Here is a 56,337-nt window from a genome sequence, read left to right as displayed (position 1 = left end):
CCTCTTCAACAAGATCAACTCGACGTTCGTCACCCCGATGGACCGCACCGACATGCACCACCTGGCGGGCAAGCTCGACGACGTCCTCGACCACATCGAGGCCGCCTCCAACCTCGTCTACCTCTACGGCCTCTCCGAGCTCCCGGCCCTCCCGCGCGAGATGATCGAGCAGATCTCCGTGCTCGACTCCCAGGCCGACCTGCTCACCCAGTACATGCCGAAGCTCAAGGGCCTCAGCCGGACCATGACCGAGTACTGGGTCGAGTGCAACCGGCTCGAGAACGACGGCGACCGGGCCTACCGGATGCTCCTGGTGCGCCTGTACTCCGGCGAGTACGAGGCCCTCACCGTCATGAAGCTCAAAGAGGTCGCCGACGAGCTCGAGGCCGCCTGCGACTCCTTCGAGCACGTCAGCAACGTGATCGAAGCCGTGTACGTCAAGGAATCCTGACTTGGACGCCAACCTCATAGCGGTATCGGCGGCCGTGGCCGCGGCGCTGCTCTTCGCCTTCACCAACGGTTTCCACGACTCGGCCAACGCGATCGCCACCTCCATCTCCACCCGCGCGCTCAAACCCCGCACCGCCCTGGCGATGGCCGCCGTCGGCAACTTCGTCGGCGCCTATCTCGGCGGCGAGGTCGCCAAGACCGTCGCCGACGGGCTGGTGGAACTGCCGGTCTCCGACAACGGCCTGATCATCGTCTTGGCCGGCGTGCTCGGCTCGATCGGCTGGAACTACATCGCCTGGTGGTTCGGCTGGCCCATCTCGGCCTCGCATTCGCTGCTCGGAGGTGTCGCCGGCGCCACCCTCGTCGGAGGAGCGACCGTCCTCTGGGGCGGGCTGCTCGCCAAGGTCGCCCTGCCCACCGTCGTCTCGCCGCTGATCGGCTTCGGCGCCGGCTTCGTGGTGATGCTCGCGGTCTACTGGCTCTTCCGCAAGGGCCGCCCCGACAAGCTCAACCGCGGCTTCCGCCACGCGCAGACGATCTCGGCCGCCGCCATGGCCGTCGGCCACGGCATGCAGGACGCGGCCAAGACCATCGGCATCATCGTCCTGGCCCTCTACGTCGGCGGCTACCAGGACAGCGCGACCCACATCCAGTGGTGGGTCTACATCGCCGCGGCTCTCGCGCTCGCGCTCGGCACCTACCAGGGCGGCTGGCGCATCATCAAGACGCTCGGCCGCAGGATCATCGACCTGCATCCGCCGCAGGGCTTCGCCGCCGAGACCGTCGCCTCCGTGGTGCTGTTCGCCAACACCCAGATCGGCGCCCCGATCTCGACCACCCACATCATCACCTCGTCGATCATGGGCGTCGGCTCCACCGGCGGCAAGCGCGCCGTCAGATGGGGCGTGGCGCGGCAGATCGTCATGGCGTGGATCCTCACCTTCCCGGTCGCCGGGCTGGTGGGAGCGATCATGTACTACCCGATCAGCTGGATCTTCTAGTTTCGCTGATTGCACTGGGCCCGGCCCCGCGCTTCGGCTAGCGTGGGGTCTATGTCCATCCAGCGCTACGGGAAGTGGGACTTCAGAGCGGTCGACCGCTCCTCGGCCGCCCGAGCCCGGGCCCGCCTCAGGGATCAGGGCGCCCCGGCGGAACCCGAGCGTGCGGCGGCCGTCGTGCTGCTGCGTGAGGCGCCGTTGCGGGTCTTCCTGCTGCGGCACACCGCGAAGGAGCCGTTCGGCTCGGCCACGGAGCGCGGGGGCGAGCCGCTCGAGCCGGTGCGCGAGCGGTGGGCGGACGACGTCGAGCGCGAGGGCGAGCGGCGCCCGCGGACCGGCCGCTACGGCTTCCCCGGCGGGCGGCACAAGCCCGACGACCCGGACGTGGCGATGACCGGGGTCCGCGAGGTCGAGGAGGAGACCGGCGCGATGGTCGCGCTCCAGCGCGCCTGGTCGCGCTGGATCACGCCGGAGTACGAGCCGGTGCGCTTCGACGCCTGGATCTACGTGGCGACGCTCGCCGAGGGCTTCCAGCCGCGCGTCCGGGTGAGGGAGCCGGAGTACGCGACGTGGATCGGCCCCGAGCAGGCCGTGTGCCAGTACGGCGGGCAGATGTCGATGCAGGAGGCGACGACGCTCGCGGAACTGAGCCGCTACTCGACCGTCGGCGAGGTGTTCGCCGCCGCCGAGCAGCGCGACATGTCGCCGATCCTGCCGCGCCTGAACATGGAGGGCGACCGCCCGCGGCTGATCCTTCCCGGCGAAGACGGCTACCCGGCGGCGGCCCTCTCGCACGCCTGAGGAGGGGCCGGGAGACCGGCCCCGTATGCGGCTCTCACGCAGAGCGGAAGGCGGCTCGGCCGCAGGCTCGCCCACACGGAGGATGCCGCCGCGATCGACATCGGCCCCACCGCCTCGGGCACGGGCCACCCACGCGGTGGAACGCGGCGCTCGCACAGAGTGGAACGCGAGTACGAATCACCGCGAACCCACTGCCGACCGCCGGAAGCCTCGCATTTAATTCATAATCCATATGAAGTCATACAATATAGGATTTCTGACTCCATGCTCCTACGACTTGGAGGGCCACGGCGTCCGCTTCGCCCATTGGACGTCGGAGCGGGCGAGTTCGAAGCCCTGCGAGCGGTATAGCTGGACCGCGCGGGCGTTGGACTCGTCGACGTAGAGGTCGACCTGCCGGACGCCGTGCGCCGCCAAGTGGGCGAGCCCGGCCAGCGTCAGAGTCTTCCCAAGGCCGGTGCTCTGCGCGCGCGGGTCGACGCCGAGCACGTAGATCTCACCGACGCCGTCCTCGACCTTCGTCCAGTGGAAGCCGAGCATGCCGTCGGCGTCCTCGGCGACGATGAGGCCCTCCGGGTCGAACCACGCCTCGTTCTCGCGCTCCCGCAGATCCACGGCCGTCCACCGGCCCTGCTCCGGGTGCTCGGCGAAGGCCGCGGCGTTGACCCGGAGCCACTCCTCGTCGTCCTCCCCGGCCTCGAAGGCCCGCAACGACACCCCTTCGGGCAGCGTCAACGCGGGCCCTTCGCCGCTCGGCCAGTCGTCCGGCGTCCCGGGCGGCCACGCCGAGGGCCACTCGAAGCCCTCCATTCCTCGGCTGAGCTTGAACAGCACCCGTTCCCGTTCGAGTCCCTCCGAAGTGGCCAGAGCCGCGGCGGGCGGCAGGTCGCCGTGCGCCCACACCTTGAATTTCGTGATCTCCGCCTCAAGTGAGGTGAGGACCTCTCGCAGCAGCGCGCGGCCCACGCCGCGCCGCCGGTGGTCCGGATCGACCGCCAACTCGGCGCTCGCGGCCTCGCCGACGGTCTCGATCTGGGCGTATCCGATGATCGTTTCACCATGGGGCACAATGAAATGCCGTCGGTACGGCACGGGCGGCCTGGAGAGCGCGAGCATCGTCTGCTCGTTGAACGGTTCGATCCCGTCGACCTGGGTGCACCGGTGTGCAAGGGTAACGATCTTGTGAATATCTCGACCCGAGAGTGAAGCATGTTGCGGCATTCAGCTACTCTAGGTGCCTGGACTCAGCACCGTGCCGGGGTGCTGAGTCCTTTTTCGTGCGCAGGGCCGAATCCATCGGGACGGATGGGGAACGCGGCCCGCGGCAGGACGCCCGAGCGAGCACGGCCCCGAACCGGCCATCGGAACCGACGGAGGGCGCGGCCCGCGGCGAATCCCCGGAGAGCGTGCCCCGGACCGGCGGCCGCGTCGCCGCCACCGGCGAGCCGATTCAAGCTCTCACCCTCGACCACCGGCCTCAGAACCGAGCCGACGACACCGCCCGCTGAACAAACGAAACGGCCCGACCCCAGGCGGGGTCGGACCGTTTCGGATGTCTTGAGGAATTACCACGCGGAGAGGGTGGGATTCGAACCCACGAAGCCGGGGCTACCGACTTGGCGGTTTTCAAGACCGCTGCACTAGTCCACTATGCGACCCCTCCAGGCCCTCAGGGCATCCGCAAATCTACCAAACGGCCTACGGCGCTCCGCCTGCAAGGAGCGCGATGGGTATAAGGCCGCTGTGCTCGCCGGCGCCTGCGGGCGCAGGGCTGGGACGTGGGACCGCGATCGCGGGAGTGCTCGGGGCAGGGCCGATGAGCGCGGCTCGCGCCGCCTGAAGGTGGTCGGGGGTGGGTTCGGTGCGCGGCCCGTGGCTCGGTCAGCGGTGCTCGGTCTGCACGCAGCAGGTGGAGCAGGTGCCGCAGCCGTCGATGGTGAACGCCAGGCAGCAGGTGTGGCGCTGGTAGACGAGGCGGCCGTGCTCGTCGGTGGCGACATCCACCAGCTCGGCGACGCCGAAGGTCTCCAGCAGGTTCTTCGCGACCACCTCCGCGGGCTCGCGGCCCGCGCTCGAGCAGTTCGCGGTGGCATAGGCGATGCCCGACGCCAGCGAGCCCAGCAGCGTGCGTCGCCCGATGCGGACCTCGCGCCGGATCGCCTCCAGCACCGGGTCGAGGTGCTCGTCGAACAGCGAGGCGCGCATCCGCTCCAGCAGGGCGTCCTCGCCCGCGACGGTCTCGACGCCGGGCGTGCCCGCCATCGGGTCGTCGCTGAGTGCCGTGAACCGGGGCCGGATCTGCCGGCCCGAGAACATCGGCTCGTCCTCGCTGATGGTGAAGACGAAGTTGTCGGCCTCCAGCAGCGGGACGCGCCGCGCCGAGACGTAGCCGAGGACGGCCGGCACGAGCACCCAGTAGCAGTAGGTCTTCCACGCGAGCGCGGCCGAGGCGTGGGGCGAGCCGCCCCACAGGCGGGCCGAGTCGGCCAGCAGCTCGCCGATGCGGCTGCCGTCCGCGAGCGCGGAGCCGGGCAGGTCGACCCCTTCGGGGGCCGCCGTGCCGTCGAGCCAGGGGCGCAGGCCTCGCAGCGGGTGGGGCCCGCATCGGCGCTCGACGTGGTCGGCGGCGGTGCGCAGGGGCGCGGCCAGCTTGGGGAACGAGGGATGCTGCGGGACGAACTCCCGCACATCGGAGCGTTGGAGATCCACGGCGGCGGCACTCAGCATGTGAGTCCCTCCACGCATGCGAATCCCATCGTCGACCCCTCTCAGGTAAGGCTGCGCTAACCTTACTCGACTCGCACTCTCGAGTGTCAAGGAGCCGACAGACGGGGCGGCAGGTCGGTGGTAGAAAAGCGTGGTGCCGCGATAGTGAGCGTCGCCGAGTGGGATGAGTTTCACAGCACCTCGCCTCTACCTCTCCGATTCTGCGCCGCCGAACCCGCGCCCCGTCGCACACGACGTGCGACCACCAGCGGGAATCCCGCCCGGCTCTGGCACGCTTGGCTCTTATGTCGAACCAGGCCCTCCCCGCCCCCGTCATACGGCGCGAGCTCGTCATCGTCCTCGCCCTCTCCCTCGGCGCCTCGGCGCTCTGGGCCGTCGTGGACATCGTGGCCACCCTCACCGAGCCCGGCGGACTGGCCGACTCCGTCCAATCCATGAACAGCGCCCGCGCCGAAGAGGAGCGCCCCTGGCTGGACCTCTCCCGGCAGCTGCTGAGCCTGGTGCTCGCGATGGCGCCGGTGGCGCTCGCCCTCCACTTCCTGGCCCTCGACCGGGGCGACCCCTTCCGCCTCATCGGCCTCGACGGCAGGCGCCCGGCCTTCGACCTGCTCGGCGGCGCCGTCCTCGCCGCGGCGATCGGCATCCCCGGCCTTGGCCTGTACTTCGCGGCCCGCGCGCTCGGCCTGAACGCCACGATCAGCGCCGCGAACCTCAACGACGTGTGGTGGGCGGTCCCGATCCTCGTCCTCGCCGCGCTGAAGAACGCGATCCTCGAAGAGGTCATCGGCGTCGGCTACCTCGTGACGCGCCTGCGCCAACTGGCCTGGGGCCCCGTCGCGATCGTCGTCTCCCATTCCCTGCTGCGCGGCACCTACCACCTCTACCAGGGCTTCGGCGGCTTCATCGGCAACGCCGTGATGGGCGCGGTGTTCGCCCTCGCGTTCCTGCGCTGGAAGCGCACCGGCCCGCTGGTGGTGGCCCACACACTCCTCGACATCGTGGCCTTCGTCGGATACCTGCTGGTCGCCCCGCACGTGAGCTGGCTCTGACCGACGGGAACCCGCTTCTCACACAGGCTCGCTTGCCGGTATGCTCGTTTCTCGGTACGTGCCAAGGCCGGTTCCCGGCCTCGCCCGCGTCTCGGAGGATTCGCATAGTGGCCTAGTGCGCCCGCCTGCTAAGCGGGTTCCGGTTGATAGCCGGTCGGGGGTTCGAATCCCCCATCCTCCGCCAAACAGCCCGTTGACCAGCGTCAGTGCTGAGTTGACGGGCTTTTCTCTTTTTCCGATCTCACCCGTTCGTGACCGTTGTTGTCCCTTGCTTGCGGTGCACTAGCGGTGCAGTCTCTTGTGGATCTGAGCTTGAGGCCGGGTTCATTGGCCGGGGTCGGGCGCGCATTACGCTTGACCCGCGACAGGGCGGCACCGCAGGGGCCCGCCCTCAACCGCCCTGGGTGCGCGCCCGGCGGGGTCCCCGGCCAAGGGTTCCGGCCGGAACTTTCATTTCATCCTCAAGGCGTCCTTGTTTGGCTGTGCCTGCCGCGGGGCGGGGACGTGGCCCCGGCGCGAGGGGCCCCGTCCCGCGGCAGGCACGCGGCCGATAGGCCGCCTTGAAGGTGTATGGAAAGTTCTCAGCGGTCAGCGACCGCGAGGTGTTCCGCCGCGCCAGCTGGGCCGAGCCGGCGCTGTCCTCGGCCGGCCGGGCCGATCTGTGGGACCTGCGCTCAGCCTCGCCTCCGGCCTCACGGTCGCCCGAGACCCACACGTGCGATCGGCGCGCCGCTGGGGACTGACCGTTTCCGTCGGCTCAGCGCTTCGCCTGGGCGGCGTGGATGATGCCTTCGACGGTGGCGCGGATGCGGTCGGCGATCAGGTCGGGGTCGGGTCGTCCGGCGTCGAGCCAGGCCATGACCGCGCCGATCGCGGTCGTCGAGGCCATCTGCGCGGCCCACCGCGCCCACGCCGGATCGGGAACGACGTCGGTCATGTACCGGTGGGCGGTGTCGGTCATGGTCTGCCGGAAGGCGAGCATCCGCTCGGCGAACTCGCTCTCGCGCATCGCGTGGTCGAACAGCAGCCGGAACCCGTCGGGGTCTGCGGCGGCCGCGCGCACCAGGCCCTCGATCGCGGCCTCGTCGTAGCGGCCCCGTCCGGTCTCGGCGTCGAGCCGGTCGCACACCCGGTCGAGGACCTGCTGGTAGAGCTCGGCCTTGGAATCGAAGTGGCGGTAGAGGATCGCCCGGCTGACCCCCGCCGAGGCCGCCACGTCGTCCAGGCTCGTCGCCGCGTAGCCCGCACGCGAGAACGCGGCCGTCGCCGCGTCCAGGATCTGCTCGCGCCGCTCGGCCCGCTTGAGCCTGCGGACCGGCTCCGCGCGCACGTCCTCAGCCACCGCGCCTCCTCATGCTCCTTGCCTGGGCCTTGATTCTAGTACTCTCATTTGTATACTCTGAGATGTACTTGATAAAGTTCACTAAAGGGGAAGTCGCCATGGCCTCAATAGTTCAGGTTGCTGAGCTGCGAAAACGCTTCGGCAAGGAGGTGACCGCGCTCGGCGGCGTCGATCTCGACGTCCCGGCGGGCGGCGTGTTCGCGTTGCTGGGTCCGAACGGCGCGGGCAAGACCACCCTCATCCGGGTGCTCGCCACACTCATCGAGGCCGACTCGGGCACCGCCCGCGTCGCAGGTGCCGACGTCGCGGCCGAGCCGGCCGCGGTCCGCGCCGCGATCGGCCTGGCCGGGCAGTACGCCGCGGTGGACGAGTACCTCACCGGCGCCGAGAACCTCGAGATGGTCGGCCGCCTCTACGGGCTCGGCCGCCGTGAAGCCCGGCGACGCGGCGAGGAGGTCCTCGAACGGTTCGGCCTGGCCGAGGCCGCGGGCCGCTACGCGAAGACCTACTCCGGCGGCATGCGCCGCCGCCTCGACCTCGCCGCCTCGCTCGTCGGCCGCCCAGCGCTGCTGATCCTCGACGAGCCGACCACCGGCATCGACCCCGCCAGCCGCCGCGATGTATGGGACATGATCGAGCGCCTCGTAGACGGCGGCACGACCGTCCTGCTCACCACGCAGTACCTCGAAGAAGCCGACCGTCTCGCCGACCGCATCGCCGTCATCGACCGGGGCCGCATCGTCTCCGAGGGCACCGCCGACGAACTCAAGGACCGCACCGGAGGCGCCGTCATCGCCCTCGGCCTCGCCGCCGCCGACCGCGACAAAGCCGCCGCGACACTCACCGGCGCCGTCCCCGAGGGCGACACCGGCCTCCACATCCCCGCCCCGAACGGCTACGCCGACCTGCGCACCACCGTCGATGCCCTTGTCGCCCAAGGCATCGAACCGACCGCCGTCGCGCTGCGCAAGCCGACCCTCGACGACGTCTTCCTCGAACTCACCGCCGCCGCACGCTGAAAGGCCCCGCCATGACCGCCATCGCCGCACCCGCACGCCCGGGCCTGACCCGCCTGATCACCGACACCGCCGTCATCACCCGCCGCAACCTGCGCCACACCCTCAGAATCCCCGGCGTCCTGCCGCTCTCGGCGGTCATGCCGGTCATCTTCATCCTCATGTTCACCTACGTCTTCGGCGGCGCGGTCACCGCCTCGCTCCCGCCCGGCGCCGAGGACGCCTACGTCAACTGGCTCATCCCCGGCCTGATCGCCCAGTTCGCGCTCTTCTCAGGCGCCAACACCGCCGCGGGCATGGCCGACGACCTCCAGAAGGGCTCGGTCGACCGGTTCCGGTCGCTGCCCATGGCCCGCCTCGCCGTCCCCGCCGGCCGCACCGTCGCCGACCTCACCCGCGCCCTGTTCACCGTGCTCGTGATGCTCGGCGTCGGCGCGCTCATCGGCTTCCGCTGGCAGACCGACCTTCTCCACGTCCTGGCCGCCATCGGGCTCGTGCTCGCCTTCGCCTTCAGCGTCGCCTGGATGATGGTCACCGTCGGCCTGCTGATCCGCTCCGCCGAAGCCGTCCAGGCCGCGGTCTACATGCTCGTGTTCCCCCTCGGCTTCACCAGCGCCGTGTTCGTCCCGGTCGAGACCATGCCCGGCTGGCTCCAGACCTTCGCCGCCCACCAGCCGGTCACCGTCGTCGCGGGCGCCATGCGCGGCCTCATGCTCGGCCCCGACGCACTCCCGGCGGGCCACACCGTCACCGGCGACATCCTGTGGACCCTCGCCTGGTCCGCGGCACTCGTGGCGGTGTTCGCACCGCTCGCCACCCGCGCCTACGAACGCGCCTGACCCCGGGGTGCGGTCCGGCCCGAACGCCGGCGCCGAGCGCTCCCGGAGAGGACGGAATTTCGTGTCGCGGCGTTGTCGAAACCGGGGCCCGCCCATTCGTCTCGACTATGAGAGACCATTCCAGCGAAGGAGCAGACCCATGTCACCGACAGCCGATCCCGACCCGATTCCATCCACCTATCCGCGCGTGACGCCCGCCCTGGTCGTGGACGGCGCGGCGAAGGCGCTCGAGTTCTACCGCGAGGCCTTCGGCGCCGCCGAGCGCATGCGCGTCCCCGGCCCCGGCGGCACCCTCGCCCACGCCGAGATCCAGATCGGGGAATCCGTGGTCATGGTCGACGATGCCTCTCCGGCCGTCGGCACCCAGGCCCCGCCTCCGGGCGGGATCAGCGGCACGCCGTGTTCGCTGTTCGTCTACGTTGAGGACGTCGACCGCGTCGTCGCGCGGGCCGTCGAACGCGGCGCGACGCTCCTCGGCGCGGTCGAGGACCACTTCTACGGCGACCGCACCGGATCCATCGTCGATCCCTGGGGGCACGCCTGGACCGTGGCGACCCATGTCGAGGACGTCGACGACGACGAGATGACGCGTCGGCTCGCCGAGCTGCAGGACTAGGAGGAAGCACATGAAGTACGTGCTGATGTTCGTCGAGACCGAGCAGTACGCCGCCGAGCTCGAGGCCATGGCGCCGGACGACCGCGACCGCGCCTACGCCCTGGTCGGCCGGTGGATGGACGAGCATGCCGACAAGATCCGAGAGCACCGCAAACTCATGCCCGCGCACACCGCCACCACCGTCCGCCTCGACCGGGCGACTCCGGTCGTGACCGACGGGCCCTTCGTCGAAGGCAAGGAAGTCGTCAGCGGCTTCGTCGAGGTCGACGTCGCCGACCTCGACGAAGCCTTGGGCATGGCCCGGTCCTGGCCCGGCTGCCCGACCGTCGAGATCCGGCCGCTCGAGTCGTGACCGACCCGGCCCGCGACGAGCTGGCCCGCGCCGTGCGCGAGCACGCGGGCCGGCTCGCCGCCGTCCTCGTGCGCCTGATCGGCGACTTCGCCACCGCCGAAGACCTCGTCCAGGACGCCGTCCTCACCGCTCTCCAGCGCTGGCCGGTCGAAGGCGTGCCCGACCGTCCGGACGCCTGGCTGTTCACCGTCGCCCGCAACCGCGGACTCGACCTGCTGCGCCGTGAAGGCAATCACCGCGCCAAACTCGCCCAACTGCAATGGCCGGTCCGCACCGAGCCCGACGACCGCCTCCGCCTGATCGTCACCTGCTGCCACCCGGCCCTGCCCCGCGCCGCGCAGGTCGCGCTCACCCTCCGGGTCGTCTGCGGCCTGACCACCGCCCAGATCGCCCGGGCCTTTCTCGTCCCCGAATCGACCGTCGCCCAGCGCATCACGCGCGCCAAACGCAAGATCGCCGACGCGGCCATCCCCTACCGCCTCCCCGCGGACGAGGACCTCACCAGCCGTATCGGCGAGGTCCGCACCGTCATCTACCTCCTGCTCAACGAGGGCTACCTCGCCACCGCCGACCACGCCCACTCGCACCGCCTGGTCGAGGACGCCGCCTGGCTCGCCGCCCTCCTGCACGAACTGGTCCCCGACGACCCCGAGACGGCGGGCCTGCTCGCCCTCGTCCGCCTGCACCGGGCACGCACAGGGGCCCGCTTCACCTCCGAAGGCCGCATCGTGGTCCTGGCCGACCAAGACCGCTCGCAGTGGGACCAGACCGCCATCGCGGAGGCGACCGCCCTGCTCGCCCGCGCCGCCGGGCGCCGAGCCCCCGGCCCGTATCAGCTCCAAGCCGCCATCGTCGCCTGTCACGCCGAGGCCGCGGACTGGGCCTCCACCGACTGGGAGCAGATCGTCCTGCTCTACGACATGCTGCTCCATCTCGCCCCCTCGCCCGTCGTCCGGCTCCACCGGGGCATCGCCCTGCGGTACACCAAGGGGCCCCGAGCGGCCTTGGCCGAGGTCGACACGATCGCCGACGACCTCGAAGGCCACCATCTCCTCCACGCCACCCGCGCCGAACTGCTCCGCGCCCTCGGCGATGCACGCGCCGCCGAGGCCGCCGACGAACGCGCGCTGGCCCTCACCGCCAACCCCGCCGAGCGGACCCTGCTCCAAGAACGGCTCCATTGGACTTGAACCACTCGTCGGCGTCCAGTCGTGGAAGCCGATCTCGCCGGGGGCGCGAATGGGTTTCGCTCGGCAAGAGCGCTTCCGAGTATGCCTCCGGGCATAGTGGCCGCTGCCGAAGATCCGACCGTGGAGGGTCGAGATCGGCGCCGCTCGCCAATACGTTCGGGACCATGACCACAACGAGTACGAAACGCGGGCGCGGCATGGGCGCCGCGGCGCCGGTGGCGGCGCTGATGGTGCTGTCGCCGATGCTGGCGGAGCTCCCCAGCGGCGCCATGCGGCCCACCGACTTCCTTTCGCCGATGATCTTCTTCCCCTTCACGATCGTGGTGTACGGCCTGCCGGTGCTGGCGCTGCGCGAGATCGCCGCGCGGCTCGGCCTCGGCGCCACCGGCCTGTGGGTCCTGGGCATGGTCTACGGCGTCTTCAACGAAGGGCTGTTCTCCGAGACCTTCTACTACCCGCTGGAGAGCTCGCTCCCCGAATTCGCCGGCTACGGACTGGTGGGGGACCTCCAGGTGCCGTGGATGACCTACATCCTCCCCTGGCACGGCCTGTTCTCGGTGCTGCTGCCGGTGATGGTGGTCGACCGGCTCTTCCCGCGCCGCAGCGGAAGGCCGTGGTTCTCCGCGAAGACCACAGTGGTCCTCACGGCGGTGACGGCCGCGCTCGGCCTGGCGAGGTTCATCCTGAACGGCGAGGACATAACCGTCCACAGCGGATCGGTATTCGCCTTCCATCTGGCCGTCCTGTGCCTGCTGGCGGCCGCCCTGTCCGTGGCCGCGGTGCGGCTGCCGCGGACCCCGCGAATGACGCCCGGGCAGGACGGTCGGGCGCGGCTGTGGCGGTCCTTCGCGGTCGGAGCCGGGCTCTACGCGGCCGGCTTCCTCGGCATGGTGTTCCTGGCCTCCGCGGGAGCCCCCTGGCTCCTGCCGGTGGCTTACGGCGTCGCGGCCGTGCTCGCCGTCGTGTGGGCCTCGACCCGCGTGCGAGAGGTCAAGCGCTCCACGGTGCTGGCCTTCACGCTCGGCTGCCTCGCCCTGGAGGCCGCGGTGATTCCGCTCTTCGTGCAGGGGATCCTCGCCGGAGACGCGCAGTCCCTGGCGACGGGGGCGGTGGTCGCCGCCGCCGCGGCGTTCGCGATGGTCCGCCTGGGAGGCCGCAGCGGCCTGTCGGCCCGAACCGCGCTCTAGAGTGCGAGTCATGCAAGCGGTTCGGGCAATGACCGCGCGTCACCCGATGGCGACGGACGCGGGGATCGCGGTCGCGGTCGCCGCGGCGAACGTGCCGCAGACGGTCGGCGCCGACGTCGCGGCGGGCGGTTGGCTGTGGTTCGCCGCGGTCCACCTGCCGCTGCTGTGGCGGCGACGGGCGCCTACAGCAGCATTGTGGACGGTCTTGGCGCTCGTCGCGGCGGCTTGGTTCGCAGGGCCGGGCGGCCTCACCTACCCGGTGGTCGTCGCGCTGGCCGCCGTGTACGCCGCCGCCCGGTTCCGTCCCTGGAAACGGTGGTGGGCAGGCGTCGCGGCCCTCGAAGCCGCCTTCGTGGCCGCCGCCCTCCAGGGCGATCTCGGCCGGACCGACCTGGTGGCGCTCTCCTTCGCGCTCGCCGCGGTCGCCTTGTCGGGCACGGCGCTCCGGTCGCACTATGCCCACCGGGCGGACCTGGCCGAACGCGACCGGCAGCGGGCCGGCCTCGCCCTCGCCGCGGAGCGCAACCGGATCGCCGCCGAACTGCACGACATCATCTCCCACAACATGGCGGTGATGGTCGCCCTCGCCGACGGCGCCGGGCTCACCGCCGCCGACTCGCCGAAGCGCGCCGCCGAGACGCTGGGCACGATCGCCGACACCGGCAGGCAGTGCCTGGACGAGATGCACCGCTTGGTGACGGTGCTCCGCGGCGACGAGACCGACAGTGAGACGACGCTGGCGCCCCAGCCCGGTGTCGACCAGCTCGACGAGCTGCTGGAGCGCGTGGGCGACACCGGATTGCGGGTGCGCCTCGAACGCGGCGGCACCCCGGTCCGGTGCGGCGCCGGTCTGAGCCTGACGGTCTACCGGCTCGTGCAGGAGGCACTGACCAACACTCTCGCGCACGCCGGGCCCTCGGCCTCGGCCACCGTGCGGCTCGAATACGGCGAGGGGCACATCGATCTGAGGGTCACCGACCGCGGCGGCCGGCCGCCGGGCCCCGCCCCGCACGGGCGGGGCCGCGGGCTCACGGGCATGGCCGAGCGCGCCGCCGCCTACGGGGGCCGTCTCGAGGCCGGACCGCTGCCGGACGGCGGCTGGGAAGTCCGCACCAGACTGCTCATCGTGGACCGGAGGTCCGCATGACGGTCCGCGTCATGCTGGTGGACGACCAGCCGCTGCTGCGCCAGGCGTTCCGAATGATCCTGGAGACCCGAACGGACGTCGAAGTGGTGGCCGAGGCCTCCGACGGCGCCGAGGCGATCGACGTCGCCGGGCGGTGCCGCCCGGACGTCGTGCTCATGGACGTCCGCATGCCCGTCCTCGACGGGATCGGGGCCACCGCGTCGATCGTGGCCGCCGATCCCGGCATCCGGGTGCTCGTGCTGACCGTGTTCGACAACGACGAGAACGTCTACGCCGCGCTGCGGGCCGGGGCCAGCGGCTTCCTGCTGAAGAACGCCCGGCCCACCGAGCTCTTCGACGCCGTCCACGCCGTCCACCAAGGGAACGCCGTCGTGGCCCCCAGCCTGACCCGGCGGCTCCTGGACACCTTCGCGGCCCACTTGCCCGACCCGGCGACCGGCGTCCGAGAAGACCGGCGGCTGCGGGCGATGACCGACCGGGAACGCCAGGTCGCGATCCAGGTCGCACGCGGGTTCACCAACGCCGAGATCGCGGAGCGCCTGGACATCGCGCCGGGCACGGTGAAGATCCACATCGGCAGGATTCTCGCCAAGCTGGGCCTCCGCGACCGGGTCCAACTGGCGATCCTCGCTTACGAGACCGGACTGGTGCACCGCGGGCAGACCCATCACGACTGAGGCGCGAGGTCCTGCTCGACGCGCCGCAGGCCGGTGCGGTGCCGGGCCTGGGAGTCAGTCGCCCGCGACGTCGCGCAGGCAGGTGAGCACGGCACGGACGCGGCGGTGAGCCGCGGCGTCGTCAAGGGCCTGTAGCCCTCAACCGACGCGAACGGAGGCCGGGCGGCGAGCGCCGCCCGGCCTCCGGTGCTCCTAAAGCCGATCTCCTCACACCGGACTGTCGCAGGCGAAGGCGCGCGCGGCGGTCTCCGCCATGGCGTCCAGGCACTCGCCCATCTTCTGCTGTCCGTAGAAGTTCGGGTGCATGGACTCCTGCTGCTGGCCCTGGGCGAGACCCGACACGATGAACCGCGCCCATTCGCTCTCGGCCTTGGGCAGCGGGTTCTGGAGCGTGTTGCCGCTGGCGGACTGCTTGACGCCCTTGGCGCAGACCTCATGGCCCTCGAGGGCGTCTTGGAGATCGAGGAAGTCCACCCCGCCGACGCTCGCCGCCGCCTGCTCGTGCGACTCGGCGAGCGCGGGTATGAGGGCGTCGCGGGCCCAGTCCGAGTCGTCGTTGAAGAAGGGGCATCCGCCGGTGTAGAGCCGAGAGTACTTCTCCCCGTACCGGTTGTCCTCTCCCCTCGGGATCGGCGAGGGATAGCTCTGGAGGACCAGGCGATAGTCCGAGTCGTTGTAGCCGGCGTCGCCCATGGTGTCCTGGACGGCCATGAGGACCTGTTCGACCTTGGTCCTCATGGTGTCGATCCGGTCCGGCATCTGCGGCCCCACGGTTTCGTTGCAGTGCTGCCCTTCGGGCACGACGCTGAATACCCTGGCGCAGTCCGCGATGACCTTGCTGAAGCCGATGTCGTTGCCGCCGATGGACAGCACGATGAGTTTGATGTCCTTGGCGGCGGCATGGTCCGCGAGCTGCTCGATCTGCGGCCGCTCGCCTTTGAACGACGTGCGGAGGATGTCGGCGGTCGTCGCTCCCGAGCAGGCGATGTTGAGGCGGTTGTCCTCAGCGATGTCGAAGGACTGCCCGTTGACGCGGACGGTGCTCAGGTGGTGGATCTCCGCTCCGGCGGAGCGGTTGCATCCGTTGGCGTACGACGATCCGTAGACCCTGGTCGCGTCGTAGGAGCACGAGGTCTCCCACAGTTTGCAGTCGTATGCGGCGAGGTCGGTGCCGTACCGGCTGCCGAACACGGTGTTGCCGTTGCCCCGCCAGCGGCCCGCCTCCCCCGAGATGAAGCTGTCGCCGAGGGAGATGACGGCCGGTTCCTTGGCGCGCGTCGGGGCGGCCTCCTCGGCGAGGGCCGCCGACGGAACGGCGAGCAGCGCACCGAGAAATGCGACGACCGCGCCCGTCGCCCACACCAGCGCCGACGACTTGCGCATTCGCATTCCCGTCATCTGCCACCCTCCCGCATCGAGGCCGCGCGGCCGCTGGGGCCGAGGAACGTCACGTGGCGTTCCCGCGGCACTTGGTCGACGGCGAGACGTGCATTGCCTGCGCTCATGGCGATTCCTCTCGTGTGCAAGGCGTGCCGGTACGGCCGTGCGGCCGTCCGCCGGCGGTGGACACTGGAGGTCAGGTCGATTCCTCGGGGCCTCTCAGCCGTGGTGCAGGCCTGAATCGGCGAACGGAGGCGCTGCCGCAAGTGGACCGCCCTGGCCCCGACACAGTGGACCACGGCTGTGAGGCCGCCGCCATCGGTTCCGATACCGCCGATTGTCGAAAATCCGACAGGCGGAGGCGAGAGAACGAGCAATATTCCCGGCTTGTTCTGCTCTCCCCTCTGGAGGGTCGGGGCCGTCAGCTCGCGTGTCCGTCGGCCGCGGCGAACGCGGCCGTGTGGTCGCGGGCGAAGTCGGCGATGTCGCGCGCGGGGCGCCCGGTGAGGTCGGCGACGGACGTGTGCACCTCGGCGGCTTCACCGCGGGCGTAGTGGGCGTAGTCCTCGACCAGGCCTTCGAGCTGCCAAGGCGGCAGCATCCCGGCCAGCGAGGCGGCGAACCGCTCCGGAGTCGCCTCGTGGAAGGCGATGTCCCGCCCGGTGGCGGCGGTGAGCGCCTGCGCGATCTGGCCGTGGGTCACCGCGCGGGGCCCCGTCAGCGTGTAGGTCCGGCCGGCGTGCCCGGCGCCGGTCAGCACGGCCGCGGCGGCGTCCGCGATGTCCCTGGTGTCGACGAGGCTGACGGCGGCCTCGCCGATGGGCGCGGCGAACCGGCCCTGGGCGATGGCGGGGGCGAACGCGAGCAGCCCCTGCATGTACAGGTTGGGGCGCAGCACGGTGTGATCGAGGCCGAGGCCGCCCACATGGGCTTCGACTTCGGCGTGCCAGCGCAGGAACCGCACCGGCGAGTCGGCGCGGGCCGCGTACTGCGACAGCACCACGAGCCGCCCCACGCCGGCGTCGCGGGCGAGGTCGGCGAACCGGATCTGGAGCGCCGCGGCGTCCTCGGCCGAAGGGCTGTTGAGGAAGGCCGCGTCGACGCCTTCGAGCGCCTCGGCGACCGATTCGGGATCCCGCAGGTCGGCGACGACGTTCGCGGCGCCCGGAACGGCGCGGCCGCGGGTCATGGCGCGGACATCGACGCCGCGGGCCCGCAGGGCGGGCACCAGCGCGGCGCCGACGGTTCCGGTCGCGCCGGTCACCAGGACGGTGGGCGTGTTCATCGTTGTGCGTCCTCTCCTCGAACGGGCGGGCGCTGTCCGCTCCCGCATGGCTCCACCCTCGCGCGGAGGCGTCCCCGCTCGCATCGGTGAAAACCACTTAGTTCCGGGCCGCCGCCGCTGTGCGCCGGTGCGTCGCGATGACGGCCTCTCACTTATGGTTGGCACCATGCGCACGAGGACACCGGGCTCGCTCGTCGGCAGGCGCGACGAGACCGAGCGCCTCCTGTCCCTGGTCGGCGCCGCCGACCGGGGCGAGGGCGGCGTGCTCGTCCTCCGCGGCGAGCCGGGCATCGGCAAGAGCGCACTGCTGGACCACGTCGAACACGCGGCCCCCGAGCGGTTCCAGATCATCCGCGCGTCCGGGGCGGAGTTCGAAGGAGAGCTGCCGTTCGCGGCGCTGCACCAACTGTGCGTGCCGGTGCTGGCGAACCTCGATGCGCTTCCGGCCCCCTACCGCCATTCCCTCCAGGTGGCGTTCGGGCTGGCCGAGGGCGCGCCCGAGCCGTTCCGCGTCGGCCTGGCCGCGCTGGAGCTGCTGGCGGCCGCGGCCGCGGAACGGCCGCTGCTGTGCCTCGTCGACGACGCCCACTGGCTGGACGACGCCTCGGTGAGGGCCCTGGTGTTCCTGGCCCGGCGCATCGCCGCCGAGCCGATCGCGATGGTCCTCGCCGCCCGCGACACCGGGGCCGCCGGCGGGCTGGACGACCTTCCCGGGCTGGCCGTCGGCGGTCTGAGCGAGGCCGAAGCGCGGGCGCTGCTGGCCGAGGCCAAGGCCGTGACGCTCGACGAACGGGTGCGCCAGCGCGTCCTCGCCGAGGCGAGCGGCAACCCGCTGGCCCTGATCGAGCTGCCGAAGGCCGGCGGTTTCGAGCTGCCGACGCCCTCGCCCGTCGCGAGCCGGATCGAGCGGAGCTTCCGGGCCAGGATCGCCGAACTGCCCCCCGGCGCGCGGCTGCTGCTGGCCCTCGCGAGCGCCGACCCCACCGGCGACCCGAGCCTGCTGTGGAGCGCGGCGGAAGCGCTCGGCATCGACGTGCCCGCCGCGCGCGCCGCGGCGGAGGCGTCCGGGCTGGTGCGGTTCGGCACGCGCGCCCGGTTCTGCCACCCGCTGGCGCGCTCGGCCGCATACCGCGCGGCCGAACCGGACCGGCGGCGCGCGGCGCACCGGGCACTGGCCGAGGCCACCGACCCGGAGGCCGCACCGGACCGGCGGGCCTGGCACCGCGCCCAGGCCACCGCCGGACCGGACGAGGACGTCGCGGCCGAGCTGGAGTCCTCGGCCTCGCGCGCCCAGGCGCGCGGCGGAGTCGCGGCCGCGGCCGCGTTCCTGGAACGCGCGGCGGCGCTGTCGCTCGACCCCGACAGACTGGTCGAGCGCACCATCGCCGCCGCGAAGGCCACCGTCGAGGCGGGGCGGGCGGACGCGGCGGCGGACCTGCTGTCCGGCATCGACACCGAGACCCTCGACGACGAGCGGCACGCCTCGATCGACCTGCTGCGCGGGCAGATCGCCTTCGTCTCCGGCGAGGACGGGGCCGCCAGCGGGCCGGAGTTCATCCTGAGAGCGGCCCGGCGGCTCGCCTCCGTCGACCCGGAGCGGTCCCGCGAGCACTTCGTGACCGCACTGGAGACGGGGCTCGTCGTCAGCAGGGCCGCCGGGGTGATGGACCGGGTCCTCGACGCGGCCCGCACGGCGCCGCCCGCGCCGAAACCGGATCTGCTCGACGCGCTGGTGCTGCTGAGCGCCGAAGGGCACCGCTCCGGCCTGCCCGCGCTGCGGAAGGCCCTCACCGGCGACGACGCCGACTGGACCCGGGTGCCCGCCCTGGCCACCATGGTCGCGGGCGAACTGTGGGACATGGACCTGCACACGGAGGTCGTCGACTGGCTGGTGCGGACCGGGCGGGACACCGGATCGCCGCTCACCGCCCGGCTCGGCCTCTCACAGGTGGCGATGGCCGCGGTGCTCACCGGCGACTTCGGGAAGGCGATGGCCGCGATCGCCGAGGAGGAGGCGATCGCCGAGGCCCTCGGCGACGTGCCGCAGATGTACCCGAGAGTGCACCTGGCGGCGATGCGCGGCCGCCGCCGCGAAGCCGTCGAGCTGTTCGCCGACGCGACGAACCGGGGCATCGGCCAGCTGGTCGCGCACGCCCCCGGCCCCGCGGCCGTGCTCTACAACGGACTGGCCGAGTACCCTGCCGCGCTGGAGGCCGCCGCGCGCGCCGCCGAAGGCGGCGGCCTGCTCACCGGCCTCGTCCTGCCCGAACTGGTCGAGGCCGCGGTCCGGTGCGGCGAGCGCGCCGCCGCGGAGGAGGCGCTGGAGTCCCTGCTCCGGCGCACCGAGCCCGCCGGAACCGCCTATGCCCGCGGCGTCGCGGCGGGCGCGAGGGCACTCGTCCACGGCGCCGAGGACGACCACCGGGAGGCCGTCGAGCACCTGACGGGCACCCCGCTGGCGCCGGACCTCGCGCGGGCGCACCTGCGGTACGGGGAATGGCTGCGCCGCGAGGGCCGCCGCCGCGACGCGCGCGACCACCTGCGCACCGCGCACGAGCAGCTCTCGGCGATCGGCATGGAGGCCTTCGCCCGGCGGGCCGCGGACGAACTGCGCGCGACCGGGGAGGCGGCCCGCAGCCGCTCCGAACACGCTCACAACCGGCTGACCATGCAGGAGATGCACATCGCGCGGCAGGTCGCCACGGGCGCGACGTCGAAGGAGGTCGCCACGCGCCTGTTCATCAGCCCGCGCACAGTGGACGCGCACCTGCACAACATCTTCCGCAAACTCGGCATCACCTCGCGCCGCCAGCTGCGGAACATGCCCGAGCTCCACTGACGCGCACCGGATCTAGGTAATTCTCACCGACGCGAACCCCGCCGGGACCGTGCGACCTTGTCCCCGAGACACGCACCCGGGGAGGGGAACACCATGACCGAGCGCATGGACGCCGACGTGATCGTGATCGGCAGCGGATTCGGGGGCGCCGTGGCCGCCGCGCGGCTCGCCCAGGCCGGCCACGCCGTGCTGGTCCTCGAACGCGGCGGGAGATGGAGGCCCGGCGACTTCCCCCGGGATCCGGACCTGCGCAAGGGATGGCTCTGGCAGGCGGGCGGCGGGCTCTACGACATCCGCTGGCTCGACCGCATGGCCAGCGTGCAGGCCGCCGGATGGGGAGGCGGATCGCTCGTCTACGCCAACGTGTTCGCCCGCCCCGCGGACGGGGCGCTCGACCCCCGCTGGCCCGCGCACCTGCGCCGCGAAGCGCTCGACCCCTACTACGACCTCGCGGCCCACATGCTGGAGGTCGCCCCGACCGGCCCCGACCCGCGGACCGGCCGCGTCCCCGAGCGCACGGCGCTCGTCGAGGACCTCGCGGCGCGGAGCGACATCGTCGAGGCCACGATGCGCCCCAACCTCGCGGTGACCTTCGGCGATCCCGAGCAGTGGCGGCCGAATCGCCACGGCGTCCCGCGCCGGGGCTGCGCCTTCGTCGGCGAATGCGTGCTCGGCTGCAACCACGGGGCGAAGAACACACTCGACCACAACTACCTCGCCGTGGCCGAGGCCGCCGGCGCCCGGGCGGTCACCGACGCGCAGGCGGAGCGCATCGAGCCGTGCGACGGCGGCTACGACGTCCACGCCTCGACGCCCTCCGACCCCGAGGCGCCCGAACGGCGGTGGCGGGCGGGGAAGGTCGTGCTGGCCGCCGGCGCGATCGCGACCACCGAGCTCCTGCTGCGCGCCCGAGACGTGCACCGGACCCTGCCCGGACTCTCACGGAGGCTCGGGCACGGCTTCTCCGGCAACGGCGACTTCCTCACGATGGCCGAACTGCGCCGCCGCACCGGCGATGCGGCCGACACCGGAGACATGACCACCGGGCCCACCATCACCACCACGACGGTGCTGGACGTGCCCGAAGGGCGGGAATCGGTCTGGTACCAGGTCCAGGACGGCGCCGTCCCGATGCCGCTGCGCGAGCTGATCGATTCGGTCATCCCCGGCCGTCGGCTGCGCGCGCGGTGGAGGCGGATCCGCGGCACCGACCGGCGCCGGGGCTTCGCCGTCCTCGCCATGGGCCGGGACTCCTCCGACGGCGTGCTGCGGCTCGGCGACGACGGGAACGCCGTGCTGTCATGGCGCACGCGGTGGCAGGCGAAGCTGCACCGCTCGCAGTCCCGCGTGGGGCCGCTGCTGGCCCGCCAGTTCGGCGCCCGCATGAGCAATCCGCCGACGTGGTCGCTGCTGCGCCGGACGGTCACGGTGCACGCCTTGGGAGGGGTGCCCGAGGGCGAGGGCCCCGAGACGGGCGTCGTCGACGAATACGGCGAGGTGCACGGCCATCCGGGACTGTTCGTCATGGACGGGTCCAGGCTTCCCGCCGCCACCGGAGTGAACCCTTCGGCGAGCATCCTCGCCGTCGCGGAGCGCTCGGTCGAGGCGATGATCCGGCGCTCGGGCCGGACGGGATGGCGCGCACCGGAATGGGACGACGTGGCGCCCGCCCCCGTGCCGGAGGACGCGGCGTTCGACTTCATGGCCGAGCGGCGGGCCGCCACCGCGGGCGACGGCGTCGGGTTCGGCGAGCGGATGCGCACGCCGAGACGACGGGCACCGGTGGCGGACCTGAGGCTGAGCGCCCGGATCCGGAGCATGGACCGCTTCCTCGCCGACCCGGCCCATCCGATCGCCGTGCGGGGCCGGATCGACGTCGAGGGCGTCGTCACCGGCGCGGACGTCGCCGGAACCCTGTCGCTGTTCCCCGAGGGCCGGCCCGAGGCCATGTCCTACGCGCTGACGTTCCGCGACGGCGACGGCCGCGATTGGAAGCTCTCCGGTGAGAAGACCGTCCGCTCCCGCACGCCGGTCGCGCTCCTGCGCGGACTGACCACACTGCACACCCGGATCCGACCCGCGGAAGGCGGGCCCGAGGAGGGCGTCACCGCGGTGGTGACGATCGGTCTTCCCGAGCTGCTGAGCCTGGGCGCCTCGATTCGCGGGCAGGGCTTCACCCGCGCCCGCCGCCTGCGCGCCGCCGCGCGCTTCGCCGCCTTCTTCGCGAAGTCCGCCCTGCGGAGCACCGACGACCCGGCGCCCCCCGCGAGGCGTCCGCCGACCAGGCCGCAATCTGATGCCGTTCGACCGCTCCGAAGCCGCCCCGGAGGCGTTAAGGTCGATGTCCAGTGTTCGGCAGGAACGGAAGGGGACGGCCATGGCTTCAGATGAGGAAGCTCCGGGCGAAGACCTGGACGCCGGAGCCGAGCAGGAGTTGCCTCTCGAGGTCGCGGCCGGTCCCGAAGCGGTGGCCCCGGACCTGGTCGGCGTGGCCCGGCCCCGACCGGTCGTCATCGCGGCGGTCGTGGCGGGTGTGACGGCGGCCGCCGTGATCGGCGCCAAGATCGCCTACGACCGTCGCAGGTCCGCCAAGGGCTACAAGCAGGTGGTCCATCAACTGGAGGACGCCAGGGACGCGCTGATCGCGGCGACCGCCGAGATGCCGGAACGAGGCCGTGCGGCTCTGCGGCGGATGGCGCGTCGCTAGGCGCACCCTCGAATCGGCACCCGACGCGCTCACCGCGGTCCGGCGAGCGCGAGTACCCGTGTCGCCGGCGTTCCGATCTCACTTCGGGACGACGCGGCCTTCCGATGGTGTACTGTTGGCCGAGGCGTGCGGTATCGAAACCCGCAGCCACCGCTGAATTTCAACCACTACTCGTGGTCAATGTGCCCTTTCCGCACATCGTTGCTGAAATCCTTCGGGCACTCTCAACGTCGCCGGTCATGTGACGAGACGACGTTTCTGTACTTCCAACGAATCAGGTCGACATCTCTTCAATCGCAACACACACCGCCTCGCAGAGCCGTATCCGCTGGAGGCGGGCCGCCGAGGACGTCCACGCCGCGACACTCGACGGCGAGTTCGCCGGATTCATCGCGGTCAGCGGACCCCACCACATCCTTTACGGCCCTCACTCGCAGGTCCTCGGCGTCTACTGGACGCTCGACGAGGCCCGCGCCGCCCTCGACCTGGAATCGGCGGCGTCCGAGCCGCCGAGCGCCTTCTCGAGCGCATCATGATCTTCCGCGCCGGCGCCGTCGGCGCGGACCGAAGAAGGACCGCTTCGCGATCCACAACGAAAACAGGAGTGATTTCCATGGCAACAGGCACCGTCAAATGGTTCAACGGCGACAAGGGTTTCGGATTCATCGCCCCCGACGACGGCTCCGCGGACGTGTTCGCGCACTTCTCGGCGATCCAGGGCTCCGGTCGTCGCGACCTGGAGGAATCCCAACAGGTCGAGTTCGACATCGAGCAGGGCCAGAAAGGCCCTCAGGCCACCAACATCCGGCCGCTCTGACCGGGTTCGAACGGTCGAAGCGGCAGCAGGACCCGCCGCTTCGACCGTTCCGGCCCGAGGGCCGTACGAGCGGGTACCGCGACCGCCGGTGACGGACTCCCGGTGGCTCCGCCCCGGCGACCCGCCGATCGACCTCGGTCGGTGTGCGGTCGGCGGTGTTCGGGATCTATACGGGTGCCTGCTCGCGCCGAACCCGCCGGTGTCGTCGGCCCGGCCGGTCAGGCGAGCTCGCCCAGGAGCGTGCGCGGGTCGCCGTCGGGCGCGACGGCGTCCAGCACCTCGATGAGCCGGCGCTCCTCGTAGCCGAAGTGCGACTCCATGATCGCGCCGATGCCGTCGAGATGCCGATGCAGCGCCTCGGGATCCGCCTCGGACGACAGCGCGGCCGAGAACTCGCCGAGGAGGTGCTCGAGCATGTTGTGGTCGCGCACCAGATCGTCGACGACCGGCTTCAGGTCGGGACGCGCCGCGAGGATCTCGGGGAACAGGCCGGTGTCCTCGCTGCGGTGGTGGCCGCTGAGCGCGGAGCAGAACCCGCGGCAGAACACCAGCAGATCCAGCCCTTCGGGGATGTCGACCTCGCCGTCGATCGACCGCCGGGCGAGCTCCAGCGCCTGCCGGAGCCGCTGGTGGACGGCGCGCAGCTGGCCGCCGAACGCGGCCATGCGGTCGGTCTCGGAACTGATGGTCGGCCCCTTCGTGTCGACCTCCAATATGCCCGATCCCTCAGGCCGCCGCCACTCGCGGCGGCCCCGCGGCGCCGCCGGTTCGGCGCGGCTCACCGGCCCTGGGCCGGGATTCGCCCGATATAGACGGTGTTGGCCGACTCCTCGTCCTGGAACGGGTTGGGGAAGGCGATGCGGTGGGCCTCGGTGCCGTCGAAGACCTCGGACAGCAGCTCGAGGAAGTCGTCGTCGGCCGGGTCGTCGGACCACATGCCGAACACGCCGCCCGGCCGCAGGTGCGCGGCGAGGCGCCCGAGGCCGGCCGGAGTGTAGAAGGCGGCGTGGGCCGGGTGGAGGAGGTGGCGCGGCGAGTGGTCGATGTCGAGCAGGATCACGTCGTGGCGGTGGCCCGCCGGGCGCGGTTCCGGCGGAGCCAGCGCCGAGGCGAAGAAGTCGCCGTGGACGATGCGGGTCCGCTCGTCGCCGGTGAGCTCGGCCGCGTGGGGGACCAGGCCGCGCCGGTGCCAGTCGATGACGGGCTCGAGGGCCTCGACCACGGTCAGCTCGGTGACGCGGGGGTCGGCCAGGGCGGTGCGGGCGGTGTAGCCCAGGCCCAGGCCGCCGACCATGACCGCGAGCCGATCGGCGCGGGCCGCGGCCAGCCCCAGGCGGGCGAGCTCGGTCTCGGCGGCGGTGAACAGGCTGGACATGAGGTACTCGTCGCCGAGTTTGACCTCGTAGACCTCGGCGTCCGCGACCGGATCGTGGCGGCGCCGCAGGCTCACCTCGCCCATGGCGGTGGCCTGGTAGTCGAGTTCTTCGAATCGTGTGGGGATGTCGGCTCCTCATTTCGCGCCCGTTCGGCCTTCTGGCCCGCGTAGAAGACTACTAGTCCGGGCATCGGAACCGGCGGCGATGAGTTTCGCCGCGGTGTCTCGTCCGTATCTGCGACAGCCGACCACTCGCATTCGAGGAGCGCGCCATGACCGCCACGTACACCTGGGACGTCTTCACCACACTCGACGGCTACGGCTCCTATGGCCCGGACGGCGACTGGGGCGGCTACTGGGGCAAGGAAGGCCCCGAGTTCCTCGGCAACCGCCTCGCCGTGCTCGGCGGGGAGCAGCGGATGGTGCTCGGCGCCACCACCTTCCGGCAGTTCACGGAGCTGCTGGGCCCCATCCCCGAGGCCGAGCTCGACCCGGTGAACTCCCGGATGCGGAGCATGCCGACGACGGTGGTGTCGAACACGCTCGAAGGGCCGCTCGACTGGCCGGACGCGACCGTCCTCAGCGGTGACGCCGTCGACGTCGTCGCCCGGCTCAAAGAGGAGTCCGAGACGCCGCTGCGCTCGCACGGCAGCCTGTCGCTGAACCGGGCGCTGATGGCCGCCGGGCTCGTCGACCGCGTCCAGGTGACGATCTTCCCCGTGGTCAGCGGCCGGACCGGAACCGACCCGCTCTTCGAGGGCGCGGCCGACTTCGACCTGGAGCTGCTCGAGAGCCGGACCTTCGACGGCCGCAGCCAAGAGCTCGTCTACCGGCCCGCCCTCCACGTCTGAATCCGTCGGCACCGCGCAGGCGGACGCCGACCTCGCCCGCGCCTGGTCGACCGGGCGCTCTACGGGGCGGCCCCGCCGAGGTCTTGACCCCGCCGGCAGGACCGCCCCGCAGGCGGCGCTCTCAGGCGCGCTCCGGCGACCGGACGAGTTCGTCCCTGGTCGGCGGGTCGGCGCCCGGGCGCGAGACGGTGATCGCGGCGGCCCTGGCGGCCTCGGCCCCCGCCAGCCGCAACTGCTCGAGGCTCAGGGCGGCCAGGACGCCGCGCGCCTCCTTGCCGCGCGCCCCGAAGCCCATGAGCGCGTCGATCAGCGCGCCCATGAAGGTGTCCCCGGCGCCGATCGTGTCGGCCACGGCCACCGGGACGCCGGGCACGTCGATGACGGCCTCGCCGCGCACCAGCACGCTGCCCTCGGCCCCGAGTGTCACCACGACCAGGAGCGGGCCCCGCCCGGCCCACGAACGCGCCACCTCGACCGGGTCGGCTCCCGGGTGGTACCAGGCCAGGTCCTCGTCGGAGACCTTGACGACGTCGCTCAGGGCGATCAGCCGCTCGACCCGCCGCAGCGCCGGTCCGAGCTCCGGGGTGATCGCCGGACGCGCGTTGGGGTCGAAGGTCACCAGCGAGCGCCCGCGCGCGGCCCGCATCGCGGTCTCGACGGCGTCGGCCCCGGGCGCGAGCACCGTCGCGATGGACCCGGCGTGGAGGGCGGCCGGGTCGCCGTCCGCCGCCTCCGCGATCCGCTCCGCCGTCAGGTTCCAGGCCAGGTCGAACTCGTATGCGGCCGAACCGTCCTCGGCCAGGTCGACCAGGGCGGTGGAGGTGCGCCCGGTCGACGGCGGCTCCGCCACCACGCGCACCCCGGACTCCTCCAGCCAGCGGCGCACGGTCGCGCCGTTCGCGTCGTCGGCCAGGACGGTGGCGAGCACCGCTTCGCGGCCGAGCCTGCCGAGCGCGACCGCCACGTTGGCCGAGCTGCCGCCCGGCGTCTCGCGCGAGCCGTCCTCGGTGCGCAGGATGTCGACGAGGGCCTCGCCGATCACCGTCACGGTGCCGTCGTCGGCGCTCATGCCCGGCCTCCGATCAGGCCTTCGCGCAGGGCCCGCGCCAGCGTCGGCGCGAGCGGCAGGCGAGGCAGCAGTGTCGCCTGGACCGCGTGGTAGAGATCGGGTTTGCCGTCCCACACCGAGGCGCTCGGACGGTTCCGCTGGTCGAGCTCGTGCCACCACGAGCCGCCGTCGCGGTCGATCAGGCGCCGCTCGGCGTAGTCCCACCACGTGGCGTACCGGTCGGCGTAGCGGTCCTCGCCGGTGCGGCGGTGCAGCGCCGCGGCCGCCGCGATCCCCTCGGCCAGGACCCAGTGCATCCGCCTGCGCACCACGGGGACACCGTCCCAGTCGACCGTGTAGACGAAGCCCTCGGCCCCGTCCGCGTCCCAGCCGTCGGCGGCGGCCCTGTCGAACAGGCGCGCCGCCGCCGCGGCCAAGGCCTCGTCCCCGCCGACGGCCGCCTCCACGTGCAGCATCAGCCGGGACCACTCCAGGCCGTGCCCGGGCGTCGAGCCGAAGGGCTTGAAGCGGTCCTCCGGCCGCTCGCGGTTGAGTTCGAGGTCGGGAGTCCAGTCCGGGCCGAAGTGCTCCGGCAGGCGGTCGCCGTGGGAGGCGGCGAGGCCCGCGGCGAAGCGGGCCGCACTCGCCGCGCGGTCCCGCCACGCGGCCGCCCCGGGCTCTCCGGTCGCCTCCAGGGCGTCGGCGACGGCGAGGAAGGCCTCGACCGAGTGCATGGTGGAGTTGAGCCCCCGGTAGTCCTCGGCCCGCTCGAAGTCCGCGTCCCAGGCGTCGAGGGGCAGCCCGGCCCGCTCGTCCCAGAACCGCTCGAGGTAGACCTCGGCGGCGTCGGCGAGGAGCGGCGCCGCGCCGGGGCGCCCGGCGAGCAGCGCCGAGGAGGCCGCGAGCAGCACGAAGGCGTGGTCGTAGCAGGACTTCCCTCCGGCCCGGTCCGGTTTGCCGTCGGCGTCGAGGGCGTGGAACCAGCCGCCGCGCTCGCCGTCGCGCAGCCGCCCGCTCAGGCCGGCCAGCGCCGCGTCCGCGATCGCCTCGCCGCCGGAGGCGCCGAGCAGGGAGGCGAGCGAGTACACGTGGGCGGTCCGCGCCGTGATCCACGTGTGCACGCCCTGGGCGGGGTCCGGTTCGCCCTCGGCGTCGAGGTAGGCGGCGCCGCCCTCGGGCAGTGCGAGCTTCGCGCCGAACGCCAGCAGCCGCTCGCATTCCGCCGCGAGCCTCCGCTCGTCCGGTCTGGGCAGGGATGTCACGGGCGCTCCTTCGTTGCGTTGTCGTCGGCCGCGGTGAGGCGCAGGACGCGCGCGGTCGGGGCCGCGGTCTCGGTCCGGACGCGGAGCACGCCGTCGGCGGCCTCCCACGTCCACTCCCATGATCCGACACCCGGGGTCTCCGGCGCGGGGAAGCACCGCTCGATCGTGACGTTCCGTCCGCGCAGCGCGGGCAGCGGCAGCTCGACGCGGTCGCCCGCGCCCGGCAGGCGCCACACGGTCAGGACCGCCTCGTCGCCGCCGTGCAGCGCCATGGCCTGCCAGGGGCCGCGGTGCTCGAGCCCGAGCGGCCAGGACGGCACGGCCCGCGCGAGGAACGGCAGGAGCCCGCGGTGCGCCTCGACCGCGTCGCCGACGAGCGCCAGCCGCGCCTCGTCCATGGACGCGAGGTGGCCGCTGAGGTAGAGCCGCCCGGTGATCCCCGCGACGAGGGTGAACGCCGACTCCTCGGCGCTCATCTCGGGCTGCGCGTAGCCCCAGTGCCCGGCCTGCTCGGGGAGGATCGACGCGGGCGTGGCCGCCGCGATCGGCGGGTACAGCAGCGGGTCCTGCTGGTCGGAGGTGGACTGGAGGTGCAGGCGCGAGAGGGTCGCGTAGTCGGCCCGCATCCCGCCCGAGGCGCAGTTCTCGATCAGCAGGCCGCCGTGGCGGGCGAGCACGCCGTCGAGCCAGGCGAGGGTGGCGCGGCAGTGCTCCAGCAGCCCCGCGCCGGGCGCGAGACCGTCCGCATCGGTGCCCGGCCCCGGCATGATGTTGTAGTCGAACTTGAAGTAGCCCACGCCCATGCCGACGAGGCGGTCGACGACCGCGTCCAGGTGGGCGCGGGCGGCCGGGTGGCGCAGGTCGAGGTGGTACCGCCCGTGCTCGACGACGCGCCGCCCGCGCCGCTGGAAGAACGCCTCCTCCGGCAGGCGCCCGGCGAGCGGGGACCGCACGCCGACGACCTCGGGTTCGAGCCAGATCCCGGGGACCATGCCGAGGTCGCGGATGCGGTCGAGCACCTCCGCGAGGCCGCCGGGGAAGCGCGAGGCGCTCGGCTCCCACTCGCCGACCGCGTCCCACCAGCCGCCCGCGTCGTCGTCGTACCAGCCCGCGTCGATGCAGTAGCAGTCCGCGCCCGCGCGGGCGGCGGCCTCGGCCAGCGGGAGGATCTTCGCCGTGGTCGGGTCGCCCATGAGGGTGTTCATGTAGTCGTTGAAGACCACCGGCAGCGGGCGCTCGTGGCGGGCGGTGCCGGTGCGGGCCACGAGCTCGCGTCGGTAGCCGGTCAGCGCGGCCAGGGCCGAGTCGACCGGGTCGCCGCCGCGGGCGACCGCGACCGCCACGGGCACGGACGTGAAGGTCTCCTGTGGAGCGAGTTCGACCGTCCACTGGTGCTCGGCGTCGGCGGGGCCCAGGAGCGCGAGCGAGGCGCCGGTCCGGTCCTCGCCGATCTCCCAGTGCCAGGCGCCGTTGTGCTCGATCTGGAAGGCCAGGCCGTAGCCGCCGTCGCGTTCGACGATCAGACCGGTGGGGAGCCGCTCGCCGGTGGACCACGAGCTGCGGGTGGTGACGGCCATCCGCGCCCGGTTCATGTGGTGGTGCACGGCCGGGTCCATCGCGGGCAGGCCGACCTCGCGCAGCGGCGCGCGGTGCCAGCGGGACTCGGCGACCCAGTCGTTGTCGCCCCACAGCACGTCGAGCCCGTCGACGTCAGAACCGCTGTCGCCGAGGAAGGTGCCGAGCACCAGGGAGGTGACGGCCTGGACGGTGACCGGCGCCGATCCGGCGCGCAGGACCGTCCAGGCGCGCAGCGCCCCGCCGAGCGGGCTCAGCACGCTGGTGACGCGCAGGTCGGTGACCTCGTCGTGCTGGTGGACGTGGAGATCGCCGCCGACGGTCTCGTGTCCTATGCAGCGCAGGCGCGCCCCGACGGCGGTCGAGCTGTACCGGTGGCTGCCGGGGAAGCGCCCGTGCCCGAGCGCCTGCACCTCCACCAGCGGCGGGGTGCCCGCGCTCGGCGCGGGCTCCGGCACCTGCTCGGGGCCGCGGGCCGGTTCGTCCGACGGAGTCAGCGTCAGCAGCGTGACCGGGGCCTCGGGCCCGGTCGCGAGCTCGACGGCCAGGCCGCCGGTGGTCCAGCGAATCGTCACATCGTCTCCCACTCAGAGCAGGTCGTTGGCGCAGCGCAGCGCCGCGGCGAAGGCCTCGGGCTCGCCGCCCGCGGGCGAGTCGATCCGGATCGTCGCGGTCTCCCCGGCGCGCAAGGTGATCATGCCCGAGTCGGCGCGCGCGCCGGGGTCGACGGTGTCGGCGTGGCAGAACACGTCCCTGGCCAGCGAGCTCGCCGTCAGGCGCAGTTCGCAGCCGCCGTCGACGGCCTCGGCCTCGACGCGCAGCGGCTCGGGGGCGAGGCGCTGGTCGACCACTTCGGCGCCGTATCGGTAGGCCGGGGCGAATCCGGCGTCCGCGTCGTCGGCGACGGCGCGGACGTACTCGGCGCCCGCCTCGCCGAACGCGGCGACCTCGGCGGGCACGGTGACCAGTCCGGCGTCGCGCGCGCCCGCCGCCACGTGCACGCTCGCCTTGGCGAGCACGGTGCCGTCGAGGCCCTCGCGGGTCACGGTGAAGGAGCCGGAGAAGTCCTCGCCGGTGTCGTTCACGACCACGAGCGCCAGTGTGTCGGGTTCCGGTTCGAGGCCCTCCCATGCCTGCTCGCGGGCCTCGGCGGAGGCGCGCGGCTGGAGTGTGGCCAGCCGCGGCGCGTAGGCGTCGCGCAGGGCGTGCCACAGCGGCTTGCGGTGCTCGTTGAAGTCGACGGCGGCCCAGGAGACCACCGGCCAGTTGTCGTTGAGCTGCCACAGGACCGTGCCGGTGTTGTGCGGCGTGAGCGAGCGGAAGTGCTCGACGCCGAAGCGGATCGCGTGGGCCTGGTTCAGCTGCGTCGTCCAGTGCCAGTCCTTGATGGACTCCGGGTCGGGCAGGTGCCCGGCCCAGCCGCGCTGGAGCTTCTCGTTGCCCCGGTTGGCCTTCTGGTGGACCAGCATCTGGTGCCCGAAGGGGTCCAGCGGCTCGTCGTGGACGACGCCGGTGAGGGTCGACCACGCGGGCGGCGCCTGGAAGCCGAACTCGGCGACGAAGCGCGGCTTGTAATCGCCGTAGACGGTGTAGTCCACGCGGTTCCACACGTCCCAGATGTGCACGCTGCCGTAGCGCTCGTCGTTCGGGTTCCGGTAGTCGCCGAAGGAGAACGGGCTCGCGGGCGCGTAGGGGCGGGTGCCGTCGAGCTCGGCGACGAGGCGCGGGATCAGCTCGGAGTAGTAGGCGTCACCCCAGCCGCGGTCGCCGACGCGGTGCGCCCAGCCCCAGTCGAGCCAGCCCATCATGTTCTCGTTGTTGCCGTTCCACAGCACCAGCGAAGGGTGGGGGCACAGCCGGGTGACGTTGTCTCGGACCTCGGCCTCGACCTCGCTCCGGAGCGGCTCGTCCTCCGCGTAGGCGGCGCAGGAGAACGGGAAGTCCTGCCACATGAGCAGGCCGCGCTCGTCGGCCAGCTCGTAGAGGTCGTCCGATTCGTAGATCCCGCCGCCCCACACGCGCAGCAGGTTGATGTTCGCCTCCAGCGCGTCGTCCACGCGCCGGGCGTAGCGGTCGCGGTCGATCTCGGTGAGGAAGGCGTGGTCGGGGATCCAGTTGGCGCCGCGCACGAGGACGCGTTCGCCGTTGACCTTCAACAGGAACGGCGCACCGGCCTCGTCGGCGTCGGTGTCGAGCTCGACGGTGCGGAAGCCGACCCGGCCGCTCCATTCGGCGGTCCCGGCCTCGACCGAGACACTGTAGAGCGGCTGCTCGCCGTGGCCCACCGGCCACCAGCGCCGCACGTCCGGCACGTCGACGCGGACGACCGCGGAGTCCTCGCCGGCGGGGACCGCGCCGGCCGCCCGCAGCGCCGTGCCGTCGGGGCCGGTGACGGTGACGACGAGCGGCACGTCCGCGGCACCGTCGCGCTCGATGTCCACATGGGCGTTCAATACGCCGTCGTGCCCGCCGTCGGCCCGCTCGACCACGTCGACCAGGGGCCGCACCGCCGCGATGCGCGCGCCCGACCACGAGTCGAGCCCGATCGGCTTCCAGATCCCGGCGCCCGCGACGTCGATGCCCCAGTCCCAGCCGAAGGAGCAGGCCATCTTGCGCAGCTGGTTGTAGTCGTGGTGGTTGGTGTGCGGCATGGCCCCGTCCCGCTCGGCGCGGGCCGCCGCCTCGGGGACCGGCGCCGCGAAGGTGACGGTGAGCGTGTTCTCGCCCTCGCGCAGCGCCCGCCGCACGTCCCAGCGGTGGCTGCGGAACATGTTCTCGGCGCGTCCCACCTCGATCCCGTTGAGCTCCACAGCGGCCACGGTGTCGAGGCCGTGGGCGACGAGGTCGTGGCGGTCCGATCCGTCGTCGCTCCACACGAACGTCGTGGAGTAGCGCCACGAGGTGTCGCCGATCCACTGCTGCGCGGCCTCGTTGTCGCCGTCGAACGGCTCGGCGATGAGCCCGGCGCGGTGCAGGTCGAGGTGGGCTTCGCCGGGGACGACGGCGGGCACGCCGCCTGCGATCGCGCTGGCCGCGGACGCGGGGGCCTCGGCGGGGAGCGCGGCGGCGGTGAGGGTCCACTCCCCGTGGAGGGCGCGGAAGCTCGCGGGCAGGTAGGTCATGGTGAGTCCTAACGGTTGACGGATTCGCGGATGACGCGGACGCCTCCGGCGGGAACGGTGAGCGCCGGGCCGGCGTCCTCGCCGGTGAGCAGGTCGCGCCCGGCGGCGGTGACGTTCTGGTCGGTGTCGGTGTGGTTGAGCAGGAACAGGTACGAGTGGTCGTCGCCGACGCGGCGGACGGCTTCGAGTCCCGGTTCGGCCTCGACGGCGCGCGGCAGTCCGGCCTCGGCGGCCAGCCGGTCCGCCAGGCGGTCGACGGCCTCGGGCGGCAGGGCCGCCGAGACGTACCAGGCCGCGCCGTCGCCGATCACGCGGCGGGTGACGGCCGGGCCGCCCGCCAGCGAACTGGCGGCGTAGCCGCAGACCGCTTCGGCGCCGTCGAGATGGACCCGCTCGGTCCAGTCCTCGACCACCGAGCCGTCGTCGAGCGCGACCCTCTCGCCTTCCTGGAGCGGGTAGAACTCGTCGCTCCAGGCGCCGAGGACCTCGCGGAACGCGCCCGGGAAGCCGCCGGTGAGCACCTGGTTGTCGGCGTCGCACACGCCTGAGAGATAGGTGACCAGGAGCGTGCCGCCCCGCTCGGGCACGGCCCGGAGCCGTTCGGCGTCGGCCTCGCCGACCACCAGCAGCGTCGGCACGATGACCAGGTCGTAGGCGTCGAAGTCGCTGCCGGGCGGCACGACGTCGCACAGCACCTGCCGCCGCCACAGCGCCCGGTGCCAGGTGCGCGGCTCGCGCCCGTAGGAGAGCCCGCGGTGCGGTTTGAGGCCGTGCTGGAGCGCCCATCCGGCGGCGTCGTCGACCACGATCGCGGCCTTCGCCCCTTCGACGGCGGTGCCGCGCACCTCGGCCAGCTTCGCGAGGTGGCGGCCGAGTTCGACGACCTCCTTCCAGACGCGCGAGCGGGTGCCCGAGTGCGGCAGCATCGCCGAGTGGAACTGCTCGGCGCCCGATGTCGAAGCGCGCCATTGGAAGAACATCGCCCCGTCGGAGCCGCGCGCGACGTGGCCGAGCGAGTGCCGGACGATCTCGCCGGGGTCCTTGGCCCGGTTGCGCCGCTGCCAGCTGGGGCCGCCGGTGGAGCTCTCCATGAGCAGCCAGGGGCGGCGGTCGGGGGACATGCCGCGCATGCGGTCGGCGGCGAAGGCGAGGTCCTGCTCCCGCAGCGGGTCGTTCACGCCCGTGTAGTGGTCGTTCGCGGCGATCGCGGTGTGCGGGGCCCAGGAGGCGTAGTCGACGACCTGCGCTCCGGCGCCGACCATCATGTTGGTCGTGACCGGCGCCGCCGAGTGCCGCTCCAGGACCTCCTTCTCGGCCAGGTAGTGGGCGAGCAGCGCGTCCGAGGAGTAGCGCTCGAAGTCGAGGTGCAGCCCGGGGTTGGGGGCGCCGTGCCTGCCTCGCGGCGGCATGATCTCGTCCCAGCTCCCGTACCGGTGTCCCCATTGGGCGGTGCCCCAGGCGGCGTTGACCGCCTCCAGCGAGCCGCGCTGCTTCTGGAGCCACGTCCGGAAGTCCGCGGCCGAGCGATCGCAGTGGCAGCGGGCGTTGCCGCCGCCGAGTTCGTTGCCGACGTGCCACAGCCGCACGGCCGGGTGGGCGCCGTAGCGTTCGGCGAGCGCTGCGACGTGGCGCAGCGCGTAGCGGCGGTAGACCTCCGAGGCCGGGCACCAGGCGTTGCGGCCCCCGGCCGGTTCGCGGTAGCCGTCGGCGAGGACCGGCGCGATGTCGGGGTGGGCGGTCAGCAGCCACTGCGGCGGCGCGGCGGTCGGCGTCGCCAGGTCGACGCCGATGCCGTTCTCGTACAGCAGCAGCACCGCTTCGTCCAGCCAGGACCAGTCCCGTTCGCCGTCGGCGAGTTCCACGGTGCCCCAGGCGAAGACACCCAGGGTCACCAGGTTGACGCCCGCCTCCCGCATGAGGCGGACGTCCTCGTCCCAGGTCTCCCTCGGCCACTGCTCGGGGTTGTAGTCCCCGCCGTAGACGAGGCCGTCCGCCAGTCGGACGCGCTCCATCAGATGCTCCTCTCCCGAGCCTCGCTCGCCGGGACGCCGGTCTCGCGCCACTGCCCGGTGTAGTGGTCGTAGCAGACGCCGTTGTCGATCGAGTCGCGGTCGATCGACCCGGTGTCGGCGGCGACGCCGCCCGGCCGCTCGGGGTCGGGCGCCGCGAGCGCCAGCAGTTTCGTGTAGTCGTGGTGCGGGTCGAGGATGACCGCGTCGGCCGGTCCCCGCTCGACGACGCGGCCGCGGTAGAGCACCACGATCTCGTCCGAGAAGTGGCGGGCGGTCGCCAGGTCGTGGGTGATGTAGAGGACGGCGAGCCGGTCCTCGCGTTGCAGCCGCCCCAGCAGGTTGAGCACGCCGAGGCGGATCGAGACGTCCAGCATGGACACCGGTTCGTCGGCGATGAGGACCTGCGCGCCGGGCGCGAGCGCCCGGGCGATGGCGACGCGCTGCCGCTGCCCGCCCGACAGCTCGTGGGGGCGCCTGGGCGCGATCCGCTCGGCCGGGGTCAGGTTGACCCGTTCGAGCATCTCCAGCACCCGCTCGCGCGTCTCCTGCTTGGTGCGCGTGCGCTTGTGGATGAGCAGCGGGCGGGCGATGTGGTGCTCGATCGAGTGGAACGGGTTGAGCGAGGCGAAGGGGTCCTGGAAGACCATCTGCACCTCGCGGCGGTAGGCCTTCCCGTCGACGGCGGTGCCGTCGTCGAGGCGGACCTCGACCTCGCCGGAGCTGGGGCGCTCCATCCTGGTGAGGATCTTCGCGATGGTCGACTTGCCCGAGCCCGACTCGCCCACCAGAGCGACGGTCCGGCCGGGGGTCAGTTCGAGGCTGACGTGGTCGACCGCCCGCAGCCGGGTCCGCTTGAGGCCCTCGCGCAGCTTGTAGTCCTTCACCAGGTCGGTCACGTGGACGCTGGTCATACCTGCTCCTCGGTCGTCTCGGACGGCTCGCCGCCGTCGCGGATGAAGGCGCCGCGCGTGCCCGACAGGCTCGGGAAGGAGCCGAGGAGCCTGCGCGTGTAGGGGTGCCGCGCTTCGCGGTAGAGCCGGTCGGCCGCTTCGAACTCGACGATCTCGCCTTCGAGCATGACCGCGATCCGGTCCGAGATCTCCAGCAGCAGCGGCAGGTCGTGCGTGATGAAGACGACGGCGAAGTCGAGTTCGTCGCGCAGCCGGACGATCTCGCGGAGGATGTCGCGCTGCACCACCACGTCGAGCGCCGTGGTCGGCTCGTCCATGACCATGATCTGCGGCTCCAGCAGCATCGCCATGGCGATCATGACCCGCTGGCGCATGCCGCCGGACAGCTCGTGCGGGTAGGAGCCGAGCCTGGCCGGGTCGACGCCGACGCGTTCGAGCACCTCCCGCGAGCGGGCGCGGATCGCTCCTTTGGACATGCCGGGCCGGTGGGCGAGCAGCGTGTCCCGCAGCTGCGCGCGCACGGTGGCGACCGGGTTCAGGGCGTTCATGGCGCCCTGGAAGACCATCGACAGCTTCTCCCAGCGGAAGGCCCGCAGCTCGGCGTCCTCCAGCGCCAGGATGTCGATGTCGTCGCCGGAGCGGTCGTGGAAGGTGATGCGCCCCGAGGCGATGCGCGCCGGGGGCCGGTGCAGCCGGTTGACCGCGTAGGCGAGGGTGGTCTTGCCGCAGCCGGACTCGCCCGCCAGGCCGAGGATCTCGCCTCTGTGGAGGACGAGGTCGGCGCCGCGGACGGCGGTGACCGGCTCGTCCACTTCGTAGACGACGGTGAGGTCCTCGACGGTCAGCACGGGCCTGGCCTCGGCCCCGCGCGGCTCGGGAATCGCGTCGGTCATCGGTCGGACACCTCCGGGTCGGCGCTCGCGGTCCGCGTGAGCTGGCGCTCGAGGCGGGCGGCCCGGCGCGCGCGTTTGCGGTGCAGGCGCAGGTTCTTGAGCTTGGGGTTGATGATCTCGTCGATCGAGAAGTTGACGATGGACAGCCCGGTGCCGAACATGGCGATGATCAGCCCCGGCGGGATGAACCACCACCAGGCGCCGAGCGAGAGCGCGAAGCCGTTCTGCGCGTAGTAGAGCATCGTCCCCAGGGTCGAGGAGTTCGAGGCGCCCAGGCCGATGAACGACAGCCCGGCCTCGCCCAGGATCGCCGCGATGACGGCGAAGACGAACTGGGAGGCGATGACCGGCAGCAGGTTGGGGAGGATCTCGACCATGATGACGCGCCACGGCCGCTCCCCGGCGACCTGTGAGGCGGCCACGTAGTCGCGGTTGCGCACCGACAGCGTCTGCGCCCGCAGCACGCGCGCCGAGGCCGCCCAGCCGGTGACGGCCAGGACCACGGCGATCGTCCACAGTCCACGGCTCTCGCGCGGGACGAAGCCGGAGATCACGATGATGAGCGGCAGGCCCGGGATCACCAGGAACACGTTGGACAGCAGCGAGAACGCCTCGTCGACGAAGCGCCCCTTGTAGGCGCCGTAGATGCCGAAGAAGGCCGAGAGCAGGGTGGCGAGGACGCCGACCAGGAAGCCGATCTGGAGCGATCCGCGGGTGGCGTGGGCCAGCTGCGCCAGCACGTCCTGGCCGGTCTGCGTGGTGCCGAGCCAGAACTCGCCGGAGGGGCCGGTGAGGCCCTGGTCGCGGATCTGCTCGGGGTCGCCGACGAGGAACGGCCCGATGAGGCCGAACAGGGTGATGCCGACGACCAGGCTCAGGCCGACGGCGAGCCAGGGCGTCATGGTGGGCAGGAGCATCCGCCAGCCGGAGCGGATGGGGCGGCCGTCCTCGGCCGAGGTCGCGGCGAGCCGCTCGGCGGCCTCGTCGGCTGCGGGCGCGGCGGCGGGATTCGGGTTCGTCATGATTCGCACCTCTTCTCAGGACCGGGCGCGGGTGCGCGGATCGATGACGCCGTAGAGCATGTCGACCACCAGGTTGGCGCCCAGGACGGCCAGGGTGATGAACAGGAAGACGCCCTGCATCAGCGCGAAGTCGTTGTTCTGCACCGCGCTCAGGAGCCGGCTGCCGATGCCCGGATAGGAGAACACCTGCTCGGTGATCACCGAGCCCGAGACCACGAAGCCGAGCGAGATCGCGAATCCGGCCACCGAGGGCAGGACCGCGTTGCGGGAGGCGTAGGAGCGCATGATCTTCCGCGGGCTGAGTCCCTTCGCCTCCGCGGTGAGGATGTAGTCCTCCGAGAGCGTCGAGACCATCATGTTGCGCATCCCCATCAGCCAGCCGCCTATGGAGGCCAGCACGATCGTCAGCGCGGGCAGGAATCCGTAGTGGATCGCCGAGCCGATGAACTCGGCGTTCCACCCGGGGGTGAGGGTGACGTCGTAGCCGCCCTGGAGCGGGAACCAGCCCAGGACGCGCGCCAGCAGGTAGGTGAGGATGAGGGCCAGCCAGAAGTACGGCACGGCCGCGAGCAGGGTGGTGGCCGGGACCAGCGAGTCGAGCCAGGTGCCCGGCTTCCACCCGACGAAGGCGCCGAGGGCCACGCCGAGGACGGCGGCGATGATCGTCGAGAGGCCGACGAGCACCACCGTCCACGGCAGCGACTGGCTGATCACGTCGGACACGTTCGCCGGGTAGTAGCTGACCGAGACGCCCAGGTCGCCTCGGGCCAGGTTGCCCAGGTAGTCGAAGTACTGCTTCCACAGCGGCGACGAGTCGTCGCCCCCGAGGAGCAACGCGTAGGCCTCCCTGGTCTCCGGACTCACCGTGCCGCCGCGCTGTTGCAGCTTGGCCAGCAGGATGTCGACCGGATTGCCCGGCAGCATGCGTGGAATCGCGAAGTTCAGCGTCAGCGCGGCCCACAGGGCGATCGCGTAGAAGCCGAGTTTGCGCAGGAAGTAGCTCACAGAGTCTCCTTCGGGGGCGACGGCGCGGCCCGTCAGCCGTTCGGCTCGAGGTGCTTGAGGATCTCGGCCATGTCGAAGGCCGACCAGACGGCCGGGTAGGCGTAGAGGTCCTCATCGGACGGCCAGCCGGAGAACTTGGTGATGTTCCAGATGCTCGTCGTGCCGCCGGTCATGACCGGGATGTACGGCATGTCGCGCACGATCTCGGCGTGGATCGTGTCGAAGTACGGCTGGCGCGCCTCGGCGTCGTCGGTCGGCAGCTGCGCGATCGCGTCGAGGGCCTCGTCGACCACGGGGTTGGAGTACCGCGAGTAGTTGTTGCCCGCCGTCTCGCCGACGGGCGCGCCGGCGGCCGAGGCGAAGAAGTACGTGTACAGGTAGTACGGGTCGGGCGCCGGTCCCTGCCACAGCGAGTCGATGGCGAGCTGGAACTCGCCCGTGCCCTTCTTCTCGGTCCACTCGTTCCAGGAGGACTGGGCGGCCTCGATCTCGATGCCGGCCTCGGCGGCCTGCGAGGCGATGGTGTCGACCGCGGTGATGTAGTCGGTCCAGCCGCTCACGAGCTCGACGGTGAGCGTCAGTCGCTCGCCGTCCTTGGCGTAGATACCGTCCTCGCCCTTGGCCCAGCCGGCCGCTTCGAGGATCTGCCCGGCCTGGGCCGGGTCGGGCTCCATGGGGGCGACCGGCTCGCTGACGGAGTCGGAGACGAACTCGTCCTGGCTGGGCGTCAGCGCGAACGTCGGCGACATCTCCGCGGCGGTCTCCTGGAAGGCCAGGCTGTTGAGCTGCGAGCGGTCGATCGCGTAGTAGAGCGCGTGCCGCACGGCCGGATCGGTCTGCGGCCCTTCGCAGCCCATCTCGGCGCTGGAGCAGGTGGAGAGCACCATCTGGCTCTGCCACTGCGTGTAGTGCTCGTAGTTGGGGAAGTTCTCGTTCGTGTTCTGGATGTCCGGGATCGGGCTGGTGATCCAGTCGGCGGTTCCGGCCGCGATCGCGTCGGCGCCGGCCTGGTTGCCCGAGAGCGCGATGGTGCGGACCTCCTTGACCTCGGGCTCGCCGCCCCAGTAGTCGGGGTTGGCCTCGATGGTGAACGCCTGCGGCTTGAAGTCCTTGAAGGTGTAGGCGCCGGTGCCGATCGGGTTCTCCATGACGTCCTCGGCGGGGTTGACGTCCTGCCAGAGGTGTTCGGGGACGATCGGCGTGCTCAGCAGGTCGGGGCCCTTGACGAAGGCGGGCTCTTCGAAGCTGAAGACGACGTGGGTGTCGTCGACGACCTCGACCACGCCGTCGTAGCCGCTGTTGTTGATCGAGGGGTTGTTCTTGATCATGTCGAAGGTGAAGGCGACGTCGTCGGCGGTGAACGCCTCGTCGTCGCTCCAGGTGACGCCCTCGCGGAGCGTGACGGCGAGCTCGGTGCCGTCCTCGTTCCAGGCCTGCTCGGTGCCCAGCAGCGGGACCGGATCGGAGACCTGGGCCTTGTTGAAGAAGAACAGGGGCTCGTAGATCGTGCCGAGGCCCCCGATCCGCGAGAGGGAGAAGGGGTTGAAGTTGATCTGCATGTCGCCGGCCTGGCTGGTGACGATCAGCGTGTCGGCCTCCGCCGAGCCGCCGTCGCCGCCCGATCCAGAGCAGGCGCTCATGAGCAGGCCGAGCGCGGCGGTGCCCGCGAGGGCGGCCGCGGCGCGGCGCCGCGTTCCTTTGGTGGGTGACATCTTCGTCCTTTCGCGTCCGGGGCCGCCTTGCCCGCGGAACTGGAGGGGTGGCGCCCGCTCCGGACGCCAGGTTTATTATTAACTTGTTAAATTTAATGTGTCAAGAAGAAGCTTCGGCGCATTCCGAGGAGGGAGGTCCCATGCCGCAACCCGGACCGGGCCGTGGCACGACGGCGGGGCGCATGCTCGACCTCCTGCGCGCCAACGGAACCCTCAGCCGCGTCGAGCTCGCCGAGCGGACCGGCCTGACGCCCGCGACCGTCACGCACACCGTCCGCCGCCTCATCGGCGCGGGGCTGGTCGACGAGATCGGGCCCGGGCGGCGGCGGGGCCGCGGCCAGCCCCGGCGGCTGCTCGAACTCAACGCGGACGCGTGGTACGCCGTCGGCATCCAGGTCGACCGGACCACCACGACGATCGTCGTGCTCGACTTCGCCGGCGAGCGGATCGCCGGCGTCGGCCTGCGCGGCTCGGGCTCCGGCGGCCCGGAGGCGACCGTCGCGGCGCTCGCCGAGCACGTCTCGGAGCTGCTGCGCGGCAGCGGCGTGCCCGTCGAGCGGGTGCTGGGCGCGGGCCTGGTGACCCACGGCCCCCAGGACCGGGAGCGGGGGGTGCTGCTGACGGCCCAGCCCGCCCCCGAATGGCTCGAGTTCCCGCTGACCGACGCGCTCGCCGAGCGCCTCGGCGTCCCGGTGCTGCTGGAGAACGACGCCACGGCCGCGGCCTTCGGCGAGCAGTGGGCCGGGGCGCTGCCCACCGACACCTTCGGCCTGGTCTACATGGCCTCCGGCGTCGGCGGCGCCGTCGTGGTCGACGGCGAGAACTACCGCGGGCGCGCCTCCAACGCCGTCGAGATCGGCCACGTGGCCCTCAACGGCGGGAACGCCTCCTGCGTCTGCGGCAACCGCGGCTGCGCGCAGGCCGAAGCGGGGCCGCACGCGGTCGTGGAGCGGGCCCTCGCCGACGACGGTCTCGCCGCCCGTCTCGGCGTCCGCGGCACCCCGGACCACACCCTCGGCGACTTCGAGCGCATCGCGAAGGCCTGGCGCTCGGGCGACGCGGACGCCGAGGCGATCCTGGAGTGCTCGGCGCGCTGGATCGGCCGCGCCGCGGTCACCCTCGTCAACCTCTTCGACCTCGACACCGTCGTGCTGGCCGGCCCGGCGTTCGCGACCGCCGGGGAGCTGTACCGCGCCCGCATCGCCGCCGAGCTTGAAGAGCGCGCGCTCAGCCGCGCCCTCAGCCGCCCCCAGGTGCGCCTCTCCGCCAGCACCGAGACCGCCGCCGCCCTCGGCGGAGCGCTGCACGTGCTGCGCGCCATGCCGATCGACCCCGAGCCGCCCGCCGCCACCCCAGAAGGAGCACAGTGAACACCGAAACCTGGACGACCCTGCGCCGCGACGGCGTGTCCCTCATCCTCGCGGGCCCGGCCTCCGGCCTCCCCGCGGTGGTCCACTGGGGACGCGACCTCGGCCCCCTCGACGCGGCCGACCTCGCCGGGCTCGACCGCGCGACCAGCCGCCAGACCCCGCCGGGCACCCTCGACGCCGCCTGGCGGCTCCCGCTCGTGCCGCAGGACTCCGACGGCTGGTCGGGACGGCCCGGCCTGCTCGCCACCTCCGGCGGCGTGCCGCTGTACCCGCGCTGGACTTCGACGGTCGAGCGCACCGGCGAGGCGCGGGCGCTCGTCACCGCCGCGAGCGAGGGCCTGACCCTGCGCACCCGGATCGAGATCGGCGCGGGCGGACTGGTGCTGCTCGACCACGAGCTCACCAACACCGGAGACGCCGCAGTGGATGTGCAGTGGCTGGAGGCGGTCCTGCCCGTGCCGAAGGCCGCCGACCGCCTCACCGCCTTCGGCGGCCGCTGGACCCGCGAGAAGACCCCGCTGACGACCCCGATGCCCCGCGGCGCCACCACCCGCGAATCCCACCGGGGCCGCTCCGGCCACGACGCCCCCTGGGTCACGCTCGCCTCGGTCGGCGCGCCGCGCAACCGCGACGGCGAGGTCTGGGCGGTGCACCTCGGCTGGAGCGCCGACATGCGCCACCGCACCGACCGCATCGGCGAGCACCTCACCCTGATCGGCGCCGGCGAACTGCTCCGACCCGGCGAGATCCGGCTCGCCCCCGGCGAGGCCTACCGCAGCCCCACCGCCTACTTCTCCTGGTCCGCTTCGGGTCTCGACGGGATCGCCGAGCGGTTCCACACCTGGGCGCGGGCCCGGCCGCACCACCCCCGCACGCCCCGCCCGCTGGTGCTCAACACCTGGGAGGCCGTCTACTTCGACCACGACCCGGTCCGGCTGGCGTCGCTCGCCCGCCGGGCGGCCGAGGTCGGCGTCGAGCGCTTCGTGCTCGACGACGGCTGGTTCCCCGCCCGCCGCGACGACACGGCGGGCCTGGGCGACTGGGAGGTCGACCCGGCGGTCTGGCCCGACGGCCTCGAACCGCTCGCCGACCTCGTCCACTCCCTCGGCATGCAGTTCGGGCTCTGGTTCGAGCCCGAGATGGTCAACCTCGACTCGGATCTCGCCCGCGCCCACCCGGACTGGCTGCTCGCGAACCCGGCCTCCGTGCCCTCGCCCGAAGGGCTGTCCTTCCGCGGCCAGTACGTGCTGGACCTGGCCCGGCCCGAGGCCTTCGACCACGTCCGCTCGCGCATGTCCGCCCTGATCAAGCGGCTCGGCGTCGACTTCGTCAAGTGGGACCACAACCGCGACCTGGTCGAGCCGGTCCACGACGGATCGCCCGGCACCCACGTCCAGACGCTCGCCGCCTACCGCCTGATGGCGGCGCTCAAGGCCGACCATCCCGGCCTGGAGATCGAGTCGTGCTCCTCGGGCGGCGCCCGCACCGACCTCGGCGTCCTGGAGCACGCCGACCGGGTGTGGGCCTCGGACTCCAACGACCCGGTCGAGCGCCAGGACATCCAGCGCTGGACCGAGCTGGTGCTCCCGCCGGAGCTGATCGGCGCGCACGTCGGGCCCTCGCCCGCCCACTCCTCGGGCCGGGCGACCGCCCTGTCCTACCGGATCGCGACCTCCCTCCAGGGCTCGGCCGGTTTCGAATGGGACGTCATGTCCTGCACCGAGGCCGAGACCGAGCAGGTGAAGTCCTTCGCCGCGCTGTACAAGGAGCTGCGGGGCCTGCTGCACGGCGGCACGGTCGTCCACCCCGACGCGATGGACCCGGCGCTGCGCGTCCGCGGCGTCGTCGCGCCCGACGCCTCGGAGGCGGTCTTCACCGTCGCCACGGTCGCCTCGCTGGAGGACGCGCTGGCCGAACGGCTCCGCATGCCAGGCCTCGATTCGGACCGCCGCTACACCGTGCGCGTGCGCGAGGAGATCGGCCCCTCCGCGTGGGGCTGGACCACCCCCGGCTGGCTCTCCGGCGAGCCGGTGACGGTCCCCGGGCGCGTGCTCGCCGAGGTCGGGCTCCAGCTGCCGACGCTGTGGCCGGTCCAGGCGCTGGTGCTGCATCTGAGCACGTCGGAGGATCGAGGCGCCGCCGCGTGAGCCCGTTCCAGTAAGGTTGTCGCACCGCAGACCCGCGCTAGGAGGCCGCATTGAGATCGTTCGGCTCGGGCACCCGCGTACCCACGCTGGCGGCGGTGCTCGACATCGTCCGCGAACGAGCGCCGGTCAGCCGGGTGGAGCTGGCAGAGGCCACGGGCCTCACCCAGGCCACCATGACGCACGCCGTCCGGAAGCTGACCGCGCTGGGCTTCGTGCGCGAGGTCGGCACGGTCCGCTCCGCCCGCGGGACCCCGCGGCGGCTGCTCGGCCTGGTGCCGGACGCCTGCTGCATGGTGGGCTTCCAGTTCGACCGGTACCACTCGGTCGGCGTGGTCGTGGACCTGGCGGGCCGCGTCCTGGTCGAGCGGGAGCTCGCGGGGGCCGGGGACCGGGCGCCGGAGGAGGTCATAGCCGAGCTCGCCGAGGCGGTCGACGGCATGCTGAAGGAGGCCGGGCTCGCCCGCGAGAAGGTGCTCGGCATCGGCGTGGCGACCTACGGCCCCCAGGACCGGGAGGCGGGCGTCCTCCAGGTCGTGCAGCCGACCGCCGCATGGCTCGACTACCCCTTGGCGGAGAAGCTGTCCGAGGCGACGGGACTGTCGGTCGCCCTGGAGAACGACGCCACGGCCGCGGGCATCGGCCTGCAGGTGCGGGGCGACGCGGCGTCGAACTTCGCCGTCGTCTTCATGTCCGGCGGCATCGGCGCGGGGGTCATCATCGACGGCTACCCGTACCGCGGCGCGACCTCGAACGGCGTGGAGCTCGGGCACATCTCCGTCGACGCCCTCGGGCCGCGGTGCAACTGCGGGAACCGGGGCTGCCTCGACACCGTCGCGGGCCCGATCGGGATCACCGAGCTGGTGCGCAAGAGCCCGGCGCTGACGTCCCGCTTCGCGATCGGCTCGGATGTGCTGGACAACTTCATGAGGGTCGGCCGCGCCGCCCTGGAAGGGGACCCGGACGCGAAGGAGCTGATCGGGATCTCGACGCAGCGGCTGTCGATCGCGACCCTCACCCTGGTGAACCTGTTCGACGTGAGCCGGGTGGTCCTGGTGGGCGCGGCGTTCGCGGAGGTCGGCGACATGTACCGCGACGCGCTCCAGGAGTTCCTCGACGAGGCGGTCTTCATGCGCCACGTCCACAGCGTCCAGGTGCAGGTCGCCGAGAATCCCGCCGGCGCCCCCGCCGTCGGCGCCGCCATGGTGGTCCTCCGGAACCTCCTCGAATCGCCGAGCGAGACGCCGCCCGCAGCCTGAGACCGGCTTCGCGGTCGGGCGAGCGCCTCCCGGCCGCCGTTCAGGCGACTTCGCCGCTCGCGGCCCGTCGCCCGCTCGGGCGGGCATCGGCGAGGCGGTCGAGCAGTTCGTCGAGGAGCGCGCGCTCACCGGGGGTGAGCAGGCCCTCCGCTCGGTCCAGCACTGCCTTCAGGCCGACCGCCCGCTGGGCGTAGTCGGGGCTCTCCGCGGCCGCTCGGCCGGTGAAGGAGCCGATCGCGGCGTCGCGCAGCCGCCGGGACCGCTCGAGGTCGCGTTCCTCGGGAGGGGTTCCGATGAGATTGAGCGTGGTGCCGACGCAGGCGGCGTGGACGACGCCGATGGCGGTGTCGACGCCGACCGTGAGCCGCCCGGCCGCGGCGATGCGCTCGACGAGCATGCGCAGCCGCGCCGCGCCCTCCTTCACCGCGGGCGGGGGCGGTCGGGTGTCCCCATGGCCGTACATGAGCAGGTACTGGGCCGGGCAGTCGAGGCCGAATTGGACGTGGAGGTCCCAGCCGGCCGCCAGGTCCGCGACCGGGTCGTCGGTCAGGCGCTGACTGTGCTTGCGCGCCAGGTAGTCGTCGAAGCCGCTCTCGGCCACGGCGTCCAGGAGCCCGCGCATGTCGGTGAACAGGCGGTAGATGGTCGGCGGCTGCACCCCGGCGGCCGCGCTCACCGCCCGCGTGGTCACCGCGTCGCGGCCCTCGGACTCCAGGAGCCGGGTGGCGGCGTCGACGATGCGGCGGCGCACTTCCTCTCGCTCGCTCATTGATCAACGATAACAGAATTTCGATACCAATTTGCATATCACTGAAAACGTAGTACAGTTATCGTTGATAACAAGGAGGGGTTATGAGCATCATCAGACCGGCGGCCGTGGCCGCGGCCCTCGTCGCGGCCCTCGCCTTGAGCGCCTGCACCGCCGGGCAGGATCCCGCGCCGAGCTACAGTCCCAGCACCGGAGACGACGCGGAGCGGAGCGGGGCGGGCCTGCACGCGCCCGGCGAGCCCGTCGAGCTCACGACCGGGCTCGACTCGCCGTGGGGCCTGGCGTTCCTGCCGGACGGTTCGGCGCTGGTCTCGTCGCGGCTGACCGCCGAGATCCGGCGCGTGCCCGCCACGGGCGGGGACGCCGAGCTCGTCGGGGTCGTGCCCGGCGTGGAGACCAGCGCCGAAGGCGGCCTCCTCGGCCTGGCGGCCTCGCCGGACTTCGCGACCGACCGGACCGTGTTCGCCTACGTCTCCGCATCGCCGACGAACCGGGTCGTGGCCCTGCGGATCGGCGAGGCGTTCGACTCGGTCACCGAGGAGCGGGTGCTGCTCGACGGCATCGAGACCGCCAACCGGCACCACGGCGGCCGCATCGTCATCGGACCGGACGGGCACCTGTGGATCGGCACCGGCGACGCCTTCGAGCCGGTGAACGCGGCCGACGACGACTCGTTCAACGGCAAGATCCTGCGCATCGGCCTCGACGGCTCGATCCCCGAGGACAACCCGTCCGGCACCGCGATCTACTCCAGCGGGCACCGCAACGTCCAGGGCATCGCGTTCGGCCCCGACGGCACCGTCTACGCCTCCGAACTGGGCCACCGCACCTGGGACGAGGTGAACGTCCTCGAAGCCGGCCGCGACTACGGCTGGCCCGAGACCGAGGGCATCGAAGGCGACACCGGCGAGCCGCCGATCTTCACCATCCATCCCGACGAGGCCTCGCCCTCGGGCATCGCCTACGCCGAGGGATCGCTGTGGATGGGCGCCCTCGGCGGGCAGCGCCTGTGGCAGCTGCCGGTCGACGGCCCCGAGTCGGCCGGCGACCCGATCGACCACTTCGTCGGCGACTACGGACGCATCCGCACCGTCGAGCTCGCCCCGGACGGATCACTGTGGATCGTCACCTCCAACACCGACGAGGCCACCTGGGGCGGCACCGAACCACGACAGGGAGACGACCGCATCCTGCGCGTCGAACTCCTTCCACCCGAGTAACGACACCATCCACCGCAAGGAGCACTGACATGAAGATCACCGGGAACACCGTCCTGATCGCCGGGGGCACCTCCGGCATCGGCCTCGAACTGGCGCTCCGATTCCACCAGGCGGGCAACAAGGTCATCGTCGCCGGCAGGCGCCGCGAGGCCCTCGACGCGATCGCCGCCGAGCACCGCGGGATCGAGACCGAGCAGTTCGACATCACCGACAACGCCTCGATCCGGCGGCTGTTCGAGACCGTCACCGCGAAGCACCCGCGCCTCAACGCGCTCGTGGCGATGGCCGGGATCATGCGGCCCGAACCGGTCCTGGACTCCGGCTCGCTGGAGACCGCCGAGCGGACGGTCGAGACGAACCTGCTGGGCACGATCCGCCTCGTCCACGCGTTCGCGCCGTTCCTCACCGATCGGCCGCACGCGGCGATCCTGACCGTCACCTCCGGGCTGGCGTACGTGCCGCTGGCGGCGACGCCGACCTACAGCGCCACCAAGGCCGCGGTCCACTCCTACACCGAGTCGCTGCGCGAGCAGCTGCGCGAGACCTCGGTGCAGGTCATCGAGATCGCGCCGCCGCTGACGCGGACGCGGCTGATGGGCGAGGGCACCGACAACGACCGGGCCATGCCGCTCGACGAGTTCGCCTCGGAGGTGATGGGCCTGCTCGAATCGGAGCCCGAGGCTCGGCAGATCCTCGTCGAGCGCGTCAAGCGGCAGCGCTGGGCCGAGGTCGACGGCACCTACGACGAGATCTTCGCGATGCAGTCGGGTCGCCGGTGAGACGCGGGAGGACCGGTCGCCTCCCACGTCGGTCCTCCCGCTCGCCCGCGGGCCCGCGCACCGGGCCCGCGGGCGTTCGCTCAGCCGCAGGGGCCGCCGGGCGCGACCTGCGAATCCGAAGTGCGCCGAGCCGAGGCGGCCGCGAACGAGCCGGGCCGCGAGGTCGCGGCGCCGCCGGTGACGATCAGACCGGGGGGCTTGACTCGGCGACAACATATTGGCAGACTTCGATGTATCGTTTGGGAGCGCTTCCTCCCCGAGGCGCTCCGCGCACCGACACCGACCGGTCGGCTACGCGCCGCACCAGCGAAGGACATCGAATCATGCGAACAGACCGAAGACGAAAGAGACTGGCGATCATCGCCGCGGCCGTCGCCGCGCTCGCCGCGAGCGCGCTGACGATCGTCTCGGCACAGGTCGCCGGTGCCGAAGAGGGCTGCGAGGTCCGATACGACGTCGTGAGCGAATGGGGCTCGGGCTTCCAGGCCAACGTCAGCATCACCGCCGGTGAGGCGATCGACGGCTGGACGATCGAGTGGGACTTCACCAGCGCCGTCTCCGGCATCAGCGCTTGGAACGTCACCGACCAGTCCTTGAGCGGATCGCACTTCACCGCCTCCGACGCGGGCTGGAACGGCTCGGTCGCCTCCGGCCAGACCCGCGAGGTCTTCGGCTTCACCGCCAGCGGCACTCCCGGCGAGATCACCGACGTCGCCGTCAACGGCGTCAGCTGCGGCGGCGAAGGCGGCGGCGAGCAGACGACCGACCCCGGGCCGGACCCGACCGACGACCCGACCGGCGACCCCGACCAGGGGGGCACGCCCGTCGAGCGGCACGGGCAGCTGAGCGTCTGCGGCGCCGCCATGTGCAATGAGCAGGGCGAGCAGGTCCAGCTGCGCGGCGTCTCGAGCATGTGGCTGCACTGGCAGACCCAGCCCTACGCCCAGAACCTCCAGGCGCTGGAGTGGATGCGGGACAACTGGAACATCGAGGTGTTCCGGGTCGCCATGGGCGTCGAGCCCGAAGGCGCCTACCTCTCCGACTCCGCCCGCTGGAAGGCCGAGGTCGAGACCGTCATCAACAACGCCGCCACCGCGGGCGTCTACGTCATCGTCGACTTCCACGCGCACGAGGCGCACCAGCACCAGTCCGAGGCGGTTGCGTTCTTCGACGACCTGGCCGAGCGCTACGGGGACCTGCCGAACGTCATCTGGGAGCCGTACAACGAGCCGACGGACGTGTCGTGGAGCGGCACGGTCAAGCCGTACCACGAGGCCGTCGTCTCGACGATCCGCGAGCACGACCCGGACAACATCATCGTGCTCGGCAGCCCGACCTGGTCGCAGGACGTCGACGTGGCCGCCGCCGACCCGGTCTCGGGCACGAACCTGATGTACACGCTGCACTTCTACTCGTGCACGCACACCGACTGGCTGCGCGCCAAGGCCGACACCGCGATCGACGCGGGGCTGGCCCTGTTCGTCACCGAATGGGGCGCGAGCGCCGCCGACGGCGGGCTCGACGGCCGCGCCTGCCTCGACGAGGCGCAGCGCTGGATCGACTGGATGGCGTCGAACGGCATCTCCTGGACGGCTTGGAAACTGGACGTCGGCACCGACACCACGAACCTGCTCTCCAGCGGCGCGCCCGTCACGGGAGGTTGGGACAACCACCTCCACGGGCATGCGCCCTTCGTCGTCGAGAACCTGCCATAGCTCGTACGACTGAGAGACGCCGCCCGCCGCTCCGGCGGGCGGCGTCTTGCTCTCCGGGCGCCGAACCGTCCGGTGCCGCGACCGCCTCGGGTCGCCCGGTTCAGCCCATGAGGCGGCGCATGATGTGCTCGCGGGCCTTGTCGACGACCGCATCGAAGTCGTCGCGGATCTCGGGGACGGTGGCGGTCAGGTAGCGGACCAGGAAGCGGAAGGCGAAGCGCATCCGGTCGCCGCCGATCTCGCCCATCAGGTGGCGCTCGCCGCGCAGACCTCGGATGACGCCCTCGACTTCGAGGAGGCTGCTCGGCGGCCCCGGTTCGGACCAGTGCCCCGGACCGGCGGCGCGCAGCTCGGCCATGAAGCGGGCGAGTTCGGCGCGGTCGGCGGACGATGTCCGGTCCCACTGGGCCGCTTTGCCGAGCCGGTAGGCGAGGCAGGCGGCGGCCGCTCCTTCGAGGTGCTCGAACTCGCCCCGGTGGTCGTGCGGGCCGAAGCGCCCGCGCAGCTTCGCGTACTGCTCGTCGTCGCCGAAGGCGTTGGCCGTCAGCACCGCCCGGTGCAGCGCTTCGGGCGTTACTCCGGCTCCTCTTCGGTGTCGCCGTCTCCGAACGTGACCCGCCATGCGTGCAGTTGCGAGGCGGCGAAGACGCCTCGCACCGTGTCGCGGCCGACCTCCTCGGCCTGTTCGTACAGCTCGGCCAGTGCCGCTTCGGTGGGCTCGCCGCCGACGATGAGGCGGCAGACGACCCAGATCGAGGCGAGCTGCTCGGACTGCGAGACCTCCAGCAGCAGATGCGGTTCGTCGTAGCAGGCGCGGATGAGCGCCTCGGTCTTCAGCGGCGAGACGCCCGGGGCGGCTCGGCGCACGCGTTCGATGAGGACGTCCAGCCTCGCCCAGTCGAGGTAGTCGCCGAAGTGGTCGTCGACGCACGTGGCGAACAGCGCGAGCGCGAAGACGTGGTGGGCCAGGGCGTGATCGGGGTAGATCAGCCGTTGGGTGCGATCGGTCTCGGCGGCGTCGCCGTTGAGGAGGGCGGTGGCGTGGGCGCGGAAGAGCGTGTGGCGTTCGCGGTAGTCCATGGCGTGCATGCGGCTCACCCCTCGCAGTCGCGTTGGCAGTCGGACCAGACGCGGGCGGCGGCCCGCTTCAGGTTCGCGGTGTTGTCGCCTTCGAGCGTCCAGGCCCGGTGGGCGTCGTTGCAGACCCACAGGTCCGGTTCGCCGCAGGCCAGGCCGGTCATGTAGCCGAGCAGCGAGGGCTCGGTGTCGGACTCGTTGAAGGCCACCCAGAGGCGCGGGGCGTCGGTGGCGGTGCCGAAGACGACGCGGCGCCGGTCGATCCAGGCCCGCCCGAGGACGGTCAGGCGCTCGGGGTCGATCGGTTCGGTTTGTGGTGCCGGGATCGGCAGGGTTCTCAGTGCCCGCAGATAGTTGACGCGGAGGCGGTGTGGTGCGTAGCGGGAGAGGCTCACAGCGCGGCACCGCCCATCGCCGGAGCCATGTGGGTGGCGCGGGTGGTGTGGATGGCGTGGGCGGCGCGGGCGGCGTTGGCCTGGCCGCGGAAGCGGTCGGCGATGTCGGACGGCAACGGCATGACGAGGTAGCGGGTGCCGTCGGGGCGGGTGTGCAGGCCGGGGGCGTGCGGATCACGCGATGGTGGACGCGGGGTCGGTGGCCGTGGTGGTAGGGCGCCTTCCACCGGTTCCTCGCCGCTGTCCGCACCGCCGTCTCGGTCGCGGTCGCCGTCGCCGCCGGAGGCGACGGCGAAGTAACCGGTGTAGGCCAGGCCGGAGACCAGGGCTGCGAGGACGAGGTAGGCGAGGCCGAAGAGCAGGAGCAGCCGCCGGGTGACGGTCGCGGAATCGGGTGATTCAGTGAGCAGTTGTTCCGGGCGCTTGGGGTATTCGACGAGGTCGGGTTGCGTGAAGTCGATACGCCAGGGTCGGAACGGTGGCGAGGATTCGGTGGTCGCTGAGACGGTGGTGGTCGTGGGGACTGCGGCGGTCGCGGAAACCGTGGGGATCGCTGCTGTCGTGGTGGGTGCGGTGGGTGCGGTGGGTGCGGTGGGTGCTGTGGTCTTGGCGGTCGGGGTGGTCTTGGTGAGATCGGCGGGTTCGGTCGGGTGCGGGCTGGGTTTGCGGCTGTCGGTGAGGACGGCCGGTTTCGGTGGGATGGTCCACCGGTCCCAGGGCGAGGCCGGGCGCGGTGTGTCGGGGTCGAGGTCGTTCCTCGCCCAGACGGGTGTACCGGAGACGGGTCGAAGGGAGATGTGAGCGTTTTGATCTGTTGCGTTCAGCGGTTTCTGGCGTAGGCTGACACCAACCATGGGAGGTTTCCTTCCAGGGTTTGGAGGTGGGCCGCCAATGAAGTTGGTAGCTACGGAGGCGGCCCACCGGGCCATATTCAGTTGAGATTTAGGAATCGCGCACTGCGCGTGCGAGCATCTTTGCACATCAGTTCCGGAAATTTAACCCCCAACACGCGCGATCTTCCGATATGACGAGTGCCGTTGGCCACGACCGGAACCCACCGGTTTGCCGTAATGCGATAGCGTTCGGTGGGTAACTCACCCCGTACTGAACGCAGTAGAACGGATCACACCCCCGTGGCCTCAATCGACGAACTTGTCACCGTGCTCGATGCGAACAAGCAAGCCGCCGAAGAACTCACCGCCCAGATCGAGGCGAGCAAGCAGATGGCCGAGGAGCTCGTCTCCTCCGCTCAATCACTGGGAGCGGGTGGCGTCGTGGCCGCGCTCCAGTCCGCGAAGGACCAGATCGAGCAGGCCCGCACCGCCGCCGAGGCCGCCAAGCGCGCCTGACGATTCCGGTGCTGGAACGACCCGGCGGGATTGTCTCCAGCGACGTATATAGTCGCGGCATGAGCTGGGACGTGACCATCATGCGGGCGCCTCGCGAATTCGAGGAGTTCAACGACCTCCCGGACGACTGGGAGCCGCCGAGCCTGGGTTCCGTCGCCGAGGTCCGCGAGGTCCTGGCCGGGCAACTGCCCGGCATCACCTTCGACGCCCTCGGCTGGGGGCAGTTTGAAGGGCCCGGATTCTCCATGGAGGCGTCCCTGTACCCGAACAGTTCCGATGAGGTTGGGACAGTGTCGCTGTACATCCGGGGCGGCGGCGAGGCCGGTGCCGCGGCACTCGCGGTGGCGCGGGCATTCGAAGCGCGGGCGCTCGATTCCGGCAGTGGCGAGTGGCTGACTTCCGAGTCTGCTGACGAGTCGTTTGACTCCTGGCAGGCCTACAGGGATCGTGTGGTGCGGGAGAGTTCCTGACGCTTCCGGGGCTGTGCAAGCCGAACGGCCCGAGCGTGTAAGCGCCCGGGCCGTTGCCGCGTCCTGGAATCAACTCCAGTGCCAGCGGAGAGGAAACGCTGGCACTGCGGAATCGTCGCGATCGCAGTGCTCAGTTGGGGTAGAGGATTCGCTTGCGCAGCAGGTGGAATCCGACCCCACCATGCATCTACCGCTTGATCATCTTGACGCGCTTGGCATGTCCTTCGACGACGCCGGAGCTGTAGGGCAAGGTGCGTCCGTTGACGACCGCGTCCCAGTCCTTGTAGAGCCCGGTCGCGAAGCTCGCCAAGGGGGCGATGCCGCTGACTTGGGCGGCCTTGATCCAGGTCTCTGGCTCCTGGCTGCGGTTTTCGCCGCAATTCTCGAAGATTCCTTCGGGGACAACCTCACCCGAGATGCGATCGCCGGGTTCGTCAGAAGGCTGCGGGAAGACTACAGCGGCGCCGATGAGTTCAAACCGCTGACCGCTGAAGCGGTCATCCGGGCGAGCGCCGGGGAGGTCTCTCTCTTCGAGGACCTGACCAGGGAAGACATCGTGACCACGCAGATCATGATCATTGGAAGGCTTGGTGTTCAGGGTACTTCGGTGCGTCCCGACCTCGACCGCATCCTTGATGATGCTGAGGAGCTGGTAGCCGAGTGGGAGCGGGAAGACCAGTAACCCTGCTTCGGCCAACCGATATTCCGATTGCTGCGGTGCAACCAATGCGGTAGCACCGCAATATCATCAACGGCATGCCCAGACCCTCCCCCTCTCGGCGTCGTCGACAACGAGGATGGATATGGACCGTCCTTGCCCTCGTTCTGTGTGCGTTGGCCGTCCTGTCATGGTGGCTCGGCGAACGCGCCGGTCACGATTTCGTGGCAGATGTGGCGAAGGCGTCTTCCATCATGAGCGGGCTCGGGGCCGCCGTCTCTGCGGTTGTCAACGTGCTCAACTATCGCCGAGCGGCGCAGAACACGACAGCAGAACCACAAGACTACGGAGATCGGCTTGCCGAACTGGTCGTCAAAGAGGTCGGCAGTGAGATTGACCTGCTCGGCCTGGCCGGAAGCGATTACATCGAGGTCGATTGGACGTTCAATCCCCGGTTCAGCACCGCTGAGACTCGTCAGAAATTCATCGGAGACGGCCATGTTCCCAAGGCGACGACGCCACGCGGTCTCTCGACACTCGCCGATGATTGGCGGAAACACCGTCCGCAGCTCACGGTGATTCTCGGCCACAAGGGAGCCGGGAAATCCACGGCCGCGATGCTGCTGACACACCAGCTCCTCACAGGGCGGACCGACCGAGAAGACGCCGGTCCGGTGCCAGTGCTGTTCCGCATCGGCGAGTGGAACCCCGGCCATGACCTGCAAGCATGGATCGAAGACGAACTGGTCAAACACTATGACCTGCCGAAGACAAGCGGTGACCGCGAGTCGGACATCGCCGGTCGGCTCTTGGCCGGTGGTCATCTGGTCCTCGTGCTCGACGGGTTCGACGAGATCGCGGCCTCTCGCTCCCAGGACGCCTTGCGCGCGCTGCGCCAGACGCTGACGACCCTGCCGTGCCCGGTCGTGCTCACCTCGCGCATCGAACAGTTCACCGAGGCCATGAGCGCCTTCGGCGATCGCCTGGGGGTCACAGCCACGGTGACCCTGCGGCCGATCACTCAGGATAAGGCCGAACTGTTCCTGAAATCGGGACACCAGGACGAGGGCCACTGGGATGCGGTGATCGGACAGCTGCGGAAGGACGGCAGCCCTATCGCGCAGGCGCTGACCACGCCGCTGATGGTCTTCCTCTGCCGTGAGGCGTATAAGAGTGAAGACGACCGCCCTGAACTGGATCGGCTCGCGCAGTACAAGGATCGAGACGCGGTCGAACACGATCTGATCAGCCGGTTCATCTCCTCTCGGTACACACGTGGCACCGCAGCCGCAAAGGCTCAAGCCACCGCTTCGTCGCGGCGGTCTCCCGGCGCGAGCGACATGGCGGCGATCAGTCGCAAGTACGATCCCGCTGACGCCACAAGGTGGTTGAAGTTCATCGCCGCCCACATGGACCTGCTCCAGACCTCGCAGTTCGAATGGTGGCAACTGGCCGAAACGAACCCTCGCCGCGCCTCGGAACAAGTACTCCTGCCCGTACGCCTCAGACTCGGCCGCCGGGGGGTCGTGTTCGGGTCGGTGCTCGGGCTGATGTTCGGGCTGATGTTCGGGCTGACGTTCGGGCGGGAGATTGGGCCAGTGGCTGGGCTGATGGCCGGGCCGGTAGTCGGTTCCCTGACCGTGCTGGTGTACGGGCTGACAACAGACACGCATACTCAGTCGCAGTTGCAGACATTTACGGCCAGGCAGGTTCTGCTCGGCTCCCGCAATACACTGATTGGACTTTGGCTGGCAACCGGGCTGATGAGCGGGCTGATGAGCGGGCTGATGGCCGGGCTGGAGGTCGGGCCGGTGCTCGGGCTGGTGGCCGGGCTGGTGGGTGTGCTGATGGGCGTGTTGATGGCCGGGCTGGCGGGCGCGCTCAGCCGCGAGGACTGGGTTCGCTACCGCCTCACACACTTCCGCCTTTCCCGACGGGAGTCGAAGTTGCCGCGGCATCTCATGGACTTCCTCGAAGACTCACATCGGCTCGGAGTGCTGCGCCGGGTCGGCGCGGCATACGAGTTCCGTCATGGAGCACTTCAGCGGTTCCTCCTCGACGCCCCGTCGATATCGGACGAGGCGCCACCGTCCGCCCTCAAGGCGTAGTCAGGCCCGACCCTATGCCTCGGCCGATGGCATGGCCGTCGGCACCGTCCACATCTGCCCGGTCCCGCTCGACGACGATTCGATCCCGGTGGAGCAGCGCATCATCGTCGCCGAGCGCCTCCGGCCCGGCACCGGCCTAGCTGCGGTTCCACTCTGGACAAGGTGCGGGCGCTCAGCGCAGGGTCAGGACCGTCTCGGCGCCGAGGTGGGCGAGCTTCTCGGGGTTGCGGACGTAGTAGAGGCCGGTGACGAGGGCGTCGTCGACGCGGCGGGGCCCCGGCGTGGCGGCTGTCGATCGGCAGGCTCGCAGACCTGATGAGCGGGTGCGGTTTCGAGGAGTCGACGCGGCCGGTCGCGGCACCGCCGAGGGACGGTTTCCGCGACTTCGAATCGGGCCGCCGCATGCTCTGCGAACCGGCCGGTGCCTCAGCTCGTCGGCCGCGCGGCCCGGTCTGCTCCCACCGGCTCCGGCACCGGCGCGTTGGCATCGACGGCGGCGCGTACGAACGCGCGCACCCGCTCTGTCTCGTTGGCCTCCAGCCACACCGGGCCCCACTCGACCGGGCTGGAATCGCAGAACGGCACGTAGGCGATATCGGGCCGCGGGTGGTAGGAGGCGACGTGAGCCCCCACGGGGACCACGCCCCGCCCGGCCCCGACCATGGTCAGCATCTCGCTGAAGGTGCTGACGCTGGGCCCGATCAGCAGCTCCTCGCCCTCGGGGATGCAACTGGACTGTCGGGTCACGCCCACCCCGTGCAGGGCCTGAGTGGACAACTGGAGCACCGGGTGCTCGGTCAGGGCCGCCACCGGCACG

The 56,337-nt window shown here is 71.6% G+C and carries 52 protein-coding genes and 2 tRNA genes (2 of these 54 cut by a window edge); 28 read left to right on the top strand and 26 right to left on the bottom strand.

Annotation, left to right across the window (positions count from 1 at the left end):
- The 3 genes in view from YWW_RS0121970 to YWW_RS34430 are tightly spaced (at most 51 nt apart) and all read left to right on the top strand, a layout consistent with a single transcriptional unit that may run on beyond the window.
- Positions 1–451, top strand: the 3' portion of a protein-coding gene (locus YWW_RS0121970; RefSeq protein ID WP_026931799.1) for a DUF47 domain-containing protein. The gene continues 179 nt to the left of window position 1, outside the view; 451 of the gene's 630 nt are visible here — the last part of the coding sequence; its start codon lies beyond the left edge, outside the window; the stop codon is at positions 449–451.
- Position 452: 1 nt separating this feature from the next.
- Positions 453–1,451, top strand: a complete 999-nt coding sequence (locus YWW_RS0121965; protein WP_026931798.1) for an inorganic phosphate transporter — start codon at positions 453–455, stop codon at positions 1,449–1,451.
- Between the two features lie 51 nt (positions 1,452–1,502).
- Complete coding sequence (locus tag YWW_RS34430; RefSeq protein ID WP_026931797.1) at positions 1,503–2,249, top strand: NUDIX domain-containing protein; 747 nt, start codon at positions 1,503–1,505, stop codon at positions 2,247–2,249.
- 270 nt (positions 2,250–2,519) lie between these two features.
- Here YWW_RS34430 and mshD read toward each other — a convergent pair whose 3' ends face one another.
- From mshD to YWW_RS0121940, 3 genes are all read right to left on the bottom strand, one after another.
- Positions 2,520–3,470: a mycothiol synthase gene (gene mshD / locus YWW_RS32230; protein WP_081687665.1), complete on the bottom strand. Its 951-nt coding sequence runs from the start codon at positions 3,468–3,470 to the stop codon at positions 2,520–2,522.
- Between the two features lie 352 nt (positions 3,471–3,822).
- Positions 3,823–3,912, bottom strand: a tRNA-Ser gene (locus YWW_RS0121945).
- A gap of 218 nt (positions 3,913–4,130) precedes the next feature.
- Positions 4,131–4,976: an IucA/IucC family C-terminal-domain containing protein gene (locus YWW_RS0121940; RefSeq protein WP_051326173.1), complete on the bottom strand. Its 846-nt coding sequence runs from the start codon at positions 4,974–4,976 to the stop codon at positions 4,131–4,133.
- A gap of 275 nt (positions 4,977–5,251) precedes the next feature.
- Here YWW_RS0121940 and YWW_RS0121935 point away from each other — a divergent pair, with 275 nt between their 5' ends.
- Both YWW_RS0121935 and YWW_RS0121930 read left to right on the top strand, forming a co-directional pair.
- Entirely contained in the window at positions 5,252–6,025 is a 774-nt protein-coding gene (locus YWW_RS0121935; RefSeq protein WP_425402707.1) for a CPBP family intramembrane glutamic endopeptidase, read from the top strand.
- 93 nt (positions 6,026–6,118) lie between these two features.
- Positions 6,119–6,209: transfer RNA gene (locus tag YWW_RS0121930), tRNA-Ser, on the top strand.
- A gap of 573 nt (positions 6,210–6,782) precedes the next feature.
- On the opposite strand, the gene YWW_RS0121925 is transcribed toward YWW_RS0121930, so the two are convergent.
- Positions 6,783–7,367, bottom strand: a complete 585-nt coding sequence (locus tag YWW_RS0121925) for a TetR/AcrR family transcriptional regulator (protein ID WP_026931794.1) — start codon at positions 7,365–7,367, stop codon at positions 6,783–6,785.
- A gap of 98 nt (positions 7,368–7,465) precedes the next feature.
- Between YWW_RS0121925 and YWW_RS0121920 the strand changes: the two genes are divergently transcribed.
- From YWW_RS0121920 to YWW_RS0121885, 8 genes are all read left to right on the top strand, one after another.
- Positions 7,466–8,386, top strand: a complete 921-nt coding sequence (locus YWW_RS0121920) for a daunorubicin resistance protein DrrA family ABC transporter ATP-binding protein (RefSeq protein ID WP_026931793.1) — start codon at positions 7,466–7,468, stop codon at positions 8,384–8,386.
- A gap of 11 nt (positions 8,387–8,397) precedes the next feature.
- On the top strand, positions 8,398–9,222 hold the full coding sequence (locus YWW_RS0121915) for an ABC transporter permease (RefSeq protein ID WP_026931792.1): 825 nt from the start codon (positions 8,398–8,400) through the stop codon (positions 9,220–9,222).
- A gap of 139 nt (positions 9,223–9,361) precedes the next feature.
- Positions 9,362–9,838 carry a VOC family protein gene (locus YWW_RS0121910; protein WP_026931791.1) on the top strand — a complete coding sequence of 159 codons (477 nt, stop codon included), beginning with the start codon at positions 9,362–9,364 and terminating at the stop codon, positions 9,836–9,838.
- 10 nt (positions 9,839–9,848) lie between these two features.
- Positions 9,849–10,190 carry a YciI family protein gene (locus YWW_RS0121905; RefSeq protein WP_026931790.1) on the top strand — a complete coding sequence of 114 codons (342 nt, stop codon included), beginning with the start codon at positions 9,849–9,851 and terminating at the stop codon, positions 10,188–10,190.
- Positions 10,187–11,380, top strand: a complete 1,194-nt coding sequence (locus YWW_RS0121900) for an RNA polymerase sigma factor (protein ID WP_026931789.1) — start codon at positions 10,187–10,189, stop codon at positions 11,378–11,380. The genes YWW_RS0121905 and YWW_RS0121900 overlap by 4 nt, the downstream gene beginning before the upstream one ends.
- A 164-nt stretch (positions 11,381–11,544) precedes the next feature.
- The gene (locus tag YWW_RS0121895; RefSeq protein WP_155830324.1) at positions 11,545–12,567 is read left to right on the top strand and encodes a hypothetical protein; all 1,023 of its coding nucleotides are present in this window, start codon (positions 11,545–11,547) and stop codon (positions 12,565–12,567) included.
- Positions 12,568–12,595: 28 nt separating this feature from the next.
- On the top strand, positions 12,596–13,714 hold the full coding sequence (locus YWW_RS32225; RefSeq protein WP_162145981.1) for a sensor histidine kinase: 1,119 nt from the start codon (positions 12,596–12,598) through the stop codon (positions 13,712–13,714).
- Positions 13,711–14,391 carry a response regulator gene (locus tag YWW_RS0121885; RefSeq protein WP_026931787.1) on the top strand — a complete coding sequence of 227 codons (681 nt, stop codon included), beginning with the start codon at positions 13,711–13,713 and terminating at the stop codon, positions 14,389–14,391. Before YWW_RS32225 ends, YWW_RS0121885 begins: the two co-directional genes overlap by 4 nt.
- Before the next feature lie 207 nt (positions 14,392–14,598).
- On the opposite strand, the gene YWW_RS32220 is transcribed toward YWW_RS0121885, so the two are convergent.
- Entirely contained in the window at positions 14,599–15,774 is a 1,176-nt protein-coding gene (locus YWW_RS32220; protein WP_162145980.1) for a GDSL-type esterase/lipase family protein, read from the bottom strand.
- A 418-nt stretch (positions 15,775–16,192) separates the two neighbouring features.
- Positions 16,193–17,056, bottom strand: a complete 864-nt coding sequence (locus YWW_RS0121875; protein ID WP_026931786.1) for an SDR family oxidoreductase — start codon at positions 17,054–17,056, stop codon at positions 16,193–16,195.
- A 166-nt stretch (positions 17,057–17,222) separates the two neighbouring features.
- Here YWW_RS0121875 and YWW_RS0121870 point away from each other — a divergent pair, with 166 nt between their 5' ends.
- The 4 genes from YWW_RS0121870 to YWW_RS0121855 all read left to right on the top strand — a co-directional run bounded on the left by YWW_RS0121870 (position 17,223) and on the right by YWW_RS0121855 (position 23,419).
- Entirely contained in the window at positions 17,223–19,895 is a 2,673-nt protein-coding gene (locus YWW_RS0121870) for a helix-turn-helix transcriptional regulator (protein ID WP_026931785.1), read from the top strand.
- A 93-nt stretch (positions 19,896–19,988) separates the two neighbouring features.
- Positions 19,989–22,286, top strand: coding sequence for a GMC oxidoreductase (locus YWW_RS32215; protein ID WP_051326171.1), 2,298 nt, complete (start codon positions 19,989–19,991; stop codon positions 22,284–22,286).
- Complete coding sequence (locus YWW_RS0121860; protein WP_026931784.1) at positions 22,273–22,602, top strand: hypothetical protein; 330 nt, start codon at positions 22,273–22,275, stop codon at positions 22,600–22,602. Before YWW_RS32215 ends, YWW_RS0121860 begins: the two co-directional genes overlap by 14 nt.
- Positions 22,603–23,215: 613 nt before the next feature.
- Complete coding sequence (locus YWW_RS0121855) at positions 23,216–23,419, top strand: cold-shock protein (protein ID WP_026931783.1); 204 nt, start codon at positions 23,216–23,218, stop codon at positions 23,417–23,419.
- A 218-nt stretch (positions 23,420–23,637) separates the two neighbouring features.
- Here the strand turns inward: YWW_RS0121855 and YWW_RS0121850 are convergent, their stop codons facing one another.
- Complete coding sequence (locus YWW_RS0121850; protein ID WP_211228652.1) at positions 23,638–24,132, bottom strand: hemerythrin domain-containing protein; 495 nt, start codon at positions 24,130–24,132, stop codon at positions 23,638–23,640.
- Positions 24,133–24,197: 65 nt separating this feature from the next.
- The gene (locus YWW_RS0121845) at positions 24,198–24,878 is read right to left on the bottom strand and encodes a polyamine aminopropyltransferase (RefSeq protein WP_051326170.1); all 681 of its coding nucleotides are present in this window, start codon (positions 24,876–24,878) and stop codon (positions 24,198–24,200) included.
- Between the two features lie 188 nt (positions 24,879–25,066).
- Here YWW_RS0121845 and YWW_RS0121840 point away from each other — a divergent pair, with 188 nt between their 5' ends.
- On the top strand, positions 25,067–25,645 hold the full coding sequence (locus tag YWW_RS0121840) for a dihydrofolate reductase family protein (RefSeq protein ID WP_026931780.1): 579 nt from the start codon (positions 25,067–25,069) through the stop codon (positions 25,643–25,645).
- Between the two features lie 121 nt (positions 25,646–25,766).
- Here YWW_RS0121840 and YWW_RS0121835 read toward each other — a convergent pair whose 3' ends face one another.
- From YWW_RS0121835 to YWW_RS0121790, 10 genes are read right to left on the bottom strand one after another with little or no spacing between them, the layout of a single operon-like run.
- A complete protein-coding gene (locus tag YWW_RS0121835) occupies positions 25,767–26,714 on the bottom strand; it encodes a carbohydrate kinase family protein (RefSeq protein WP_026931779.1) in 948 nt (315 codons plus the stop codon).
- Positions 26,711–27,955, bottom strand: a complete 1,245-nt coding sequence (locus YWW_RS0121830) for an AGE family epimerase/isomerase (protein WP_026931778.1) — start codon at positions 27,953–27,955, stop codon at positions 26,711–26,713. Before YWW_RS0121830 ends, YWW_RS0121835 begins: the two co-directional genes overlap by 4 nt.
- Complete coding sequence (locus tag YWW_RS37010) at positions 27,952–30,105, bottom strand: glycoside hydrolase family 36 protein (protein WP_026931777.1); 2,154 nt, start codon at positions 30,103–30,105, stop codon at positions 27,952–27,954. Before YWW_RS37010 ends, YWW_RS0121830 begins: the two co-directional genes overlap by 4 nt.
- A 12-nt stretch (positions 30,106–30,117) precedes the next feature.
- Positions 30,118–32,652, bottom strand: a complete 2,535-nt coding sequence (locus YWW_RS0121820) for a glycoside hydrolase family 2 protein (RefSeq protein WP_026931776.1) — start codon at positions 32,650–32,652, stop codon at positions 30,118–30,120.
- A gap of 8 nt (positions 32,653–32,660) precedes the next feature.
- Positions 32,661–34,664, bottom strand: coding sequence for a beta-galactosidase (locus tag YWW_RS0121815; RefSeq protein ID WP_035704862.1), 2,004 nt, complete (start codon positions 34,662–34,664; stop codon positions 32,661–32,663).
- Positions 34,664–35,575 carry an ABC transporter ATP-binding protein gene (locus tag YWW_RS0121810; protein WP_026931774.1) on the bottom strand — a complete coding sequence of 304 codons (912 nt, stop codon included), beginning with the start codon at positions 35,573–35,575 and terminating at the stop codon, positions 34,664–34,666. The genes YWW_RS0121815 and YWW_RS0121810 overlap by 1 nt, the downstream gene beginning before the upstream one ends.
- Complete coding sequence (locus YWW_RS0121805) at positions 35,572–36,468, bottom strand: ABC transporter ATP-binding protein (protein ID WP_051326169.1); 897 nt, start codon at positions 36,466–36,468, stop codon at positions 35,572–35,574. Before YWW_RS0121805 ends, YWW_RS0121810 begins: the two co-directional genes overlap by 4 nt.
- Entirely contained in the window at positions 36,465–37,490 is a 1,026-nt protein-coding gene (locus YWW_RS0121800; protein WP_026931772.1) for an ABC transporter permease, read from the bottom strand. Before YWW_RS0121800 ends, YWW_RS0121805 begins: the two co-directional genes overlap by 4 nt.
- Before the next feature lie 15 nt (positions 37,491–37,505).
- The gene (locus tag YWW_RS0121795; protein ID WP_026931771.1) at positions 37,506–38,495 is read right to left on the bottom strand and encodes an ABC transporter permease; all 990 of its coding nucleotides are present in this window, start codon (positions 38,493–38,495) and stop codon (positions 37,506–37,508) included.
- 32 nt (positions 38,496–38,527) lie between these two features.
- Positions 38,528–40,207 carry an ABC transporter substrate-binding protein gene (locus YWW_RS0121790; protein WP_026931770.1) on the bottom strand — a complete coding sequence of 560 codons (1,680 nt, stop codon included), beginning with the start codon at positions 40,205–40,207 and terminating at the stop codon, positions 38,528–38,530.
- A gap of 140 nt (positions 40,208–40,347) precedes the next feature.
- Here YWW_RS0121790 and YWW_RS32210 point away from each other — a divergent pair, with 140 nt between their 5' ends.
- Genes YWW_RS32210 through YWW_RS0121775 form a run of 3 tightly spaced genes read left to right on the top strand, consistent with a single transcriptional unit; the run spans position 40,348 to position 44,980 of the window.
- Positions 40,348–41,577, top strand: a complete 1,230-nt coding sequence (locus YWW_RS32210) for an ROK family transcriptional regulator (protein WP_162145979.1) — start codon at positions 40,348–40,350, stop codon at positions 41,575–41,577.
- Entirely contained in the window at positions 41,574–43,724 is a 2,151-nt protein-coding gene (locus tag YWW_RS0121780) for an alpha-galactosidase (protein WP_026931769.1), read from the top strand. The genes YWW_RS32210 and YWW_RS0121780 overlap by 4 nt, the downstream gene beginning before the upstream one ends.
- 50 nt (positions 43,725–43,774) lie before the next feature.
- A complete protein-coding gene (locus YWW_RS0121775) occupies positions 43,775–44,980 on the top strand; it encodes an ROK family transcriptional regulator (RefSeq protein ID WP_026931768.1) in 1,206 nt (401 codons plus the stop codon).
- A 40-nt stretch (positions 44,981–45,020) separates the two neighbouring features.
- On the opposite strand, the gene YWW_RS0121770 is transcribed toward YWW_RS0121775, so the two are convergent.
- Positions 45,021–45,749 (bottom strand): TetR/AcrR family transcriptional regulator, encoded by a 729-nt coding sequence (locus YWW_RS0121770; protein WP_026931767.1) that lies wholly within the window; start codon positions 45,747–45,749, stop codon positions 45,021–45,023.
- An 83-nt stretch (positions 45,750–45,832) separates the two neighbouring features.
- On the opposite strand from YWW_RS0121770, the gene YWW_RS0121765 reads away from it, so the two are divergent.
- The 3 genes from YWW_RS0121765 (at position 45,833) to YWW_RS34425 (ending at position 49,463) form a co-directional block, all read left to right on the top strand.
- Entirely contained in the window at positions 45,833–46,969 is a 1,137-nt protein-coding gene (locus tag YWW_RS0121765) for a PQQ-dependent sugar dehydrogenase (protein ID WP_026931766.1), read from the top strand.
- A 29-nt stretch (positions 46,970–46,998) separates the two neighbouring features.
- Complete coding sequence (locus YWW_RS0121760) at positions 46,999–47,748, top strand: SDR family oxidoreductase (RefSeq protein ID WP_026931765.1); 750 nt, start codon at positions 46,999–47,001, stop codon at positions 47,746–47,748.
- Between the two features lie 323 nt (positions 47,749–48,071).
- Entirely contained in the window at positions 48,072–49,463 is a 1,392-nt protein-coding gene (locus YWW_RS34425; protein ID WP_051326167.1) for a cellulase family glycosylhydrolase, read from the top strand.
- Positions 49,464–49,563: 100 nt separating this feature from the next.
- Here the strand turns inward: YWW_RS34425 and YWW_RS0121750 are convergent, their stop codons facing one another.
- Genes YWW_RS0121750 through YWW_RS0121735 form a run of 4 tightly spaced genes read right to left on the bottom strand, consistent with a single transcriptional unit; the run spans position 49,564 to position 51,789 of the window.
- Positions 49,564–50,013, bottom strand: a complete 450-nt coding sequence (locus YWW_RS0121750; protein ID WP_026931764.1) for a hypothetical protein — start codon at positions 50,011–50,013, stop codon at positions 49,564–49,566.
- A 23-nt stretch (positions 50,014–50,036) separates the two neighbouring features.
- Entirely contained in the window at positions 50,037–50,561 is a 525-nt protein-coding gene (locus YWW_RS0121745) for a hypothetical protein (RefSeq protein WP_035698923.1), read from the bottom strand.
- Complete coding sequence (locus tag YWW_RS0121740) at positions 50,558–50,935, bottom strand: hypothetical protein (RefSeq protein WP_026931762.1); 378 nt, start codon at positions 50,933–50,935, stop codon at positions 50,558–50,560. The genes YWW_RS0121745 and YWW_RS0121740 overlap by 4 nt, the downstream gene beginning before the upstream one ends.
- Positions 50,932–51,789 carry a hypothetical protein gene (locus tag YWW_RS0121735; RefSeq protein WP_026931761.1) on the bottom strand — a complete coding sequence of 286 codons (858 nt, stop codon included), beginning with the start codon at positions 51,787–51,789 and terminating at the stop codon, positions 50,932–50,934. Before YWW_RS0121735 ends, YWW_RS0121740 begins: the two co-directional genes overlap by 4 nt.
- A gap of 279 nt (positions 51,790–52,068) precedes the next feature.
- Here YWW_RS0121735 and YWW_RS0121730 point away from each other — a divergent pair, with 279 nt between their 5' ends.
- Together YWW_RS0121730 and YWW_RS0121725 are read left to right on the top strand one after the other, a co-directional pair.
- A complete protein-coding gene (locus tag YWW_RS0121730) occupies positions 52,069–52,284 on the top strand; it encodes a hypothetical protein (protein ID WP_026931760.1) in 216 nt (71 codons plus the stop codon).
- 59 nt (positions 52,285–52,343) lie between these two features.
- A complete protein-coding gene (locus tag YWW_RS0121725; RefSeq protein WP_026931759.1) occupies positions 52,344–52,754 on the top strand; it encodes a hypothetical protein in 411 nt (136 codons plus the stop codon).
- Between the two features lie 187 nt (positions 52,755–52,941).
- On the opposite strand, the gene YWW_RS37580 is transcribed toward YWW_RS0121725, so the two are convergent.
- The gene (locus tag YWW_RS37580; RefSeq protein WP_425402708.1) at positions 52,942–53,097 is read right to left on the bottom strand and encodes a hypothetical protein; all 156 of its coding nucleotides are present in this window, start codon (positions 53,095–53,097) and stop codon (positions 52,942–52,944) included.
- On the opposite strand from YWW_RS37580, the gene YWW_RS37575 reads away from it, so the two are divergent.
- Both YWW_RS37575 and YWW_RS0121715 read left to right on the top strand, forming a co-directional pair.
- Complete coding sequence (locus YWW_RS37575; RefSeq protein ID WP_035698922.1) at positions 53,083–53,436, top strand: hypothetical protein; 354 nt, start codon at positions 53,083–53,085, stop codon at positions 53,434–53,436. The two genes, YWW_RS37580 and YWW_RS37575, sit on opposite strands and share 15 nt — an antisense overlap.
- Before the next feature lie 152 nt (positions 53,437–53,588).
- On the top strand, positions 53,589–55,520 hold the full coding sequence (locus tag YWW_RS0121715) for an NACHT domain-containing protein (protein WP_026931758.1): 1,932 nt from the start codon (positions 53,589–53,591) through the stop codon (positions 55,518–55,520).
- A gap of 172 nt (positions 55,521–55,692) precedes the next feature.
- Here YWW_RS0121715 and YWW_RS37005 read toward each other — a convergent pair whose 3' ends face one another.
- Entirely contained in the window at positions 55,693–55,881 is a 189-nt protein-coding gene (locus tag YWW_RS37005) for a hypothetical protein (protein WP_155830321.1), read from the bottom strand.
- A gap of 65 nt (positions 55,882–55,946) precedes the next feature.
- Positions 55,947–56,337, bottom strand: partial view of a LysR family transcriptional regulator gene (locus YWW_RS32190; protein ID WP_035698918.1) — the 3' end only. Its footprint extends 539 nt past the window's final position; 391 of the gene's 930 nt are visible here — the last part of the coding sequence; its start codon lies beyond the right edge, outside the window; its stop codon occupies positions 55,947–55,949.

Source organism: Glycomyces tenuis DSM 44171, assembly GCF_000427885.1.
Classification (GTDB): domain Bacteria; phylum Actinomycetota; class Actinomycetes; order Mycobacteriales; family Micromonosporaceae; genus Glycomyces; species Glycomyces tenuis.
This window is presented reverse-complemented; position numbering and strand designations above follow the sequence as displayed.

What these genes read in the sequence shown, in the direction of transcription:
- YWW_RS0121735 (WP_026931761.1), bottom strand. Translation starts at nt 51,789, where the DNA reads ATGGTTGGTGTCAGCCTACGCCAGAAACCGCTGAACGCAACAGATCAA.
- YWW_RS32215 (WP_051326171.1), top strand. Translation starts at nt 19,989, where the DNA reads ATGACCGAGCGCATGGACGCCGACGTGATCGTGATCGGCAGCGGATTC.
- YWW_RS34425 (WP_051326167.1), top strand. Translation starts at nt 48,072, where the DNA reads ATGCGAACAGACCGAAGACGAAAGAGACTGGCGATCATCGCCGCGGCC.
- YWW_RS0121860 (WP_026931784.1), top strand. Translation starts at nt 22,273, where the DNA reads ATGGCTTCAGATGAGGAAGCTCCGGGCGAAGACCTGGACGCCGGAGCC.
- YWW_RS0121810 (WP_026931774.1), bottom strand. Translation starts at nt 35,575, where the DNA reads ATGACCAGCGTCCACGTGACCGACCTGGTGAAGGACTACAAGCTGCGC.
- YWW_RS0121855 (WP_026931783.1), top strand. Translation starts at nt 23,216, where the DNA reads ATGGCAACAGGCACCGTCAAATGGTTCAACGGCGACAAGGGTTTCGGA.
- YWW_RS0121895 (WP_155830324.1), top strand. Translation starts at nt 11,545, where the DNA reads ATGACCACAACGAGTACGAAACGCGGGCGCGGCATGGGCGCCGCGGCG.
- YWW_RS32220 (WP_162145980.1), bottom strand. Translation starts at nt 15,774, where the DNA reads ATGCGCAAGTCGTCGGCGCTGGTGTGGGCGACGGGCGCGGTCGTCGCA.
- YWW_RS0121800 (WP_026931772.1), bottom strand. Translation starts at nt 37,490, where the DNA reads ATGACGAACCCGAATCCCGCCGCCGCGCCCGCAGCCGACGAGGCCGCC.
- mshD (WP_081687665.1), bottom strand. Translation starts at nt 3,470, where the DNA reads ATGCCGCAACATGCTTCACTCTCGGGTCGAGATATTCACAAGATCGTT.
- YWW_RS0121845 (WP_051326170.1), bottom strand. Translation starts at nt 24,878, where the DNA reads ATGGGCGAGGTGAGCCTGCGGCGCCGCCACGATCCGGTCGCGGACGCC.
- YWW_RS32225 (WP_162145981.1), top strand. Translation starts at nt 12,596, where the DNA reads ATGACCGCGCGTCACCCGATGGCGACGGACGCGGGGATCGCGGTCGCG.
- YWW_RS0121725 (WP_026931759.1), top strand. Translation starts at nt 52,344, where the DNA reads ATGAGCTGGGACGTGACCATCATGCGGGCGCCTCGCGAATTCGAGGAG.
- YWW_RS0121840 (WP_026931780.1), top strand. Translation starts at nt 25,067, where the DNA reads ATGACCGCCACGTACACCTGGGACGTCTTCACCACACTCGACGGCTAC.
- YWW_RS0121920 (WP_026931793.1), top strand. Translation starts at nt 7,466, where the DNA reads ATGGCCTCAATAGTTCAGGTTGCTGAGCTGCGAAAACGCTTCGGCAAG.
- YWW_RS0121790 (WP_026931770.1), bottom strand. Translation starts at nt 40,207, where the DNA reads ATGTCACCCACCAAAGGAACGCGGCGCCGCGCCGCGGCCGCCCTCGCG.
- YWW_RS0121765 (WP_026931766.1), top strand. Translation starts at nt 45,833, where the DNA reads ATGAGCATCATCAGACCGGCGGCCGTGGCCGCGGCCCTCGTCGCGGCC.
- YWW_RS0121815 (WP_035704862.1), bottom strand. Translation starts at nt 34,664, where the DNA reads ATGGAGCGCGTCCGACTGGCGGACGGCCTCGTCTACGGCGGGGACTAC.
- YWW_RS0121905 (WP_026931790.1), top strand. Translation starts at nt 9,849, where the DNA reads ATGAAGTACGTGCTGATGTTCGTCGAGACCGAGCAGTACGCCGCCGAG.
- YWW_RS0121820 (WP_026931776.1), bottom strand. Translation starts at nt 32,652, where the DNA reads ATGACCTACCTGCCCGCGAGCTTCCGCGCCCTCCACGGGGAGTGGACC.
- YWW_RS0121870 (WP_026931785.1), top strand. Translation starts at nt 17,223, where the DNA reads ATGCGCACGAGGACACCGGGCTCGCTCGTCGGCAGGCGCGACGAGACC.
- YWW_RS0121875 (WP_026931786.1), bottom strand. Translation starts at nt 17,056, where the DNA reads ATGAACACGCCCACCGTCCTGGTGACCGGCGCGACCGGAACCGTCGGC.
- YWW_RS0121885 (WP_026931787.1), top strand. Translation starts at nt 13,711, where the DNA reads ATGACGGTCCGCGTCATGCTGGTGGACGACCAGCCGCTGCTGCGCCAG.
- YWW_RS0121805 (WP_051326169.1), bottom strand. Translation starts at nt 36,468, where the DNA reads ATGACCGACGCGATTCCCGAGCCGCGCGGGGCCGAGGCCAGGCCCGTG.
- YWW_RS0121835 (WP_026931779.1), bottom strand. Translation starts at nt 26,714, where the DNA reads ATGAGCGCCGACGACGGCACCGTGACGGTGATCGGCGAGGCCCTCGTC.
- YWW_RS34430 (WP_026931797.1), top strand. Translation starts at nt 1,503, where the DNA reads ATGTCCATCCAGCGCTACGGGAAGTGGGACTTCAGAGCGGTCGACCGC.
- YWW_RS32210 (WP_162145979.1), top strand. Translation starts at nt 40,348, where the DNA reads ATGCCGCAACCCGGACCGGGCCGTGGCACGACGGCGGGGCGCATGCTC.
- YWW_RS0121760 (WP_026931765.1), top strand. Translation starts at nt 46,999, where the DNA reads ATGAAGATCACCGGGAACACCGTCCTGATCGCCGGGGGCACCTCCGGC.
- YWW_RS0121940 (WP_051326173.1), bottom strand. Translation starts at nt 4,976, where the DNA reads ATGCTGAGTGCCGCCGCCGTGGATCTCCAACGCTCCGATGTGCGGGAG.
- YWW_RS0121770 (WP_026931767.1), bottom strand. Translation starts at nt 45,749, where the DNA reads ATGAGCGAGCGAGAGGAAGTGCGCCGCCGCATCGTCGACGCCGCCACC.
- YWW_RS0121910 (WP_026931791.1), top strand. Translation starts at nt 9,362, where the DNA reads ATGTCACCGACAGCCGATCCCGACCCGATTCCATCCACCTATCCGCGC.
- YWW_RS0121915 (WP_026931792.1), top strand. Translation starts at nt 8,398, where the DNA reads ATGACCGCCATCGCCGCACCCGCACGCCCGGGCCTGACCCGCCTGATC.